Consider the following 56735-nt stretch of genomic DNA (forward strand, 5'->3'; position numbering starts at 1 on the left):
GTGGCCAGCGTCTCCCAGGCTGCCGCGGGATGCGCACCTACAGCGCAAACGAGGCCGAGCGCCGCCAGTACGTTGCCGGCCTGAAACCCGCCCAGCAGCGGCAGATCGGCATCGCGCCGAACGCCGAAAACTTCCGCTTCGATCTGCAGGCCGCCGGAATGCGGCACGGCCGACAGCAGCTTCAGCTCATTCCCCAGCATGCCGTAGCGAAGCAGACGCTGACCGCGCCGGCGGCAAATGTCCTCGACCTTTGCGCCGAGCGCGCTGTCCATGTTGATCACCGCCGTTCCATCGGCCGGCAGCAAGTCTTCAAACAGACGCAGCTTGGCAGCGAAATACGCCTCGACCGTCGGATGGTAATCCATGTGGTCGCGCGTCAGGTTGGTGAAAGCAGCAGCCTTGATCTTCACGCCGTCGAGGCGGAACTGATCCAGCCCATGGCTGGACGCTTCCAGCGCCAGATGCTCGATCCCGGCCTGCTTGGCGGCGGCCAGCAGTTCATGCAGCCGCACCGGATCGGGCGTGGTATGCGCCACGCTATCGGCAAGGCCCGTGCCGCGCAGCCCCAAGGTGCCCAGGCTGGCGCTGGCAATGCCAAGCTTCGCCCAGATCTGCGCGACGAAATTCGCAACCGAGGTCTTGCCGTTGGTGCCGGTCACGGCAACGACATTCTCCGGCTGCGCGGCAAAGAAGGCCGCCGCCATCAGCGCCAGCCGCCGCCGCGGATTAGGGTCGGTCAGGAAGGCAACCTGATCGGCATAGGCTGGATCGACGCGGTCGCTGAGCACCGCAACCGCGCCCTTGGCGCGCGCATCGGGGATGAAGCGATGGCCGTCGGCCTGCGTGCCCTTCAGTGCTGCAAACACATAGCCCGGCTGCACGGCGCGGCTGTCGGCGGTCAGTCCGGCGACGTCCAGCGACGCAATGCGCGGGTCAAGTTGCATATCCTGGCACAGCTCACTGAGACGCAAGTTTCTTCTCCTGCGTCTGGACATAAGGGACATACATGGCCTGCCGGATGGCCGGCGAATTCTCGTCCACCGGCGGCACACCCAGCAGCGGCGCGATGCGGCTGATGATGCGGCCAGCCGCGGGCGCAGCGGTCCAGCCGGCGGTGGCAAAACCGAAAGTGCTCTTGTTGCCCTTCGGCTCGTCGATCATGACCTGCACGATGTAGCGCGGGTTATGCATCGGGAAACCGGCAACGAAAGTGTTGAAGTTGGCCTTGCGGTTATAACCGCCGCGGTCGTTGACCTTTTCCGACGAACCGGTCTTGCCACCCACCAGATAGCCGTCGACACCGGCCTTCTTGCCGGTGCCGTCTTCCACCACCAGCAGCATCAGCTTGCGCATGATGTCGCTGACTTCGCGGCGGATCACCTGCCTGCCCGGTGCTGGAAGACCCGGCGGCCGCTTGATCAGCGTCGGAGGATGCAGCACACCACCATTGATGATCGCCGCCGTCGCTGTAGCCAGTTGCAGCGGCGTGACCGACAGGCCGTGACCGAAAGAGATGGTCATGGTCTCGACCGTCTTCCAGTTGCGCGGCACCAGCGGCGCGCCGACTTCCGGCAGCTCGATGGTCGGCTTGGTCAGCATGCCCATGCGCATCATGAATTCGCGCTGGCGTTCCGGCCCGACATCGACGGCCATCTTGGCCGAGCCGATATTGGAGGAATACATAAAGATCTCCGGCACGCTCAGCCATCGGTTCTTCGGATGATCGTCACGGATGCGGAAACGCGAGATCTGGATCGGATGGCTGGCATCGTAGCCGCTACTTAGCTTCACAGTGCCATAATCCAGCGCCATGGCCGTATTCAGCGTCTTCATGGTCGAGCCCATTTCGTAGACGCCGAGGGTGATACGGTTGAACAGCGATTCCTTCGTTGCCGTACCCGGCGCCGCCGGGTCGAAATCAGGCAGGCTGACCAGCGACAATACCTCGCCGGTATGGATATCCAGAACGATGCCACCGCCGCCGATCGCGTTGAAAAATTCGACCGCCTTGGCGATCTCGTCACGCACGATATGCTGTACGCGGATATCGATGCTCAGCTCGAGCGGATCGCCGGTGCGCGACGGATCGCGCAACTGCTCATCGAAATACTGCTCGATACCCGAGATGCCCTTGCCGTCAATATCGGTATAGCCCAGCACATGCACCGCAAGCGGGCCCTGCGGATAGACACGGCGCTGCTCGGAATGGAAGTACAGGCCGGGAATGCCCAGCCGATTGACCTCATATTGCTCGCGTGGGGTCAGGCCACGCTTGAGCCAGACGAAGCTTTTTTCAGAATTGAGCTTGGCCTGGATCTCGCCGGCGGAAAGCTCAGGCAGCACCTGCGCCAGCTGCGTCGCCGCATGCTGCGCATTCAGTACTTTGCGCGGGTCGGCATAGAGCGAAGCGATCTTCAGATTGGTCGCCAGAATATTACCGTTGCGGTCGACGATCGGCTGGCGCTCCATCAGCGACGTCTTCGCCACCAGTTCAGAATCGATACCGCGTGCGATCACCGGCTCGGTTGCGCCGCGCAGAACGGTCAACTCCACCAGCCGTCCGGCGACCAAGAGGAAGGCCAGCGAAAAAAGTCCGATGCCGATGACAAGTCGGCCGCGGCTGACTTCCAGCGCCTGCTTGGCCGCGCCTTCCAGACGGACCATGGTCGGAGCGCCTGGAATATCGGCCGGAGTGCAAGGCGGTTTGGGCTTGGGTTGACGACGGAAAAGCGCCATTACTGTGCCCTCCCCGCGCCACCCGTACGCTGCATGGCGCCAAGCACTGCCGCCACTTCGTCGTCAAAGCTGGCAACCGGCGCAGCCGCGGGCCGAGCCGGCTTGGCAGCAACCGGAACCGGCGTGATGCCAGGATTGCGCGGCGCGGGCACGGCGGCCAAGGCCGGCGGCACGGCTGGCGCAGCAGCCATCGGCGGCAGAGCCGGCTGCGGCGCCGGCGAGGCACCCGGCTGTTCCTGGCCGCGATCCTGGCGCCAGGGCAGCGCTTCAATGGCGACGATGTCCTTTGCGGCGGCGGGACGCATCTCCAGCAGGCGTTCGGCTTTGCCCTGCAGATATTCCGGCCGCGTCAGATAGCTCCATTCCGCCTGCAGCACGCCAATCGTCTCGCGCTCCTGACCCAGCGCGCGGTTCAGCTCTATCAGTTCATCCTTCAGACGCTGCACTTCGTAAGACAGCTGGTACAGGCCGAAAGACACCACCGCCAGCAGCAGCAAAGCAAAGACAGAGAGGCCGCGGCTCATGCTGCCTCCCTCAGATCGTCATCCGGCCAGGCTGGCGCGGCAGTGCGCCTGGCCGCCCGCAGCTTAGCCGAGCGAGCCCGTGGATTGGCGGCGATTTCAGCTTCGCTCGGCGCCACCGCGCCTTTATGCAGCAGCATGAAGGACGGCGCGCGCTCGGTACCGGCGGCGGTCGGCAGATGGCGTGACGTGCCGCTTTGCTTGCCGCTGCGGCGATCCAGGAACCGCTTCACCACCCGGTCTTCCAGCGAGTGGAAAGACACGACGGCAAGCCGCCCCTCCGGCTTCAGCAGTTTTTCCGCAGCCGCCAGGCCGCGCTTCAATTCCCCCAATTCGTCGTTCACGACGATGCGTAAGGCCTGAAAGGTCCGCGTCGCCGGATGCACGCCCGGCGTGCTGCGGACGACGCGTGCGACGATCTCGGCCAGTTCGCGGGTGCGGGCAATCGGCTTTTCGGCGCGCGCTGCGACAATCGCACGGGCCACGGCCCGGGCGCGTCGCTCTTCGCCATAGAGATAAATGATGTCCGCAAGTTCAGCTTCGCTGCGGCCGTTCACGATATCGGCAGCGGTTTCACCCGCCCCGCCCATGCGCATATCTAGCGGGCCGTCCTGCATGAAGGAAAAGCCGCGCTCAGCCTGATCGAGCTGCATCGAAGACACGCCGATATCGAGCGCGACACCATCCACCCCCGTGACGCCGATGCCGGCCAGCAGTTCGACCATCTCGCCGAAACGGCCTTCGACCAGACGGAAACGTCCTGGATAAGCGGCCGCGACTTTGCTCGCATGGACCTGAACGGTCGGGTCGCGATCGATGCCGATGACCTGGCATTCCGCGGCATCGAGCAATGCCATACTGTAACCCCCGGCCCCGAAGGTGCCGTCGACAAATACTTCTCCGGCGCGCGGATTCAGCGCCGAGACCACTTCCGAACACAGAACCGACTGATGCGCCGTCCTTGCGGCATTTTCATGACGGATGCGATCCGCCGCGCTCACGACCGCCCCTCCCCGCGGAGATAGGCGGCGGCTTTGGCGCGCGCCTCTGCGGCGCGGGCCTCCCAAGCCTTCGGCTCCCAGATCTGGAAGCTGTTGCGGCGGCCGACGAAGACGGCTTCGCCCGGCGCAGACAGGCCGGCATGTTCAAGGAACTGGGCACCAAGCTGCACCCGGCCTTCCTGATCCAAGCTGAGTTCGTTCAGGAAGGGCAGCAGGCCGTCGATCAGCATTTCTCGTTCGGGATGCAGATCGGGCAGTTCGTCGATCCGGCGATTGATGCCGTCGAGATAGTCCCGGCCGCCAGCAACCAGAGCCGGTGCCGAGATGTCGGGGCCCATGATCAGGCCGCCTTCCGCATTTTTCTTGGTCAGCAGGGCGCGATAGGGCGCCGGCACGGAAACCCGTCCCTTGGCGTCGATCCGGTTGCGAAAGGTTGAGAGGAAAAATTCCACCCAGCCGCCCCTATCTGTGCACATCCCCCACGCCCACTATGGGCGTTCAGCCTGGGATGAGATGGGATAGCATGGGGTATTATGGGCGTCAATGGAATTAAGCGGGTGTTAACCTCCGATTCCCTTCAATGATCTCCGCGACTTGCGGGATCACGAGTCCTATAATGTTCACCAAATATCCACATATGTTCTTTAACTCTGGGCTTGTGTCAAACCTGCTTGCGGACTACACCCTGTAACCATGGCAGGGTGCGAGGAACGTCATCGTCGAGCAGCAGAGCGACACAACCTAAAGGGGTGTACATACCCCCTGGCGCTCGGTCTTTTTGCAGTGCTGCTGTTCTGGGGGCTGCCGGCGCGGGCAATTGTCAATGAGTTCCTGCCGCGTGACGTGCCGTCGCTGAAGCGTTTTGCCATCGTCGCCAGCACCGCGAATAACCAGTGTCTGACCACCCAGCTCGTCAACAGCGACGTCCGTCGTGTCCGCGCCGCGGTCCTGCTGTCGCCCTGCGAGTTCAACATCGACAACCAGACCCAGGGCTTCTTCGTCAGCCGCCCTCTCCAGACCGGCAACCAGATCTTCTTTGCCGCCAACCCCGCCTATTGCCTGGCCATGGAGCCGCGCAGCCAGACACTGGTGGTTTCAGGATGTGCGCTGAACAGCGAGATGCTGGAGCAGCTGCCGCAGCTCTGGGATATCAAGTCCGGCGGCCTGTCCCTGACGGGCACCGACGGCAAGAAGTGGTGCCTCGATACCAAAGCCAAGGCAGGCTTCTCTCAGATCTTCGAGCCGACCTTCATCGAATGTCCGGAAATGATCCCCGATGCCTTCATCCTGCGGGTCAACCGGTAGCGGGCAGATAAACAACCGGCAGATCCATAACCGGCCGTCGCAGCCATGGTGCCGCGCTTCTGTGCTTTTTAAACTGCAAGCGCATGTTCTCCCTTCTTGAAATCACCATTCTCGCCATGGTCCTGGCGCCGCAATCCGGCGATTTCATTTGCCGCGAGCGCGAGGAACCGGGAGAGGTCTTCTGCAGCAACGGCCTGACCGTGACGGTCATTGCCGATGACAAGCTGCGCTTCAGCAATTTCGTCGATGTCCAGCGTGGCGCGGAGGGAGAATATCTGTTCAGCAACGGCATTCAGGCCATCCGCAGTGCCGCCGGTGGCGTGTGGTTCAGCAACGGCATCACCGTGCGCCGCCGCTCGTACAACACCTTTGATTTTTCCAACCAGATGACCTGCCAGGCGATATTGCCGGGCGCCGCCACCTGCCGGCGCGACCTCTATCCGAAATGAAGATGGACGTGAAAACGTGCCAGACGGCCTGTAAGCCGGGTTCTGTCCATCTACTTGCGTAGACTGGACGGCCATTCATCTGGGACGTCCGTCACCGGACGCCTCGCGCGACCGACCCGGATGGCGAGCCGAAAACCGCCCTGCAGACTTGCGCCTGCGGCCATCCCTATTTGGTCTTGCTCCCGGTGGGGTTTGCCGTGCCGCTTCCGTTACCGGACGCGCGGTGCGCTCTTACCGCACCCTTTCACCCTTACCGTATGACTTGCGTGATACGGCGGTCTGCTCTCTGTGGCACTGTCCCTGGGGTCGCCCCCGCCGGGCGTTACCCGGCACCGTGTTTCCGTGGAGCCCGGACTTTCCTCGTTTCTTGCCGGAAGGCAAAAAGCGCGGCCGTCCAGCCGTCTGGCACGCCGCACAGGTAGGCGCTGCCCGCCAGCCCGTCAAGCGAAACGGATCAGGCAGAAGTATTCTGCTTGGCCTCCGGGCGCTCTGCCCCCGCGCGGCGGATCTGCACCTGTTCGGAAATATGGTGGATCAGGCTGGTCGTCTCGGCATCGCTGATGCCGTCGATCTGAGATTGCCGCCAATGCCGCTGAAAGGCCCGCACCACCGCTTCGGTCATGGTGTCATAGACACCGCTGCCTTCAATGCCATAGCCGATGCGATCCAGCGCCACCTGCAGGTCAAGTACCGCGCCGCCGCGGTCGCCAGGCCCCAGATGCGGCGCATGCGGCGACACCGTGAAGTCAGGTGCCCACCAGCGGCCGAAACCGGCTACCGCCAGGCGATACCAGGGAAACAGTTCGCCCGGATCTTCCTTGCGCTGCGGCGCGATATCCGAATGACCGACGTAATTGCCAGGCATGATGTCGTAACGGCTGGCAATATCTTCCAGCAGCGTCAGCAGCGCGTCGATCTGCACCTTGGGAAATTCGCGATAGCCGAATTCGTGGCCGGGATTGACCAGCTCTATGCCGATCGATCGCGCATTCACTTCCCGCACGCCACGCCAGAAGGACACGCCGGCATGCCAGGCACGCTTGTCTTCAGGTACTAGTCTGTGAATGCTGCCGTCCTCGTCGATACAATAATGCGCGCTGACCTTGGAGGCTGGATCGGTCAGCCGCTTCAGCGCCGCCTCGGCGGTGGGCATACCGGTGTAATGCAGCACCACCATGTCGACCGGGCGCCGGCAATTCCGCTCGTCGAAATTCGGTGAAGGGGTATCGATAAAACGCTTCATTCGCCAGCAATCCTATTCGGTTCCGGTTTTACAGCCGGTTCCTCGGGTAATGCTCCGCGCGCTTCGGCGACCTTAGCCTCGCGAAGAGTGACAATCAAAACGCCTACCAAAGTCAACGCCGCCCCGATCAGCACACGCTCGCTGAGCCGCTCGCCCAGAAACACAATACCGGAGACGATTCCGAGGATCGGCGCCAGTGTGAACCCCGGGTTGACGATGCTGACGGGATAGCGTCGCAGCAAAAAATAAGCTCCGCCGTGACCGATCAGTGACACACCAAGCACGGCATAGGCAACCATTCCCCAATGCACCCAGCTCGCATCCATGGCGCTCTGCATCTGACCGTCCTCCACAAGGAAGGAAATCAGCAGCAGGCTCGGGCCGCTGATCGCGCCGACCCAGGCCTGCATGGTGAACGTATCCACGCCCTGAATGCGGCGTACCAGGATCTGCCCATAGGACATCGCAAAAACGCTGCCCAGGCAGTAAAGGATCGCGCCTTTATAGCTGAACACCCGGGGATCGAAGCTGATGATCATGGTGCCAAGGAACGCAAGCGCGATGCCGAGCCCTCGTTTCCAGCGCACCCGCTCACCCAGCATCGCCCAGGCCATGAGGGTCGAGATCGGCACGCCCAGCTGAACGACCACAGCAACGACCGACACGTCATCGGCCAGTGCAATCCCGTTGAACATCAGCGCGAAATGCAGGGTACCCATGAGCAACGCCGAGGGCAGGACAAGCTTCATCTGTCCCTTCTGCCATTTCAGCCAGGGGATCATGAGCAACGCCAGACCGAGAAAGCGTAACCCGGTGAAAAAGACCGGCGGAAACTGTGACACCGCGATCTTTGAGGCGACGAAATTATAGCCCCAGATGGCGCAGATCAGCAGCATCAGGGCGATGTGCGGGGGTTTCATGGGCGGGGACCCTAGCAAAGCCAGGGTATTGCAAGCTACGCTTCTTTGCGAAACGGTTATGCGCCTCGTGCAAGGGGGGTATGCACGAGTGTGCCGATTGCAGCCGGCTGCCCCAGGGGCGGCAGCAAAGTATGGAAACAGGCAGACTCATGACGAAAAACAGTGCATCCGGCGACAAGGCCGAGGCAGCACAGACCGCCCGGCGCCCGATTGTCTCTTCTGCACATCTGGCCAGCGAAAAACTGACCGCGCTGAGCGAGTTTGAATTCGCCCTGATGATGACTGGCAATGCATTCAGCCGGTGGATCGTGCGCTGCATGACAGCAGCCGGTCAGCCTGATCTGGCAGCCTTGGATGTGATGGTTCTGCACAGCGTCAATCATCGCGATCGGCCAAAGCGACTCGCCGATCTTTGTCTGGTGCTGAATGTCGAAGACACTCACACCGTCAATTACGGCCTCAAGAAGATGGTCCGCCTGGGCCTGATCCAGGGTGAGCGGCGGGGAAAGGAGATTTTCTACTCCACCACCGAAAAGGGCCGCGCCCTTTGCCTGGAATATCGCAAAATTCGGGAGGAGCTGCTGGGCGATGCCTACGACCTGATCCGCCCCGCCCTGACAACCTCTAGTCAGGGTGACCCCTCCAAGATCGCCGATCTGATGCGGGCGCTGTCCGGCATGTATGATCAGGCGGCCCGCGCCGCAGCGTCATTATAGGCCGCAGGATAACGTTGACATTTTATCAACGTTTTGTGATCGTGCGCCCCTCATTTGACTCGCTTCCGGAGTTTTTCGATGTCCCAGACTTCATCCGCCTCCTCCACCAACGGCCAGTGGGAATTCTGGATCGACCGGGGCGGCACCTTCACCGACATTGTCGGCCGCAAGCCCGACGGATCGATCGTCACCCACAAGCTGCTGTCGGAAAATCCGGAGCGCTATCGTGACGCCGCGGTGCAAGGCATCCGCGACCTGCTCGGCCTGAAAGCCGGAGAGCCGCTGCCAAAAGGCAAAATTGCCGCCGTGAAGATGGGTACGACGGTAGCGACCAATGCGCTGCTGGAGCGCAAGGGCGACCGCGTGCTGCTTCTGGTATCGGAAGGCTTCGCCGATCAGTTGCGCATCGGCTACCAGACGCGCCCCAATCTCTTCGCGCTGCATATCGTGCTGCCCGAGATGCTCTACGAGCGTGTCGTCGAAGTGCCGGAGCGCGTGCGCAACGACGGCACCATCGAAACCCCGCTGGATCTGAAGGCCGCCGAGAAGGCACTGAAGGAAGCCTATGACGACGGCATCCGTTCCGTCGCCATCCTGTTCATGCATGGCTACCGCTATACCGATCACGAGGCCAAGGTCGCTGAGCTCGCGAGGAAGATCGGCTTCACCCAGGTCTCGGCCAGCCATCAGGTTTCGCCACTGATCAAGTTTGTCAGCCGCGGCGACACCACCGTGGTGGACGCCTATGTGTCGCCGATCCTGCGCCGCTATGTGAATCAGGTCGCCGATGAGCTGACCGCGGCCGAAAACGGCATGCGGCTGATGTTCATGCAGTCCAATGGCGGCCTGGCGGATGCGAATTTCTTCCAAGGCAAGGACAGCATTCTCTCTGGTCCGGCTGGCGGTGTCGTCGGCCTGGTTGAGACCTCGACCCGCGCCGGCTTCGACAAGGTGATCGGCTTCGACATGGGTGGCACCTCCACCGACGTCAGCCATTATGCCGGCGAATATGAGCGCGCCTTCGAGACCATGGTGGCCGGCGTGCGCATGCGCGCGCCAATGATGTCGATCAACACGGTCGCGGCGGGCGGTGGCTCGATCTTGCATTTCGACGGCGCCCGCTATCGCGTCGGCCCGGACAGCGCCGGCGCCAATCCGGGTCCGGCCTGCTACCGCCGTGGCGGTCCGCTGACGGTCACCGACTGCAACGTCATGCTGGGTAAGCTGCAGCCGGATTTCTTCCCGGCCGTGTTCGGCCCGAACGGCGACGAGCCGCTGGATGCCGAGATCGTGAAGAAGAAGTTCGCCGAAATGCAGGCGCGCGTGCAGGCCGAGACGGGTGACAAGCGCAGCATCGAGCAGATGGCGGAAGGCTTCCTTGCCATCGCCGTCGAGAACATGGCCAACGCGATCAAGAAGATTTCGGTCGCCCGCGGCTATGACGTCACCAAGTATGTCCTGTCCAGCTTCGGCGGCGCCGGCGGCCAGCATGCCTGCCTCGTGGCCGACGCTTTGGGCATGACCGAGGTTCTGCTGCATCCGTTGGCCGGCGTGCTCTCGGCCTATGGCATGGGTCTGGCCGATCAGCGCGTGCTGCGCGAGAAGTCGGTCGAAATCGTACTGGATCAGTCCGCCATCGCCGGCCTAGCCAATGAACTCGAAGCCCTCGCCAAGGATGCCCGCGACGAGATGCTGGCCCAGGGCGTGCCGGAAGCCAAGATCAGCGTGCTGCGCAAGCTGCATGTGCGTTACGGCGGCTCGGACTCGGCGCTGATTGTCGATTTCGGCACCATGGGTGAAATCAAGGCGGCCTTCGAAGCAGCTCATCGCCAGCGCTTCGGCTTCATCAGCCCGGAGAAGCAGCTCATCGCTGCCTCCGTCGCGGTCGAAGTCGTCGGCCAGGGCGAGCGGGCGCCGGATGTCACCGAAACGGTGAAGGAAGTGCGCGATCAGCGCGACATCCCGGTGCAAGCACGGCGTCAGGCCTATATGGCAGGCGCCTGGCGCGACACGCCGATCTACGACCGCACCGTGCTGCGTCCGGGCGAGACCATCAAGGGCCCGGCCATTATCACCGAGTCGACCAGCACCATCGTGGTCGAGCCGGGCTGGCAGGCGCGTCTGACCGAGCGCCGCGATCTGGTGCTCAAGCGCGTCGAAGCCCTGCCCGTGCGCAAGGCGATCGGCACCGAAGTCGATCCGGTGATGCTGGAAATCTTCAATAATCTGTTCATGTCGATTGCCGAGCAGATGGGCTCGGTACTGGAGAAGACCGCCTATTCCGTCAACATCAAGGAGCGGTTGGACTTCTCCTGCGCCATCTTCGACCTCGACGGCGAACTGATCGCCAATGCGCCGCATATGCCGGTGCATCTGGGCTCGATGTCGGAAAGCATCAAGACGATCATGCGCAAGCGTGCCGGGCAGATGAAGCCTGGTGACGTCTACATGCTGAACGCACCCTATGCCGGCGGCACCCATCTGCCGGACGTTACGGTGATCACGCCGGTCTTCGACAAGGACGGCAAGGAAGTGCTGTTCTATCTGGGCAGCCGCGGTCACCATGCTGATATCGGCGGCACCACGCCGGGCTCGATGCCGCCCGACAGCAAGACCGTCGAGGATGAAGGCGTGCTGCTCGATAACGTACTGCTGGTGGATGGCGGCAAGTTTCTTGAAGAGGAAACCATTGCCATCCTGAAGAGCGGCAAGTACCCGTCGCGCAATCCGCATCAGAACATCGCCGATCTGAAGGCGCAGATCGCGTCCTGCGAAAAGGGCGCGCAGGAACTGCGCAAGATGGTCGACCAGTTCGGTCTGGATGTCGTGCGCGCCTATATGCGCCACGTGCAGGACAATGCAGAAGAGTCCGTGCGCCGGGTGATCAGCCGCCTGAAGGACGGCGAATTCACCTATCCGATGGATGACGGCTACGAGATCAAGGTCAAGGTCACGGTCAATCACAAGGACCGTACCGCCAAGATCGACTTCACCGGCACCTCGGGCCAGCATCCGACCAACTACAACGCCCCGAAGGCGGTCTGCGTGGCGGCTGTGCTTTATGCCTTCCGCTGCCTGGTCGACAGCGACATCCCGCTGAACGGCGGCTGCCTGAAGCCGCTGGAGATCATCATCCCCGAAGGCTCGATGCTCGATCCGCAATATCCCGCTGCCACGGTGGCAGGCAACGTGGAGACCAGCCAATGCATCACCGACACCATCTTCGGTGCGCTGGGTGTGATGGCCGCGGCCCAGGGTACGATGAACAACTTCACCTTCGGCAACGACCAGTACCAGTATTACGAGACTATCTGCGGCGGCAGCGGCGCCGGCCCGGATTTCGACGGCTGCGACGCGGTTCATACCCATATGACCAATGCGCGCCTGACCGATCCGGAAGTGCTGGAATTCCGCTTCCCCGTCCTGCTGGAAAGCTTCCGCATCCGGCGCGGCTCGGGCGGCAAGGGCAAGCATAAGGGCGGCGACGGTACCATCCGCCGCATGCGCTTCCTTGAGCCGATGGTGGCGACCCTGCTGTCTTCGCACCGCAAGGTAGCGCCCTTCGGCCTCGCCGGCGGCGAGAATGGCGAAACCGGCCGTCAGTGGGTTGAGCGCAAGAACGGCGAGAAGGTCGAACTCGAAGGCCGTTGCTCGATCCAGATGCAGCCGGGCGACGTGTTCGTCATCGCCACGCCTTCGGGCGGCGGCTTCGGCAAGGCTGAAGCGGCCGAATAACCGACCTGTCCAGCCACGATAAAAAAGAGGGCGGCGGAGCAATCCGCCGCCCTTTCTTTTTCACTATTCGGCCGCCAGGGCACAGCGAGGCGGGGTTGTCATTGCCCGGATTTCCCGGATTTCATTAGGGTTACTAACAAATTACACCACCGAAAGTTTTACAGCGGTATTCCCATACCTATAATCCTCTGCTAGTAGCGAGGCGATACCAGCCTTTCACCCTCCGGATGTTCAAATGGAGGCAAATATGAGGACGAACCGCAAGAAACAGACTGCTCTGCATAGAACATCCCGATCCCAGACGCCTGGGATACGGCTTGCCTCCGCCGCAGCCGGGCTGCTGCTGGCTTCCCTGGCAACGCTTTTCGTGCTGGCACCGGACCATGCTTTCGCCCAGTGCGCCTCGGCGCCCGCCCCGGTTTCCCTTGCCGCTGGCGCCTGCGAAGACAATGGCGTCACCCGCCAGAGTAATGTGGCCAACACGCCGGCCGTGCGGGTCACGGGCGGCACCTATACCGGCAATTCCGTCACCCTCCAGACTACCTTAGGCGGGACGGCCGGCGCTCAGGCCTCGCAGACCGGACAGATCATCCTGAATGGCGCCTCGGTCACCATCCTGGGCACCAACTCCTACGGCCTCGAAGCGACTGATGGCGGCACCCTGAATGCCTATGACTTCACCGTCTCCGCCAGCGGCGATGAATCACAGGGCGCCTTTTCCAGGGATGCAGGAAGCACGATGATCCTGGAGAGGGGCAGCATCACGACAACCGGTGCGAGCGCAATCGCTGTCTGGTCTACGGACGGCGCAAGTCTCACCGGCACTAGCCTCAGCATCCGGACAGAGGGGGGGCAATCGGCTTTGCTGGCTCTTACGGCGCTCTCGTAGAGAAGGCCTCCTCGCTCACCCTTACCAACAGCAGCATCGTCACACTTGGCGACCGCGGCGCCGGCATCTACGCCCTAGATAATGGCAGTATCTTCAACGGATCTGGCCTCAATATCCAGACAAGCGGCGTCGCCGGTCATGGCGTCGTCGCGGGCAACGGTGCGCAGATTACGCTTTCCAACAGTGACATCCGGACCTCTGCCAACACGGACGCAATCGGCGTGTGGGCATTCGGCGGAAGCCAGGTGACGCTCAGCAATGTCAACGTCTCCACCGCGGGCACCCTGAGCGAGGGCCTGTTCGCTTGGAACGCGGGCAGCAGAATCGATGCCACCGGCGGCACGATCAGCACCCAAGGGGATGATTCATACGGGATCACGGCGGTGGACGGCGCAACGGCGATCGGACGGAACCTGTCGGTCACCACGACCGGTAACCTGTCGAGAGGCGCCTATGCCTCAATGGGTGGTGTGCTGACGCTCGAAAATTCGACAATCACGACGACGGGGGCAAATGCCGACGGCCTGAGGGCCCGTAACGGCGGCTCGCTCACCGCCACCAATGTCGATGTCTCGGTTAGCGGCCTCTCCTCTGCCGCCATCTACATGGATGGCGGCACGCTGGCCGATCCCAACCAGATCACCGTCAACGGCGGCAGCCTGGCCGCCAGCCAGGGAGCCATCATCCACGTCGTCGGCGACACCGGATCGGTCACCCTGAACGGCCCCGTCGCCATCACGTCCGGCATCGTCAACGGCCAGCGGCAGTTCGTATCGGTCGAAGCAAATGGCCTCACCCCGAGCGCTCTCTCGCTCGACGTCAACGACGTCAGCGGCATTGAAGGCGCTTTCTCGGTAGAGGGTGCCGGTCATGTGGTCAATGCTTCCTTCACCGGCAGATCGGACTGGAGCGGCGATCTCCTCGTCGATCCGGGCAACACGGTCAATCTCAGCCTAGCGAACTCCATCTGGACCGGCCTGTCATCGGGCACGCCCGACATTACCCTCGATGCCGGCAGCCGCTGGAACGTCACCGGATCCTCCAACGCGGGCACCATCACCAATGCCGGCCACATCGTCTTCGTCCCCAACACCGGCACATTCTCCACCCTGACGGTGAACAACTTTGTTGGCCAGAACGGCGTGCTGGGTCTCAATACCCACCTCGGCGACGACGCCTCTCCCAGCGACGTCCTGGTGATCGACGGCGGCGCGGCCAGCGGCACGACCGGCATTGCCATCACCAATGCCGGCGGCACCGGCGAGCAGACCACCGGCGACGGCATCCGCATCGTGCAGGCGGTGAACGGCGCCACCACCGCGGCGGACGCCTTCCATCTCTCCGGCCGCATCGCCGCAGGCGTCTACGAATATCTTCTCTTCCGCGGCGGCACCACGAGCAACGAGGACTGGTTCCTGCGCTCCTTCCGCATCGAGGACGAAACGCCGCTGTACCGCCCTGAGGTGGCCCTGTATGCGCCGGTTCCGGCGCTGGTGCGCGCCATGGACCTAGCGCTGATCGGCACGCTGCACGAGCGCGTCGGCGAACAGGCCCAGGGCGCCAATGACGAAGCCTCCTGGGCGCGCGTCATCGGCGAGTACGGCGACGGCCGCTGGTCGGGGACGGTGGGCGCCCGCGCGACGCGGTCCCGCATCGTTGGCCTGCAATCCGGCCTCGATCTCTACCGCTCGCGCGACGACGACGGCGGACAGGACCGTCTGGGCGTCTATGTCGGCTACGCCATCCAGAGCACCGACCTCAACGGCTTCGCGCTCGGACGCCACGATCTTCCTGTCGGAAGCGTCGACCTCAGGGGCAAGACGGCTGGCGCCTACTGGACCCATTACACCTCCTCCGGCGGATATCTGGATGCGGTGATCCAGGGCAACTGGTTCGATGTCACCGCCCGCTCCGATTACGACACGGGCATGAAGACCAGCGGCGCGAGTTATACCGCCTCGCTCGAAGCCGGCCAGGCGATCGCGCTCACCGGCAATTGGCAGATCGAGCCGCAGGCTCAGATCATCGCCCAGACCCTGTCGCTCGACGACAGCCGGGACGACTTCTCGCCGGTCCGCTGGCAGGAGGACGATACCCTGACCGGCCGCATCGGCCTGCGCCTGCATTACACCGAGCGTACCGCAGAGGGCTTCTGGCAGCCTTACCTCAAGGCCAATCTCTGGCGCGGCCTCAGCGGCACTGACTATGTGGTGATGGAATCAGACGCCATCGACAATCGCTTCGGCCATGTCTCGCCGGAGATCGGCGTCGGCTTCACGAGCCAGCTTTCCGCCACCACCAGCCTGTATGGCCATGTCGACCATCGCTGGTCGACCACCGGTCAGGAAAAGCAGTCCCTTACCTCGGCCACGCTCGGCCTGCGCTTCAGCCTGTAATGCAAAGCTGACGGCCACTAACCGAGCCTGTCAGACACCACAAACAAAAAGGCGGCGGCGCAATCCGCCGCCTCTTCTTTTTTGAGTTTTTTGATCAGGTGTTTTCGATCAGAGCTTGGCACGCGGCAGGCGCAGCTCCTTGCGGATCTTCTCGGCGGCCTCTTCCGGCTTCAGCGATCCGGTATCGACGGTGATCTCCGCCTTCGGCATATGCGAGGTCGCAAACACGCCTGCAGCATCCAGCCTTTCGAATTCCAGGCGCGAGGCCAGCTTGCCGCTCTGGCGGCGCGACTTGGCGTCGATGCGCTCCAGCAATTCTTCCTTCGGGCAGGTCAGCTCGACGAAGCGCACACGGCTGCCGGCGGAGGCAACGATGTCGATGGTCTCCTCAACGAAGCTGGGCCGCACCGTGGTTTCCGGCGCGAAGGTAAAGACCAGTCCAGGCAGACGCTCCTTGGCGGCGCGGCGGAAAACCAGCAGCCAGATTTCCTCGCGCAGTTCGACGAAGGGCGTGGAGCCGAAGTCGAAGACAGGCAGCAGGAGGTTAACGGCAAGCTGGTTCTGGAACAGCTTGTAGCCGGTGATGGAGGCGAGTTCCCGGGCGACGGTCAGCTTGCCGGTGGCGGGTTTGCCATAGATGAAGATCAGTTGCATGGAGGGACTGTAACGATTTTGCCGTTAAGGAAAAGCAACAGCGCTAGTCTGTGGAATGATATCGTTGCTATCAAAATCGCATTTTTCAGGCCCGTTTTGAACCGTTTGGATCCGTTTCGAACCGTTTGAGCCTCCGCTTCCGACTGTTTCGAGTCCATCCTCGCCCGTTTGAGCCTGACTGCGCCCAATCCAATCCGTTCGTTTGGCAGCGCTCAGGCAGCTCCTCTCGGGCGCCGCTCCACTAGACAGCGCGAAAAAGAACATATATAGAACCCATCTTCGCCTTGTCAATCTGCCTGCATTCATGGCTGCCCAACTCAAAGACTTCTACAACGCCGAAATCGTGGCCGGGATCGCCGCACGCATCCGCACCATCCATCCGGCCTTTCCGCATAAGGACTTCACCGCCGAGGTGATGGCGGCTTTGCCGTTTCTGGAACTGATGGACCGCGCGAAAACCATCGCCGCCTCACTTCGTCGCCACCTGCCGCAGGATTATCCGGCCGCGCTCGACATCCTGCTGCGCAGCATCGGCCTCGATGATGGCGTTAAGACCGAAATGGAGGCCATGAGCGGCTTCCGCCACCTGCCCTTCCTGAATTTCGTCGGCGCTTACGGCCTCGATCATCCGGAGCTGTCGCTGGCAGCGTTGAACCGGATGACGCGCTTTTTCAGCGCGGAGTTCGATATCCGCTACTACCTGCTGCATCATTACGATCTCACCATGGCAGCGATCCGCGACTGGGTGACGGATGAGGATTGGCGGGTGCGTCGCCTGTGCTCGGAAGGGTTACGGCCGCGTCTGCCCTGGGGCCTGCGGCTCAAGAGCTTCATTGCCGATCCGGCACCGGTGCTGGAGATCATCGAAACGCTGCGCGCTGATCCGAATGAGAATGTGCGCCGCTCGGTGGCAAACAACCTGAACGACATCGCCAAGGATCATCCAAATATCGCGATCGCCATTGCCCAGCGCTGGCTGAAGGAAGATCGCGAGAGCACACTCGATACTGTCCGTCATGGGCTGCGCAGCCTGGTCAAGAAAGGCGATGTACGCGCACTTCAATTGCTGGGCTTCGATCATGCGGTGCCGGTTTCCGCGCGCGCCTTCCGCATTGCCGCCGAACGCTACCGGGTTGGCGATGCTGTCCAGTTCACGGTGACGTTGACCAATGACGGCAAAAAAGCCGCGACGCTTTCCGTCGGTTACACTATCCATTGGTGCGATGCCCGCGGCAAGCAGCGGCCGAAGGTCTTCAAACTGTCCAATCCCAGGCTCGGGCCGGGCGAGAGCATCGTCCTTGAGAAGCGCCATTCACTGAAGCCGATCACTACGCGGCGCTATTATGCCGGCCTGCATGGCGTGGAAATCCTGGTGAACGGCAAAAGCCTGGCGCGGGGCGAGTTTAGGCTGGACGTCGCATAGGTCCGCAGCGCATAGGCCCGCGCCGGCCTGCCCCTTCCTGAAATTACCCTACCTCCTGCTTTCCTGGCTCCGGTTCCATGGTCCGGAACAAAGACCGGCGCGCCCTGTTCCTCGGTGATCGTGACCTCGAAAGCGGGAGATGCCGGTGAAAGCGCTGTGTTGGCATGGCAAGAAAGATATTCGCTGCGACTCCGTTCCCGACCCGATCATCGAGCATCCGCGCGATGCCATCATCAAGGTAACAAGCTGCGCTATCTGCGGCTCCGATCTGCATCTCTATGATGGCTTCGTGCCCGGCATGATGCATGGCGACATCATGGGCCATGAATTCATGGGCGAAGTGATGGAGGTGGGGCCGGAGAACAAGAAGCTGAAGGTCGGCGACCGCGTGGTGGTGCCCTTCACTATCTGCTGCGGCGAATGCAACCAGTGCCAGCGCGGCAATTTCTCCGTCTGTGAACGCAGCAACCGCAACAAGTCGGTCGCCGACAAGATGTTCGGCCATACCACGGCGGGCCTGTTCGGCTACAGCCACCTCACCGGCGGCTATGCGGGCGGCCAGGCCGAATATGTGCGCGTGCCTTATGCCGACGTGGCGCCGGTGAAGATCACGAATGGCCTGACCGACGATCAGGTGCTGTTCCTGGGCGACATCTTCCCCACCGGCTGGCAGGCCGCGATCAACTGCGAGATCCAGCCGACCGATACCGTTGCGATCTGGGGCTGCGGTCCGGTCGGCCAGTTCGCCATTCGCAGCGCGCTGCTGCTGGGCGCCAGGCAGATCATCGCCATCGACCGCGTGCATGAACGCCTGCAGATGGCCGAGGCCGGCGGCGCGATCCCGATCAACTTCGAGGAAGAAAGCGTGGTCGAGCGGTTGAACGATCTGACCGACGGCAAGGGCCCCGACAAATGTATCGATGCCGTGGGTCTGGAGGCGCATGTGACCGGCAGCGTGGATTCGGTCTATGACCGTGTGAAGCAGGCGATGATGCTGGAAACGGATCGCCCGCATGTGCTGCGCGAGATGATCTATGTCTGCCGCCCGGCCGGCATCCTTTCCATCCCCGGCGTCTATGGCGGCCTGATCGACAAAATCCCCTTCGGCGCGGCCATGAACAAGGGGCTGACCATTCGCACAGGTCAGACCCACGTCAACCGCTGGATTGACGATCTGCTGCGCCTGATCGAAGAAGGCCAGATTGATCCGTCCTTCGTGATCACTCATCGCGCATCTTTGGAAGATGGTCCGGAAATGTATCGTCGCTTCCGCGACAAGCAGGATGGCTGCGTGAAGGTGGTGCTAACACCCTGAGGAGGCCGACATGATGTTACGCAAACGCAGTTCCTCGACCGGAACCGCCACAATGCGGACGCTGACCTATGGCCTGGCGGGCTTCAGCATCGCGCTGGGGATGGTGGAACTGCTGGCGCCGCGGCCCATCGCCCGCAAGGTGGGCCTGCAGGGGCGCGAGCCGCTGCTGCGGCTTTATGGCCTGCGCGAGCTGGCCACCGGTTTCGGCATCCTCGCCAACCGCGACAATCCCGCGCCCTGGATCTGGGCCCGCGTGGTGGGCGACATCATCGATCTCGGCACGCTGGCAGAGCCCCTGCGGCACAAGCGCAAACAGCCGCTGCTGCCGGTCGCGCTGGCGGCGGTCACCGCCGTCGGGCTGGCCGATCTGTTCTTCGCCGGCGCGCTGAGCCGTGAGCACCGCCTGCGCAAGAAGCGGCGCGCCTTTCGCAGCTTCTTCGATTACAGCGACCGCAGCGGCCTGCCCAAGCCCGCCGAGCAGATGCGCGGCGTGGCGATGCGGATGCTGTCTGAAACGGTGCATTGAACACCGGCAGGCTGACCGATCGGCGGCCTGTAGGAGTGAAAGCCGTTTCACATCTTCCTTGCCAAAAGCAGTGAAACCTGTTTCACTTCTTGGCCAGGAGGAACGCGATGGCCTACCGGCGCACCGAAGCGGTAGAGGCGCGGCTGAACGAAACGCGCGAACGCATCGTCGATGCGGCGATCAAGCTGGTTGCCGAATATGGCTATGGCGGCGCCGGGATTCCGGCGATTGCCGCCGAGGCTGGCCTGTCGACTGGAGCGCTTTACCGCTACTTCCCGTCCAAGGCCGATCTGTTCGATGAGGTCTTCCGCCGCGCAACACAACGCGAGATCGACGTCTGCGCCGAAGCCGCCCGGCAGCCTGGCAATGCACGAGAACGCATCGCCCGCGTCGTGCAGGTTTTCGCCAAGCGCGCCCTGAAAGGCCGCAGGCTGGCCTATGCTTTGCTGGCCGAGCCGGTCGATCCGCTGATCGAAGCCGACCGCCTGCGCTATCGCATCCCCTATCGCGACATTTTCGTTTCCATCATCGAAGACGGCATCAAGGCCGGCGAGATCGCCGAGCAGGATGCCGTCCTGACGGCTTCGGCGATTGTCGGCGCGCTGAACGAAGCCCTGATCGGCCCCCTGGCGCCGCAGGCCAAGCGCACCAATCAGGATCAGCTGATCGGCGGCCTGGCACGCTTCTGCGTGCAGGCCCTAGGCCCCATGCCTGGACTGAAATTATCTCGCCTCAAGCTATCCGGCTGCGCGTTATGACGGCCGCAAAATATAACGGGAGAAACGCCATGACTGCGCAGACTGCATTGACCGCCTTCCAGACCCATGAAGTCTTCAACCAGACGCCGGCGCTGGAGGATTACAACCTCTTCACCACCGATCGCGCGCTGATGGATGCGGCCGAGAGCAACGGCGCAGGCTGGGCCAAGGACCGCCTTTCCGCCTATGGTGCCAAACTGGGCTCGGCCGAGGTGATCGAGCAAGGACGGCTGGCGCATAAATTCCCGCCGCAGCTGAAACTCTTCGACCGTTTCGGCCATCGCGTCGATGAAGTCGAGTTTCATCCCGCCTGGCACAACATCATGAGCCTGATCATCGGCGAGGGCCTGCATTCCGCGCCCTGGGCCGAGCCCAAGCCGGGCGCGCATGTCGCCCGCGCCGCGGCCTATATCATGCATGCGCAGATCGAGCCGGGCAGCCAATGCCCGACCACGATGACCTATGGCTGCGTGCCGGCCATCAAGCGCGATGCGGCGATTGCCGAAATCTGGCTGCCGAAGATCTATTCGCGCCAATACGACGGGCGCAACAAGCCAATTGCCGAAAAGACCGGCACGCTGATCGGCATGGGCATGACCGAGAAGCAAGGCGGCTCGGATGTGCGCGCCAATACGACCAAGGCCGTTCCGGTCGGCGCGGGCGGCCCCGGCGCCGAATACATCATCACCGGGCATAAATGGTTTTTCTCCTGCCCGCAGATCGATGCGCATCTGGTGCTGGCGCATTCGCCGAACGGACTGAGCTGCTTCTTCGTGCCGCGCTGGCTGCCCGATGGCAGCAAGAACGCCATCCATATCCAGCGGCTGAAGGACAAGGTCGGCAACAGGTCGAATGCCTCGTCGGAAGTGGAGTTCCACGGCGCCCATGGCTGGCTGCTGGGCGAGGAAGGCCGCGGCGTGCCGACCATCATCGAAATGGGCACCTATACGCGGCTCGACTGCGCGCTGGGCTCGGCCGGCCTGCTGCGCGGCGCGGTGGCGCAGGCGCTGCATCACGTCTATCACCGCCGCGCGTTTCAGCGTCACCTGATCGATCAGCCGCTGATGACCAATGTGGTGGCCGATCTGGCGATTGAGTCCGAAGCCGCGACGGCCCTGGCGATGCGGCTGGCGCGCGCTTTCGACCGCGCCGGGGACGATGCGCAGGAAGCCGCCTTCCGCCGCCTCTGCACGCCTGCAGTGAAATACTGGGTGTGCAAGCGCGCGCCGAATGCGGTGGTCGAGGCGATGGAGGTGCTGGGCGGCAACGGCTATGTCGACGAAGGGCCGCTGGGCATGCTGTACAAGGAGATCCCGCTTAACTCGATCTGGGAAGGCTCGGGCAACGTGATGTGTCTCGACGTGCTGCGCGCGCTGCAGAAGAGCCCGGATGTGCTGGAGGCGTTTTTCGCCGAACTGGCGCCGGCGCTTGGCAGCGATAGGCGGTTGGATGTCGCCATCGGCAACCTGAAGGACGAATTCGCCGATCTTTCCGAGATCGAGCACCGTGCCCGCCATGTGGTGGAGAAGATGATGACTGCTTTGCAGGGCGCGCTGCTGGTGCGCCATGCGCCGGCGGCGGTGTCCGATGCCTTCTGCGCCAGCCGGCTGGGCGGCGACTGGGGCCGCGCCTTCGGCACTTTGCCCAAGGGCATCGACACCCGCGCCATTGCGGATCGCGCACGGCCGGTGTGAAGACTGTACTGTCTATTCGCAGGCCGGTTCTGCCGGCCGGCGCACTTTCAGCGCGTGCGGCATCACGGCGTAGCGGATCGGACCTGACAGCATGTCGATCTCGCCATCATTGGCGACCGGCTTGGAGCGCGGCAGATCGATGACGATATGCTCGGCCTGGATGGTCTCGAACTCGGCATCGTCTTCGAGCGTGCCGAGGAAGAGCTTGGCCATCTGACCGGCCGAGCCGAGCCAGTTCTTTTTGTGGCTGACATAGACGCGTAATTCGCCGCTTTTCAGATCGGTGCGGCCGAAAAGCCGCCCGGCGCGAAACTCATACGGACCAACGGCGACGACCAGCGCAGGCGATTCAATCTGGCGCTCGACGCCGCGATACCCGATGGTGATCTCCAGTTGCCGATGGCGGCGCAGTGCCCGCCAGGCGGCCTGAAGCATAGCCGGCCATTTATCCATCTCCATCAGCCGGCGGCGGCGTTCGCGGTCCACCACCATTTCCGGATAAAGCCCGAGCGCCGACTTATTCAGGAAGATGCCGTCATTGATGCGGCCGACATCGATGGCATCGACTGGCGCCTGCGCGATCGCCTGCACCGCCTTTTCGATCTCCAGCGGGATGTTCAGATCGCGCGCCAGCAAATTCATCGTGCCCAAAGGCAGCACGCCGAGAGTGCCGTTGCGCTGGATCACCAGTTCCGCGGCCGAGCGCAAGGTGCCGTCGCCGCCGCCGACCCATAATTCTTCATGCCTGGCGGCCATGGCCTGCAGGGTTTCCGGCAACTGCTCGGGTGGTACGATATGAATCTCGGCCTCCTCGTCACGGCTGGCCTGCAGGGCCTGGCGGATCTGGTCGGCGAGCGCATCCGGACCATGCTGCTTGGCGGTCCCGGAAGCGGCGTTGATCACCACGGCGAACGTCATCTGTGTCTCCCTACCATGGCAGCATGCTGCCAAGCACTGCGCCGCCCTGCGCGGCACCAATGCCAAGCATGGTGAAGAAACCGGCACTGACCAGGCCGACAATATGGCCGGCCAGAGTCAGCAGCCCGTCACGCGTAAGCAGGCCGAAGGCTGTCAGCACGATGCCGAAAGCGAAAGGTGTGTTGCCAAAGGGCAGCGGCAAGGCAAAGCCGATGCCTTGCAGGGCGATGGTTATGGCGGCGATGCCAAGCCCGGGACCGCTGGTCAGCCAGAACAGGCGCGGCCGGCAATAGCGTTCCAGCCGGCGCACCAGCGGCACGCCGATGCGCATCAGCCGCTGCAGGATCTTCGGCGGCAGATGCCGACGGCCGAGAACCTGCGGGATGAACGGCCCGCTGCTGCCCGGCAGCAGCATGCTGAGCGACACGCAGATCACCAGCAGCCCGACCACGACGCCGAGCGGCAGGGCCGGGATCACGCCGAGCAGTCCAAGCAAAACCAGAAGCAGCGGCGCAGAATGCTCGGCGAAGATTTCCGCCGCATCCCGCACGGTGACGCTTTCGCCGCGCGCCTTCCGGTACAGCCGCACCATGTCACGCACCACGCTGTCGCGGCGCGGATGGGCCGAGCGATGAGCGGAAAAGCCGGGCTGGTAATGCATGGTCATACTTTGCCGCCGGATTACGGCGGCAGAGTGACGGCTTCGTGGCGTCCCGGGTCAGGCTTTAGGACTGTCTTTTTTTGGCCTTTCATGGATGTCGGCGAAGGCGCTGCGCAGCTTGGCGCGCCGCGCGGCCATGTTCAGCCCTTCGACGATCACCGAGAAGGCCATGGCGCCGTAGATGATCCCCTTCGGCACCTCAAAATCGAGGCCCTCTGCTACCAGCGACATGCCGATCATGACCAGGAAGGACAGGGCCAGCATCACCACATTGGGATTGTTGTTCACAAAGCGCGCCAGCGGCTCGGCGGCGGCAATCATGATGGCAACTGAGATCAGCACGGCGGCGACCATGATCTCGATATCGCGCGACAGGCCGATGGCGGTGATCACGCTGTCGAGCGAGAAGACGATGTCGAGGATGGTGATCTGGCCGATGATCGCCCAGAAAGCCGGATAGCGCTTTTTCGCCGGCGCCTCGCCTTCCCCATGCTCTTCCGGCATGTCCGGCGTGACGCGTTCGTGGATTTCAGTCGTCGCCTTCCAGATCAGGAAAAGGCCGCCGATCAGCAGCACGAGGTCGCGGCCGGATATTTCATTCTCGAAGAAGGTAAACAGCGGAGAAGTCAGCGTGATCAGCCAAGCGGCTGACAGCAGCAGCATGATACGCGTGGTCACAGCGCCGATCAGGCCGAGGCGGCGGGCAAGCGGCTGCTTCTCGGGCGGCAGCCGGTTAGTGACGATGGTAATGAAGATCAGATTGTCGACCGCAAGCACCAGCTCGAGGGCGATAAGACCGGCAAGCGCGCCAAGCGCTGCCGGCTGCAGGAAGATGGAAAGGTCCATTGGGGTCACGTTGGGCGGGTGGCTTAAAGAAAGCCGTCCGACATCGCTGCCAACCCGTAGAGGCAGCCAGAGGGGCCCGGACGTGATCCGCTAAATAGACGGTTCCCGGGAAATTTCAAGGATTCTTATTTTTTGGTCCTTATGCCGGCGCGTGAACCTGGCGCAAATCCGCGCGGGCGCTGGCAATCACCTGCGCAGAACCCCACAGCGCCAGACCAGCCATCAGCGTCGCCACGGTAATGTCGGGCCAGGGCGTGCCGGTGGCGAAAACGCCGCTGGCGGCCAGCAGAACCGCGAGATTGCCGAGGGCATCGTTGCGGCTGCAGATCCAGACCGCGCGCATGTTGCTGTCGCCGCTGCGGAACCGGAACAGCATCAGGGCGACCGCGACGTTCACAATCAAGGCTGCCACACCGACCACGCCCATGGTGGCGGGCTCAGGCACGGTGCCATGCAGGATGTGGTTGATGGTCTCATAGGTGACCCAGAGGCCGAACAGCCCCATGGTGACGCCCTTGAGCATCGCGGCCCGCGCGCGCCAGGCCAGCGCCAGCGGCAGCACGATCAGCGCGATGCCGTAATTGGCGGCGTCGCCGAGGAAGTCGGCGGAGTCGGCCAGCAAGGCCGTCGATCCGGCCATCATGCCGGCGCCGAGTTCGACGACGAACATCCCGCCGTTCAGAATCAAGGCAATCCAGAGCGCCAGCTTGGTGGCATTCTGCCTGCCATGGTCGTGGCCGTGATGATGATCGTGATGGCAGGATGCCCCCATGGTCACACCTTTTCCTTCAGACGGTTCTCTTTCGAACCGCGTTCTTCCGACACATGCTCATGATGATGCGCATCGCCGTGATGCGCTTCATCGCGATGCGGTTCGATCACATGGGCGATCATGTCTTCCAGCATGTGCCGCACATGTCCGTCCGACAGCGCGTAGTAGACCTGCTTGCCCTTGCGCTCCGTCTTCACCAGCCGCGCCGCCCGCAATAGCCGTAGATGATGACTGGCAAGCTGCGGTGACACACCGGCTGCTGCGGCAACCGCGCTGGCGGCGGCCTCGCCGTGGCAGAGCGCGATCACCAGCCGCAAACGGCTCGGGTCGCCCAGAAGGCGGAACATGTCCGCAAGCTGGACGACATGCTGATCTTTCATGGAATCATATTCAAACATTTAAGCATCTATTTAATTGTTTAAGAATTCCTCGTCAACAGGGCAATGCAGGGGTCAATTCAACACTCGCCGTCCTTGTGCTTTTGGCGCTATGCTGCGGAAACATAACGACAAGCTCGCTCGCCCCCTGTCTCCCCACATGATAGTTCCATCGATGTTCCAGCCCCTTCCTTTCCCTTGCGGATGCCGGCCATGCTGATCCGCGCCATCGACTTCATGGGCCGCCATGCCACGAAATTCCTGTTCGGCGGCGTGCTGGTCGGCCTCGCCGTCCCTCCCCTGGCTTCGCTGCTGCGGCCCGGCCTTGTGGTCTTCCTGCTGCTGCCGCTGACGCTTGCGCTGATGCGGCTCGACTGGCGGGCCTTCCATGCCTATGCGAAGCGCCCATTGCTCACCCTGCCGCTTGTCGCCTTCCTGCTGCTGGCCTGTCCGCTGCTGGTCTATGCCGCGCTGACGCCCTTGCCGCTGCCACGCCCCCTGATGGAAGCGATCGTGCTGATGGCGGCGGCGCCGCCGATCACCGGCACGGTGGCGATTTCGCTAATCCTTGGCCTTGATGCCGCCTTGGCGGTGATCGTCATGGTGATCGCAACCGCGCTGGTGCCCTTCACGCTGCCGCCGCTGGCGCTCAGCCTGCTCGGCATCGAGATCGAAATGTCGCTGGTCGAATTCATGGCGCGGCTGGCCTTCATGGTCGGATTCGCCTTCGGCGGCGCCCTGCTGGTGCGCTGGCGCGCGCCGCCGGGCTGGCTGCAGCAGAACAGCCGGCTGATCGATGGCGCCTCCGTGCTGGCGCTGGTGCTGTTTGCGATTGCCATCATGGACGGCGTCACGGCCAAGCTGCTGGCGCAGCCGGGCTATGTGATTCTCGCTACTGCCTCCGCCTTTATCGCCAATCTGGTGCTGCAGGTGATCGGCTATTTCGTCGGCCGCGGCATTTTCCGCCTGGGCCGACCCGCCGCGCTGACATTCGGCATCCTGACGGGCAACTGCAATATGGGCCTTGTCATGGTGTCGCTGGCCGACCGCGCGGTCTTCGACATGGTGATCTTCTTCGCCATGGGGCAGCTGCCGATGTATATGCTTCCCGGCCTGCTGCAACCGCTGTATCGCCGCATCGCGGCACGTAGTTAGTAATATGGAGGAAACGTCATGCCGACCTTGCTGATCACCGGCGCCAACCGCGGGATCGGACTGGAATTCGTCAAGCAATATGCCGCTGACGGCTGGGATATCATCGCCTGCTGCCGCGACCCGAAGGAAGCCAAGGAGCTTCAGGCGATCAAGGGCAAGGTGACGGTCGAAGCCTTGGACGTCACCGATTACGCGGCTGTCGACACACTGGCGCAGAAATATGCCGAGCGCGCCATCGACCTTCTGATCAACAATGCCGGCATCTACGGCACCCGCAATCCTGCCCTGAGCATCGGCGATCCCGATGTCTATCTGAAGGTGCTGCAGGTCAACAGCGTCGCGCCGATGAAGGTGGCGCTGGCCTTCCTGCCGGCCCTGAAGCGCGCCAAGCAGGCAAAAATTGCCACCATTTCCAGCCGCATGGGCTCGGTCGGGCTCGGCACCGGCGGCTCTTACGTCTACCGTGCCTCGAAAGCCGCCATCAACGCGGCAATGCACAACCTAGCCATAGACCTGAAGAACGACGGCATCACCTGCATCGTTTTGCATCCGGGCTGGGTGAAGACCGATATGGGCGGCGCCGGGGCGGATATCACCGCCGAAACCAGCGTTACCGGCCTGCGCCAGACCATCGCCCATGCGGAACTGGATGATACCGGCAAGTTCTTCAATTACGATGGCAGCGAAATTCCCTGGTAATCCTTAAAATGGGAGGCGGCGTGAAAAATATCCTGATTACCGGCGGCAGCCGCGGGATCGGACGCGCCGCCGCCATCCAGGCCGGGAGACGCGGCTGGTCGGTCGGCATCAATTACGCCGGCAACGAAGCCGCGGCCCATGACACGGCGAAGGCCGTGCAAGCTGCCAGCGGCAAGGCTGTGGTGATCAAGGGCGATATCGCGCGTGAAGCCGACGTGATTGCCATGTTCGATGCCGTCGAGAAAGCCTTCGGTAAACTGGACGGCTTCGTGAACAATGCCGGGATCGCCGCGCCCAATGCCGCGCTGGCCGACATGCCGCTGGAGCGGCTAAAGCGGATCTTCGACGTCAATGTTCTCGGCGCGACACTCTGCGCACGCGAAGCCGTGCGCCGCATGGCGAAATCGCGCGGCGGCAAGGGCGGCAGCATCGTCAATATCTCATCGGTCGCAGCGCGGCTTGGCGCGCCGAATACCTTCGTCGATTACGCGGCATCGAAAGGCGCCATCGACAGCCTGACCATCGGGCTGTCGAAGGAAGTCGGCCCCGAGGGTATCCGCGTCAACGCCATCCGCCCCGGCGTGATCGAAACCGAGATCCATGCCAGCGCCGGCATGCCGGATCGCGCCAGACAGATCGGCGCCGGCGCGCCGCTGGGCCGCGCCGGAACGGCGGAGGAAGTGGCCGAGGCGATCGTCTGGCTGCTGGACGATGCGTCCAGCTATGTCAGCGGCGCCATATTGGATGTCTCAGGCGGACGCTGAACCACACGAGGGAGGAATAGCAATGGCGAAGACCATCCTGATTACCGGCGGCAGCAGAGGGATCGGTCGCGCCACGGCAATCCTCGCCGGACAGCGCGGCTGGTCGGTCGGTGTCAACTACGCCGGCAATGCGGCCGCCGCCGAACAGGTGGTAAAGGCCGTGCAAACGGCAGGCGGCAAAGCTATCGCCATCAAGGGCGACGTATCGCTGGAAGCGGACGTGATCGCCGTGTTCGACGCTGTCGAGAAAGTCTTCGGCAAGCTGGACGGCTTCGTGAACAATGCCGGCGTGTTGGACCGCAAGCAGCCCTTCCTCGACTATTCGCTGGAGCGCATGAAGCGCATCTTCGACATCAACGTGCTGGGCGCCTATCTCTGCGCCCGCGAGGCGGCGCGCCGGATGGCGAAGTCGCGCGGCGGCAAAGGCGGCAGCATCGTCAATGTCTCATCGGTCGCTGCCCGGCTGGGCGCGCCGGATGAATATGTCGATTACGCCGGATCGAAAGGCGCCATCGACAGCATGACCCTGGGCCTGGCGAAGGAACTCGGCCCCGAAGGTATCCGCGTCAATGCCGTACGCCCCGGCCTGATCGAAACTGATATCCATGCCAGCGGCGGCCAGCCCGACCGCGCGGCAAGACTGGGCGCGATGACGCCGCTGGGCCGCCCCGGCAGCGCGCAGGAAACCGCCGAAGCCATCATCTGGCTGCTGGATGATGCAGCGAGCTATGTCAGCGGCGCTCTGCTGGATATATCGGGTGGACGCTGACACCGCACTGCATCAAGCCGAAGTTGCGGCAATCGGCTCTGGGGCGTTGTTTCACCGGTTGATCCTCTGATCGGGATGATGCCACAGAAATGAACGGGGATAAACGAGCTAGTCGAGCTTGAGCTTCATGCCGACATGGCTGGCCTTGAAGCCGAGCCGTTCGTAGAGACGATGCGCCCCTGCCCGGCTGTTATCCGAGGTTAACTGCACCACGCCGCAGCCCTTCTCGCGCGCCCGCGCAATGGCATAGCGGATCAGCTCGCTGCCCAACCCCTTGCCGCGCAAGCGTGATTCGATACGGACTGCCTCGATCTGAGCACGCCACTGGCCCTGCTGGCCAAGGCCCGGCAGGATCATGAATTGCAGGCAGCCGATAATGGCGCTGGTATCGTCGAGAGCGAGAATGACTTCGCAGCCGATACGCTGCAAAGCATCGAAGGCTTGGCCATAGCTTTCCGGCAACGGATCGCTGTAGCGCTCGCGCGTGGCACCCAGATGGTCGTCAGCCAGAAGGCGGACGATTTCAGGAAGATCGGCTTTGGTCGCCAGGCGGAACTGCATGGCGGCGCCTATTCCGCTGCTTCGGCTTCCGGGCGTGCGGGATCATAGGCGAGATTCGGCGCCAGCCAGCGCTCCATCGTCGCGAGATCCATGCCTTTGCGCTTGGCGTAATCGGCAACCTGATCACGCTCGATCCGGCCGATGCCGAAATAGCGCGCTTCCGGATGGGCGAAATACCAGCCGCTGACGGCCGCCGCGGGCCACATGGCGAAGCTTTCCGTCAAGGTGATGCCGGCCTGTCTGGTGGCATCGAGCAGCTTGAACAAGGTCGCTTTCTCGGTGTGGTCTGGGCAAGCGGGATAGCCCGGCGCCGGGCGGATGCCGCGGTATTTCTCGGCGATCAGGTCCTCGTTCGACAAGTCCTCGTCCGAGGCATAGCCCCAGAATTCCTTGCGCACCCGTTCATGCATGCGTTCGGCGAAGGCTTCGGCCAGACGATCGGCCAGGGCTTTCGCCAGGATCGAGGAATAATCGTCGTGCTTGGCTTCGAATTCCTTCAGCCATTCATCGAGGCCGATGCCAGCGGTGACGGCGAAGGCGCCGACATAATCGGCCAGGCCGCTTTCCTGCGGCGCGACATAATCGGCGAGGCAGAGATTGGCGCGAGTGCCGTCACGCTTCATCTGCTGCCGCAGCATATGCAGGCGTGCTGCTTCCGTCTTGCGGCTGTCGTCGGCGTAGAGCGCGATATCGTCATGGCCGACCTGATTCGCCGGCCAGAAGCCGATCACCGCGCGGGCCTTGATCGGCTTTTCCTCCAGGATGCGCTGGAGCATCGCCTGCGCATCATTGAACAGGTTCCGCGCCGCTTCGCCCACCACATTATCGGTGAGGATATCCGGATACTTGCCGCGCAATTCCCAGGACTGGAAAAACGGCGTCCAGTCGATGCGATCGACGATATCCGCCAGCGGGTAATCGTCGAACACTTTGGTGCCGAGGAAGGCCGGCTTCGGCGGCTTGTAGCCGGCCCAGTTGATCTTCGCCTTGTTGGCGCGGATATCGGCCAGCGACTGGCGCGGCCCGGTATTGCGCTCGCGCGCATGGATCTCGCGGATCTTGTCGTATTCGCTGGCGATATCGGCCGCGTATTCCTCGCGGTCGTTGACCGAAACCAGCTTGCCAGCAACGCCCACCGCGCGGGAAGCATCGGAGACGTAGACGACCGGACCTTTATAGTTCGGCGCGATCTTGACGGCGGTATGCACCTTCGAGGTGGTGGCGCCGCCGATCAGCAACGGCAGAGTGAAGCCCTCGCGCTGCATCTCGGAAGCCACGTAGCACATTTCGTCCAAACTCGGCGTGATCAGGCCGGACAGGCCGATGATATCGGCGCCGATCTTCTTCGCCTCCTCCAGAATGCGGGCGCAGGGCACCATGACGCCGAGATCGACGACCTCGAAATTGTTACATTGCAGCACCACGCCGACGATGTTCTTGCCGATGTCGTGCACGTCGCCCTTCACGGTGGCGAGCAGCACCTTGCCATTCGTCTGCGCGGGGCCTTGGGCCTTCTCCGCTTCGATGAAGGGCAGCAGATAGGCCACGGCCTTCTTCATGACGCGGGCGGACTTGACCACTTGAGGCAGAAACATCTTGCCGGCGCCGAACAGGTCGCCGACCACGTTCATGCCATCCATCAGCGGGCCTTCGATGACCTCCAATGGCCGGGTGCAGAGATGGCGCGCCTCCTCCACATCCTCGTCGATGTAATCGGCGATGCCATGCACCAGGGCATGGGTCAGGCGTTCGCGCACCGGCTTTTCGCGCCAGGAGAGATCGGCTTCCTGCGCCTTGCCCTTGCCGCGGAACCGCTCGGCGATCTCCAGCATGCGCTCGGTCGCGTCGGGGCGGCGGTTGAGCAGCACGTCTTCCACGCGCTCGCGCAGTTCCGGATCGATATCCTCATAAACCGGAAGCTGGCCGGCATTAACGATGCCCATATCCATCCCGGCCTTGATGCCGTGATAGAGGAAGACGGCGTGCATCGCCTCGCGCACGGGCTCGTTGCCGCGGAAGGAGAAGGAGACGTTGGACACGCCGCCCGAGACATGGGCATGCGGCAGGTTCGCGCGGATGCGCTTGGCCGCCTCGAAGAATTCGACGGCGTAGTTGTTATGCTCCTCGATGCCAGTCGCAACCGCGAAGATGTTCGGGTCAAAAATAATGTCTTCCGGCGGGAAGCCGACCTTCTCGGTCAGCAGCTTGTAGGCGCGGGCGCAGATTTCATATTTGCGGTCGGCCGTATCGGCCTGCCCCTGCTCGTCGAAGGCCATGACGACGGTAGCAGCGCCATAACGCAGGATCTTGCGCGCCTGTTCCAAAAACGGCTTTTCGCCTTCCTTTAGGCTGATCGAGTTCACGATCGCCTTGCCCTGCACGCATTTCAGGCCAGCCTCGATCACCTCCCATTTGGAGGAATCGATCATGATCGGCACTTTCGCGATGTCGGGCTCTGAGGCGATCAGGTTGAGGAACTTCACCATCGCCGCCTTGGAGTCGAGCATGCCCTCGTCCATGTTGACGTCGATGATCTGGGCGCCATTCTCGACCTGCTGGCGCGCAATCGCCAGTGCCGCCTCGTAATCGCCGGCCTGGATCAGCTTGCGGAACTTGGCTGAGCCGGTGACGTTGGTGCGTTCGCCGATATTGATGAAGACGGGAAGATTGGAGGTCTGGGTCATGCGGCGGAGGCGGTGAAAGGTTCGAGCCCGGAAAGGCGAAGCGCCGGCGGGATGGTGGGAACTTTACGCGGTTTCATGCCGCGCACGCTTTCGGCAATGGCGCGGATATGGTCGGGCGTGGTGCCGCAGCAGCCGCCGACGATGTTGACCAGCCCAGCCTCGGCCCATTCCCGCAGATGGGCCGCGGTGGCATGGGGCGCCTCGTCATATTCGCCGAACTGGTTCGGCAAACCGGCATTCGGATAGGCGCTGACCGGCACATCGGCCACGCGGCTGAGTTCGGCGATATAGGGCCGCATCTGCTGCGCGCCGAAGGCGCAGTTCAGTCCGATCGAGAAAGGCTTGGCGTGACGCAGGCTGTTCCAGAAGGCTTCCGTTGTCTGGCCCGACAGCGTGCGCCCGGACAGATCGGTGATCGTACCCGAGATCATCAGCGGCCATTGCTCGCCGAGTTCGTCGAACAGCTCGTAGATGCCAAAGACCGCGGCCTTGGCATTCAACGTATCGAAAATCGTCTCGACCAGCAGGATATCGGCGCCGCCGTCGATCAGGCCGCGCGCCTGTTCCTTATAGGCGTCCTTCAGCTCGTCAAAGGTGATGTTGCGGAAATCCGGACGGTTCACATCCGGCGACAGCGAGGCCGTGCGGTTGGTCGGCCCCAGCGCGCCGGCGACGAAGCGCGGCTTAGATGGATCCTTCGCCGTATATTCAGCAGCGGCTTGACGCGCCAGCCGTGCGCCCTCGCGGTTAATGTCCTGCACGGCGGATTCGAGATGGTAATCCGACTGGCTGACCCAGGTACCCGAGAAGGTGTTGGTCTCGATGATATCCGCGCCCGCCTCGAGATATTCGCGATGCACGTCGAGAATGACGTCCGGGCGGGTGATGTTGAGGATGTCGTGGTTGCCCTTCAGGTCGCCAGCAGCGTCCCTGAAACGCTCGCCGCGATAATCGGCTTCCTGCAGCTTGCGCCGCTGCAGCATGGTGCCCATGGCGCCGTCCAGCACCAGAATGCGCTCCTTCGCCGCGGCATGCAGCGCGGCGCGGCGGACTTTACGGTCGGACCAGTCAGTCATAACGATCTCCTCAGGCCGCCGCTTCATCGGCCTTGGCCGGCGGCCGCACGCCCAGCACATGGCAGATGGCGTAGGCCAGGTCGGCGCGGTTCAGCGTGTAGAAATGAAACTCGTCGATGCCGGCCGCAAGAAGGCGGCGGCATTGCTCGGAAGCGACATGGGCGGCGACCATGCGGCGCGTCTCGGCGTCGTCATCCAGCCCGTCGAACATGTCAGCCAGCCAGGCCGGCACGGAGGCGCCGCAGGCAGCCGAGAAACGCACGACCTGCTTGAAATTGGTCACCGGCAGGATGCCCGGCACGATCGGCACCGTGATGCCGGCCGAGCGGGCGCGATCCAGGAAGCGGAAATAGACATCCGTGTCGAAGAAATACTGGGTGATGCAGCGCGCAGCGCCGGCATCGACCTTACGCTTGAGGTGATCGAGTTCCACGCGCGGCGAGGTCGAATCCGGATGACCCTCCGGATAGCAGCCGACGCTGATCTCGAAATCGCGCAGCTTGCGCAGGCCCGCGATCAGATCGGTGGAATTGGCATAGCCGTCGGGATGCGGCACGAACTTGCCGGTGCCTTCAGGCGCATCGCCGCGCAGGGCGACGATATGGCGGATGCCGGCTTCCCAGTAATGTTCGGCGACGTCGTTCACTTCGCCCTTGCTGGCGCCAACGCAGGTCAGATGCGCCGCCGGATTCAGGCCGGTTTCCTTGAGGATGCGGACGACGGTGTTATGGGTGCGCTCGCGCGTCGAACCGCCAGCGCCATAGGTCACCGAGACGAAGCGCGGATTGAGCGGCGCGAGACGCGTGACGCTGCGCCACAGGCTTTCTTCCATCTCCGGCGTCTTGGGCGGAAAGAATTCGAAGGAAATCTTCAGCGGACCGGGACGGCGCGCGGCGTAGGCGGTGCTGTCGGAGTGAATCATGCGGCGGCACTTTCGCGGGAAGAGGAAGGATGGGCGGCGACAGCGCCGCGCTTGCGGGCGCGCCAGATATGAACGGTCAAAGGCTGGCCCGGCAGGGCGATCACCGGATCGGTCTGCAGGCCGGCAGCGGCGCACCACTGCCGCAGTTCGGCATCGGCGAAGCCGAGCCTGCGATGGGCATGGCGGGCGCGCAGGTCTTCCAGATCATGGGGAGCGAAATCGACGATGACGAGATGGCCGCCGGGCTTCAGCACGCGGGCGGCTTCGGCGATCACCTTCTGCGGCTCGTCGGCGAAATGCAGCACCTGATGGATCACAGCCGCATCGACGCTGGCGTTATCCAGCGGCAGGGCATACATGTCGGCCTGACGCACCTGGCAATGGCGGATGCCGGCGCGTTCGAGATTGGTCCGCGCGATGCCCAGCATTTCGCGGCTGAGATCGACGCCAAGGCCGCGCTTGACCTGCGGCGCGAGGATTTCCAGCAGGCGGCCGGTGCCGGTGCCGATATCAAGCAGGTCACCGATTGGCCCCGCCTCCTCGATCAGCTTCAGCACCTTGGCCTCGACCTGGGCTTCATCGACATGCAGGGAGCGAATCGCCGACCATTGCGCGGCATTGTCGCGAAAATAGGCTTCGGCGGCTTCGGCGCGGGCGCGCTTCACCGCCCCCAGGCGTTCGGCATCGCGGGCAAGCGTCGTGTCGTTGGGCGGCAGCAGGCCCGACAGGGCGCGCACCAGCGGGGCGCCGGGAAGCTGATCGTTGATCCGATAAAAAGCCCAGGTGCCTTCCGGCACACGTTCCAGAAGTCCCGCCTCGCAGAGCAGCTTCAGATGGCGGGAGACACGCGGCTGGCTTTGCCCCAGAATCTGGGTGAGCTCAGTTACCGTCAGCTCGCCCTGGGCGCAGAGCGCCAGCAGGCGCAGGCGCGTCGGCTCGGCCGCAGCGCGCAGGGCCGCCATCAAGGTATCGAGGGTCAGGGTAGGTTCGGTCATTTGCAGAAAATATAAACATATCTTTATGTATTTGTATACTCCGTTTCAGCCTCAAAGAATCATGGAGTTAATGTGGTAGGCGGGCTATCTATTCTTCCCCGCCTCGTCTTCGGGCCCCCGAAACCCTTTTTCAGTCTATGTGTTAGATCAATGTCGATGAGCCCTGCCCCGCTTCATACCTGCCTCACCCGGCGCCGCCTGACCTTGGCCGGCTTTATCCTGCTGGGGCTGTCGCTCTTCCTGTCCGTCCCGGCCATGGCCCAGACCAAGGCGGACGACTTCATCCGCGAGGTAGGCAGCCGGACCTTGTCGGCACTGGGCGATCGCAGCCTCACCGCCGAGAAGCGGGAGGATCTGGTCCGTCATCTGCTGACCACGTATCTCGATCTGGACGCAGTCGGTCGTTTCTGCCTCGGCCGCTATAACCGCAGCCTCAGTGACGGCCAGCGCCAGGAATATCGCGGCCTGTTCGAAGACTATCTCGTGAAGGTCTATTCCCAGCTTCTCTCGCAATATAACGGCGAGACGCTGGAAGTGCGCGGCGGACGCCCGACCGGCGAGGAAACCATCGTCGAATCCTTCATCAACCGGCCGAACGGTCCGCCCATCCGCGTCGAGTGGAAGGTGCAGGACAAAGACAGCAAGCCGCTGCTGACCGATGTGGTGGTGGAAGGCGTGTCGATGGCGTTTACCCAGCGCCAGCAGTTCGAATCCGTCATCCAGAATAACGGCGGCAAGATCGACGCCCTGTTCAATGCCATGCGGAAGCAGATCGCCCGCCGCTGACCGGCGTCTCAGCTACAATAAAAAAAGCCCCGTTACGCCGGGGCTTTTTCGTTCAGCGGGGCCATCCCGTCATGCCGACATCGCTGCCGAGGGTGTCAGCTCCAGCGCATAGCCGGCGGAGCGCACCGTGCGGATAATGTCCTGCTCGCCGTTGCTGTTGAGCGCCTTGCGCAGGCGGCGGATATGCACATCCACCGTGCGCTGCTCGACATAGATGTCGCGGCCCCAGACGGCATCCAGGAGCTGATCGCGCGACAGCACGCGGCCGGGATGCTCAAGGAAATACCGCAGAAGGCGGAATTCGGTCGGGCCGAGATGGATGTCACGGCCGTTGCGCGTCACCTTATGTGTGGCGATATCCATCACCAGACCGCCATAGGTCAGCATCTCTTCGGCCAGAGCCGGGCGGATGCGGCGCAGCACAGCCCGGATGCGGGCCAGCAATTCGCTTGGACTGAAAGGCTTGGCGATATAATCGTCGGCGCCGGCATCGAGGCCGCGCACGCGATCCGCCTCTTCGCCGCGCGCCGTCAGCATGATGATCGGCACATTGCGCGCGTTGGGATCGCGCCGCAATTGCCGGCAGACTTCCAGGCCGGAAAGCCGCGGCAGCATCCAGTCGAGCAGGATCAGATCGGGCAGATGCTCGGCCACCTTCAGCAGGGCCTGTTCGCCATCGGTCGCCTCATCGACCGTGTAATTCTCTTTCTCCAGATTGTAGCGCAGCAAAGCCAGCAGCGCCGCCTCGTCTTCGATGACGAGGATTCGCGGCTTGATCGACAGACTCATTGCCTGCCTCCCGGGGCCGTCACAACCGCATAAGCGGTATCGTCCCCCTTCGGACGCTCCTCCTTCTTCATCTCGCCCTTGACCGTGTAGTGGATCAATTCGGCGATATTGGTGGCGTGGTCACCGATACGCTCGATATTCTTGGCGATGAACAACAGATGCGTGCAGGCGGTGATGGAGCGCGGATCCTCCATCATATAGGTCAGCAGTTCACGAAATAGGCTGGTATAGAGCTCGTCGACTTCCTCGTCGCGCGCCCAGACGGCGTCGGCCTTCGCCGCGTCCGCGGTGATATAGGCGTCCAGCGTATCCTTGATCAAAGCCTGAACCAGCGCCGCCATGCGCGGGATGGCGTGGACAGGTTTGACCAGCGGCGCCTGGTTCAGCGCGATGCTGCGCTTGGCCACGTTCTTCGCGTAATCGCCGATCCGCTCGATCTCGGACGAGATGCGCAGAGCCGAAACGACGGTGCGCAGATCGTTCGCCAAAGGCTGGCGCCGAGCGAGCAGTTCGATCGCCAGATCATCGATCTGGGTGCGCATCGTGTCCAGCTTAGCGTCGTTCTGCACCACCTCGGTGGCAAGATCGCTGTCGCGGCGCACGACGGCTTCGACGGCACTGGCCAGCTGCTGCTCCGCCAAGCCGCCCATCTGCACGATCAGGGTGGCGAGCCTGCGCAGTTCGTCGTCGAAGCTTTGGACTATGTGCTGAGTGGGCATCTTCTACCTCGTCTGGCTCAGCCGAAGCGGCCTGTGATGTAATCCTGAGTCTGCTGCTTGGCCGGATGCGTGAATATCGTTCGGGTCTCTCCGAATTCCACCAGCTCGCCCAGATACATGAATGCAGTATAGTCGGACGTACGCGCCGCCTGCTGCATATTATGCGTGACGATGACGATGGTGTAGTCGCTCTTCAGTTCGTCGATCAGCTCCTCGATTTTCGCCGTCGAGATCGGGTCGAGCGCCGAGCAGGGCTCGTCCAGCAGGATGACGTCCGGCCGCACGGCAATGGTGCGGGCGATGCAAAGGCGCTGCTGCTGGCCGCCGGAAAGGCCGAGGCCGGAGGTATGCAGCTTGTCCTTGACCTCCTTCCAGAGGGCGGCGCGCTGCAGCGCGTCTTCCACCCGCTGGTCCATCTCATCCTTCGACAGCCGCTCATACAGGCGGATGCCGAAGGCGATATTCTCGTAGATCGACATCGGGAACGGGGTCGGCTTCTGGAACACCATGCCGATCTTGGCGCGCAGCAGGTTCACGTCCTGCTTCGGGTCCAGGATATTCACCCCGTCCAGCATCACACGGCCTTCGGCGCGCTGGTTGGGATACATCTCATAGATGCGGTTCAAGACCCGCAGCAATGTGGACTTGCCGCAGCCCGAGGGGCCGATGAAAGCCGTCACCTTGCGGTCGTAAAGCGGCAGGTCGATATCCTTCAGCGCTCTGGTCTCGCCGTAATAGAAGGCAAGCTTCTTGATGGAGACTTTCGTCCTGAGCTTCTCGCCTTCGGTTTCGAGCGCGGTGTCGGCTACTTGCACATTCATTTCGTACGGCTCCGTCCCGCCAGCAGGCGAGCAATGATGTTAAGCGCGAGGATGGCAACGGTGATCAGCAGGGCGCCCACCCAGGCAAGACGGCGCCAGTCCTCGTAAGGGCTCAGCGCGAACTGGAAGATGACGACCGGCAGGTTCGCCATCGGCGCATTCAGATCGAGGCTCCAGAATTGGTTGTTCAGCGCGGTGAACAACAGCGGCGCCGTCTCGCCGCTGATGCGCGCCACCGCCAGCAGGATGCCGGTAAGGATGCCGTTGCGGGCTGCCTTGTAGGCGACCTTGCGGATCACGAAATAACGCGGCGCGCCAAGTGCGGTTGCCGCTTCGCGCAATCCGTTCGGCACCAGATTGAGCATGTCTTCAGTGGTGCGCAGCACCACAGGGATGACGATGATCGCCAGCGCGACGGCGCCCGCCCAGGCCGAGAAATGGCCCATATGGATGACCATCACCTCGTAGACGAAGAGACCGATCACGATGGAGGGCGCAGACAGCAGAACGTCATTGATGAACCGCACCACCATCGACAGTTTGGCGTGGCGGCCATATTCGGCCAGATAGGTGCCGGCAAGAATGCCGATCGGCGTACCGATGACGACGGCGATGGAGGTCATCAGCAACGTGCCGACGATGGCATTGCGCAGACCGCCATCCTGGCCGGGCGGCGGTGTCATCTCGGCGAAGACCGCGAGATTGAGGCCACCCAGTCCTTCAAAGAACAGGGTGCCAAGGATCATCACCAGCCAGGACAATCCCAAGAGAGCGGCGGCCACCGAGAGGATGACCACCATGTTGCTGCGGAAGCGGCGGCGCGCGTAGAGATCCATGTCAGGCCGCCCTCTTGTTGAGGCGCATCAGCATGTAGCGCGCGATGGCCAGGACGGTGAAGGTTATGAGGAACAGGATCAGGCCCAGCGCGACCAGCGAAGCCGTGTAGATATCGCCGACTGCCTCGGTGAATTCATTGGCGATGGTGGCCGAGATCGTAGTGCCCGGCCCGATGATCGAGGCATGAATCCTGTGCGCGTTACCAATGACGAAGGTCACGGCCATGGTCTCGCCGAGCGCACGGCCAAGCCCTAGCATGATGCCTCCTACAACGCCGACGCGGGTATAGGGCAGAACGACATACCGCGTGACTTCCCAGGTCGTGCTGCCAAGGCCATAGGCAGCCTCCTTCAGCACCGGTGGGACGGTTTCGAACACGTCGCGGGTGACCGCGGTGATGAACGGCAGGACCATGATGGTCAGGATCAGGCTGGCTGTCAGGATGCCGATGCCGTAAGGCGGCCCGGCGAACAGGTTGGAGAGGATGGGTACATCCTCGAAGGTATCGATCAGGAAAGGCTGCACGTTGCGCTGCATGAAGGGCGCAAAGACGAACAGGCCCCAAATGCCGAAGATGATGCTGGGGATGCCGGCCAGCAGTTCGATGCAGATGCCGATCGGGCGGCGCAGCCACATCGGGCAGATTTCGGTGAGGAAGATGGCGATGCCGATGCTGATCGGAATGCCGAGCAGCATGGCGATGAAGCTGGTGATCAGCGTGCCGGAAATCGGTGCCAGGGCACCGAACTGCTCGGTCACCGGGTTCCAGGATTGCGAAACCAGGAAGCCGAAGCCGAATTTGGCGAAAGCCGGCCAGGCGCCTTCCAGCAGCGCAACGATGACGCCGCCCAGCAGGAGCAGGACGAACACCGCCGCCGAGAGCGTGAGGCCATGAAACAGCTTGTCGGACGGAGCGAACCAACGTGAAGCCCCGGTCCGCCGCGTATTCGCCGCCGAAGTGTTCATTGCACAATCTGTCACGTCCTGCTCCTTTGGCCGGCCGATGCCGGGTCTTTCGGGCTTTCCGGACGGCCGGGTTCCACCAGCCGCCCGGAGGCGCCTTTACGCTTCTACTGAGCCGCAAAGAGCGGCTTGCCGCCAGACTGGATCTGCGAACTCCAGGCCTTGCGCACCAGATCGGCAACATTCTGCGGCATGGCGACATAGTCGAGCTCATCGGCCATCGCCTCGCCGCTCTTGAAGGCCCAGTCGAAGAATTTCAGTGCCTCGGCCGCCGACGCCGCATCCTGCGGATTCTTATGCATCAGGATGAAGCTGGCGCCGGTGATCGGCCAGCTATTGTCGCCGGCCGCATCGGTCAGGATCACTTCAAAGCCCGGCGTGCCGGCCCAGTCGGCATTGGCAGCAGCGGTCTTGAAGCTGGCCGAGTCCGGCTGCACGGCCTTGCCGGCCTTATTGATCATCCGCAGATGCGTCAACTTGTTCTGCTTGGCATAGGCATATTCGACATAGCCGATGGCGCCATCGGTCTGCCCGGTCATGTTGGCGACGCCTTCATTACCCTTAGCGCCGATGCCGGTGGGCCATTGCACGGCGGTGGCGGCGCCGACCTCGGACTTCCAAGCGGCGCTGGCCTTCGACAGGTAATCGGTGAACAGGAAGGTGGTGCCTGAGCCGTCCGAACGATGCACCACCGCGATGGCGCTCTTCGGCAGGTCAATATCCGGGTTCAGCTTCTTGATAGCCTCGTCATTCCACCTTTTCACCTTCCCCAGGAAGATGTTGGCGAGAGTCGGACCATCGATCACCAGCTCGCCCGGCTTGATGCCCTTGATATTGGCGACCGGCACGACGCCGCCTATTATCATCGGGAACTGGACCAGACCCGAATCTTCCAGATCCTTGGCCTTCAGCGGCATATCGGACGCGCCGAAGGTGACGGTCTTGGCCTTGATCTGCTTGATGCCGCCGCCCGAGCCGATGGACTGGTAATTCAGGCCGATGCCGGTCTCCTTCTTATAGGCCGCAGCCCACTTGGTGTAGATCGGATAGGGGAAGGACGCGCCGGCGCCGGAGATATCGGCGGCCCGGGCACCGCCCAGGCTTACGCTCGCCACCAGAGCAACGACTGCCGCCTTCAGCATGACAGGCTTCAAATGAAACACGGGTCTCTCCCTTCTCATGAGGTCCAGGACGATCTGCCTCGATCGGCCGCGGCGGAAGATAGAGACGGCATATGACTCATAGTTTGCAGGAATATGACAGTTGGAAGAATCGTTGTGGGTGCGGGGGAGGTGCCGCAGGCAGAAGAAAAGGAAAACAACAATAATAATTCTGATATTATTAGAATTTCTCCAAGCTATAGGCTGACATTTCAAATATTACTTTTGTAAGTATTAAATTATATTTGAAGTGTAATCTTAATTATTCTCATTAATTTTTATTGAATATATGTAAAACTGCGAGATTCACATTATTATAACAGTATTTACTAAAATTACTCGTGGATGCCACGTCCAAGCCGTGGCATGACGTCTGGGCAGGTGTTCTTCCATTAATCATCGTCATTCTGGCCAAGCGTGCGGTTACGCCGCGCGAGTCGGACCCGATTTCCGAGCCTGTACCTGAGAGCCCGAGTCTGCGGCGGACCGTTAACTGTCCTTGTCTTCCCCTTCGGAGGAAGAGGCCGGCGACAGGGGCAGACGGATGGCAAACACACTACCCTGCCCCAGTTCGGAGTCGATGACCAGCCGGCCCCGGTGGCGGTTCAGGATGTGCTTCACGATGGCAAGGCCGAGGCCGGTGCCGCCGAGATCGCGGCTGCGGGCGGAATCGACGCGGTAGAACCGCTCGGTCAGGCGGGGCAGATGCTCACGCGAAATGCCCTCACCGTGATCGCGCACCGCAACCTCAACCCATTCGCCGCCATGGGCCTCCTGGATGCGGGCAAGCCGGATTTCCACCGGCGTCTCTGCCTTCCCGTATTTGATCGCGTTGTCGATCAGGTTCTGGAAGACCTGCAGGAGTTCATCGCGCGCGCCGCGGACCGGCGGCAGTGTCTCATCTAAATCCAGGCTGAGTGGCATTTTTTTCGCCTGCGCCTGCGGCTGCAGCGCTGCTGCGGTGTCGCGCAGCAAGGGCGCCAGCGCGACCGGATCAGACGGTCGGTCATGCTCGCGCAGTTCGATCTGTGACAGCGACAGCAGATCCTGGATCAGCCGCGACATGCGCGCCGCCTGCTCCTTCATGATGCCAAGGAAGCGGATCCGCGCATCCTCGTCATCTTTCGCCGGACCTTGCAGGGTTTCGATGAAGCCGACCAGTGAGGCCAGAGGCGTGCGCAGTTCGTGGCTGGCATTGGCGACAAAATCGGCGCGCATCTTTTCAGCCTTACGCAAAGCCGTCACATCATGCAGCGCCAGCACCGCAGCGGTATTCTCGCGCGAGGCCGGGAGGGCCACCACGCGCAGGCTGAAACTGCGGCCATCCGGCACCGGCAGGGTGAGATCGGCCGCCACCTGCTCGGCATCGCCCGTCAGCACCGCATCGGCCGCTTCCAGCCCGGTCGGATGACGCAAAGCCACAGCGAGGTCGTGGCCGATCACGTCATTGCCGAAGAACTTGCGGGCAGAAAAATTGGCCCGCGCTATGCGGCGATGGGCATCCAGCAGAAGGACCGGATCGGGCAAAGCGTTTAGGATCGCATCGGCCGTAGTGGTCTGCAGCACCACCTGCCCTTTCTCATCCAGGAGAATCTGGTGCATCCGCTCGACGGTGGCGCCAAGCTCGCCCAGCATGGTCAAGGCATGCCATTTCTGCGGCGCCTGCGCATCCTGGCCGACGATCTCTTCAGTACGCCGCAGCACCTGCCAGGCCGCATTGGTATGCCAGGCGGCGAATAGGGCCACGATCGCCAGCAAGGCGGCGAGCAAGCCACAGGCGGCTGCCAACATCAGCGCATCGAGGAGATAAGCCAGCCAGACGACGCCCGCGACCGGCAGGCCAAGCATCAGGAACAACGTCAGCCAGCGGGTATAGGGAAAGCGTCCGTTGCCGCGGCCTGACATCGCGCCCTCTTACGCCGGCCGCCAGCGCAGCAGCGTCTCCGCCAGACGGCGCAGTACGGCCACAAGCGGCTGCGCCCGCTGTGCATCCCAATGCTCGGGGCGCGCTTCGTCCATGTAGCAGGCCTGGGCCATCTCGAGCTGCAAGGCATGAAAGCCCTCATGGGGCCGGCCATAGTGGCGCGTGATATAGCCGCCTTTGAAGCGGCCGTTATGGACATGGGTGAACCCCTGTGCCGAAGCCAGAACCTCAACCGCTTTCGCCGCCAGATCCGGCGCGCAGCTCTTGCCGTCATTGGTTCCGAGATTGAGATCGGGCAGACGTCCGGAGAAGAAACGCGGCACCTCGGCGGGAATGCTGTGGCCATCCAGCAGGATCGCGTAGCCATGCCGTGCGCGGATGGCTTCCAGCTCTGCGGCCAGACGAGCGTGATAAGGATGCCAGTATTTCTCGACGCGCGTTGCGACTTCGGTGGCATCCGGCGCGGCGCCATCCTGATAGATCGGCGCATTATCGAAGCCACGCGTGGGACAGATCTCCGTGTTGTCCGCGCCGGGATAAAGCGCCTGCCCGGACGGATCACGATTGAGATCGACGACGTAGCGCGAATGCGTCGCCACCATCAGGCCCGCACCGGTCTCGCTGGCGAAGTCGTAGAGTTTCTCGACATGCCAGTCGGTATCCGCCCGACGTAATCCGGCTGGCGTCATGCGCGCCTCCATGCCGGGCATCAGGCCGAGGCCGGCATGAGGAATGTCGATCAGAAGCGGCGTGCGTGCGGGAAGAAGAGTGAACAGAGCGTTCTCGTCGGCCATGATAGGTAAAATGCTTGAGGGGTTATCTCAGCCATAGGTAACAAAGGGCCACCCGCCCGCCAAGCCGCGATAGCCGGATCTTCAATATTTCACGAAAAGCCGGCCTTGAAGCAGTCTGAGGCCGTATCCTATTTGCCCCATCTCATTTGAGCATCCGGAGGGATTGGACTAAAGTGCGACCACTTTTCAAGATTCCCCATTAGAGCCAGAAGGCAGCCCTTTCGATGGACATCTCCCTCTTCGGCCTGACGGTCACCGCCGCCGAGATCAGCGCGTTTCTGCAGGTCATCTTGATCGACGTCATCCTGTCGGGTGACAATGCAATCGTCATCGGCATGGCCGTAGCCGGACTGCCGGCCAAGGACCGCAACAAGATCATCATTTACGGCATTCTCGCTGCAACGGCGCTGCGCATCCTGTTCGCCGGCATCGCGGTGCAGCTTTTGCAGATCATCGGACTGACACTCGCGGGCGGTATTCTGCTGCTCTGGGTGGCCTGGAAGATGTGGCGCGAGCTGCGCGAGCAGGCCAAGGCGGACGCCGCCGAGAAGCAGGGCATCGACAGCGAGAAGCCGGCGCCGAAAACCCGGCGCGAGGCGGTGCTCCAGATCATCATGGCCGACGTGTCCATGTCACTCGACAACGTGCTGGCGGTGGCAGGGGCTGCGCGCGAGCATCCCTTCATCCTGGCTTTTGGTCTGATGCTGTCGATCGCGCTGATGGCGGTGGCGTCGAAGTTCATCGCCCGTCTGCTCGATCGCTACCACTGGATTGCCTATATTGGCCTGCTGATCATCGCCTATGTCGCGCTGCGCATGATCTGGGATGGCGGCTGGCAGGTTGCCCCCTTCGTGGAAGGTGTGCTGAACGGCAATTGAGGCCGCTACTCGGCCCAGAAACTGGCAGCCGCGTCGGCGAGAGCCACGCTGTATGACCCGTTGAACATGTGGTCGGCGCCATCGATGGTGCCGACCGCATACTGCGCAGGCTTTGGCGCGCTCGCCAGCCTGGCGGACAAATCCGTCACGATCCTGTCGCCGCCTGCAACCACTACTAGCACAGGGCGCTGAATCTGCGCCAGCAGGCTGGGCGCATCGTTGCGGCCATCGGCAGCGTAGTAATCGAGAACGGTCGCTGCCGCCGCATCGGTCCTCTTGCAATTCAGGAAGCCGATCCCGGGGATCAGGTCGCCGCCCCGGTCCGCGGCGACCATGGCTTCTGCCCGCTTCAAAATCGCAGCAAGATCGCCATCAAAACGGCGTCTGTAATCTGAAATGGCACTCGCCGGATCGAAAGTCGACGGCGCCGCCAGCACGATCTTCTTGACCGCACTGGGCAGGCTGTCGCCGGCCTGCACCGCATAATGGGCAATCTGCGTGGCGCCGCGTGAATGCCCCAATAGACCGATCTTCGCCGCACCGTTTTTTGCAGCCCAATCCACCCAGGCACCGATCTCGGCGATCACCTGCGCGTTGTTGTGGCGATGCGGCTTAATGCAATCGTAAGTCCCCTTGCGGTTGGCAACCCCGAGCGACAGGGTGACGGCCAGGGAGGAGATGCTGCGCTCCGCCAGCAGGGTTTGCAGCGCCTGCATGATCGCCATCCGGTGATGCGCCATGGCGCCGTGGACCAGGACCATTATCCCGTCCGTCATGGACTTTCCTGCGGCCAGCTTCACTTCCCCGTTCAGGCCGCGCCCGTCATGGACCAGCCGCACCGGCTCGGTCTGAGCCTGATGAAGAGGTATCAGGACAAGAAAGCCGATTGCGGAAATGAGCGAGACAACGCGGCCAGCCATGCGTCATTTCCTTCCCAGACACAGCCCTTTACCGGTGCGAGACTATTGATCGGCCTCAATAAGAAAAATAACATGCAGAAATGATATTTTTGCTCGTTGCACAAATCCTGTGTGTTTTAGCCGTTGCTCTTACCGCCGCGCTGTCACTCCCTGTGCAGCCAGCACTCGCGAAACACGGATTAAAGATAAGCCGGCGCCGCGTGCCGGGCAGGTTGGACAGGAGATTGTCATGACCAAGCCTCTCCGCCGGGGATTGAGCCGCCGCCAAGCGGTGACGGCGCTTGGGGTGGTGGGCAGCTTTGCCGTCACCTTGGTTCCGCTGCGCGCCGAAGCGACGCCGGAAACAGCCAGGAAGCTGCTGAACGATCTGGTGAAGGCCGAGCCCAAGCCCGGCAAGGTTCAGATCAAAACCCAGGAGGTCGCCGAGAACGGCAATTCGGTGCCGGTCACGATCAGCGTCGACAGCCCGATGACGGAGCAGGATTACGTCCGGGAGCTGCATGTTCTGGCCGACCGGAATCCGGCGCCAGGCGTGGCCAGCTTCAGGCTATCGCCGGCCAACGGCAAAGCGGAAGTGCAGTTCCGCATGCGCATGGCGGAGACGCAAAACATCATCGCGGTGGCCGTGATGAACGATGGCAGCGTGTGGAGCACCGCCCGCGAGGTCAAGGTCACCATCGGCGGCTGCGGCAGCTGATCAACGGATATCGGAAAAGACATAAACCATGGCTGAAGACGTCAAGCCGCGCATCCGGGTGCCAAGCCCCGCGAAGAAGGGGGAGATCATCGAGATCAAAACCCTGGTCTCGCATCCGATGGAGTCCGGACAGCGCAAGGACGCCGACGGCAAAACCATCCCGCGCAAGATCATCAACAGGATGACCGTCACCTATAACGGCAAGACGGTCTTCGACGCGAAGCTGGAACCGGCGATCTCCGCCAATCCCCTCATCTCATTCTTCGTCAAGGCGACGGAAAGCGGCCAGCTGGATTTCACCTGGACAGACGATGACGGCAGCCTCTACAAGGTGTCGCAAACGATCACCATATCCTGAACCAGCCACATCCTGAGCAATATTTCCTTATGCTGGAACGTCGGTGGGCTCCGGCAGACGGCCCGCTGCCTGCGCGGCCTTGCGCGCGCGGTAACGGTCCACGGCTTCGGCCACCTCGCGCGCCAACTCCAAGGCGTCACGCTCGGGGTTGAAGAAGACCAGAACGGCTTCGCCCAGCGTCTTCAACAAATCGAAGCTCTTGGTCCAGGACGGATCGAAGGCAATATCCTTGCCCTGCTCGAGGATGTGCCGCGCCGTCACCAGCAGGCGTTCGCAGATCTGGGCGACATGAGCATATTGAGTGCCGATGACGCGGCGCTGAATGTCCTCGGTGGAGGCGATCAGATCGCGCAGCATGCCAAGCGTAGTCTCATCGGGCTGCGTTTGCGTCTTGTAGAGCGGGACGATCTGCTGTGCGACGAAGGCGATGCGGAAGGCGCCGGCGCGCAAGCGCTGCTCGTTGACCTTCGCATTGGCTTCGAGGATCGCCTTTTTCATCACCCGGGTATCGTTGGCCTCTCCCTGAAGCCGTGCGCGCAGCGGGTTCGGCACCTCGATCAGCGGCACCGTGCTGTCACGGCGCGCATCGGCCTTGCGGCGATCTGGCCCGATGTAATCGGAGGTGACGACGAACGGCTTGCGGTTCCAGGCCAGCGCCTCGATCCGCTCCAGCAGGATGCGGGTGGAAAGCGGCTTGACCAGCAGGTCGTCGGCGCCCGCGTCGATCACCCGCTTCACCACGCGATGCTGCGGTTCCCAGGTCGTCAGGATGACGGGAAGGTAAGGATTGACGCCGAGCTTGCCATGGCGGAGGTCGCGCACGAGCGAGATGGCATCGCCGCCCGGCATGTCGATATCCATGAAGACCATGTCGGGCTGAACCACTGCCAGGAGGGACGCAAACCCCTCCAGGGTGTCGAATTCGCGCAGTGACGTGTAGCCATTCGCCATCAACGCCTGGCGGTAGAGGATACGCGTGCTCTGTCCGGAATCACCGTATAGGATTCGAACGTCGGTTCGGCGCTCGGGATTCATCCGCTAATCCTAGAGAGGCGGCGGCGCAACAACAAGCCGCATCGGGTGGGAGATAGCAGGTGCGTCAAAAATATAACCTCATTCCGCAGGCAGAGTCCCGGCCGCAATCGCCGCCTGCCGCGCCCAGAACCGGGCGACTGCGGCATCGACCTCCACCTTCAACTGCTCGGGGCTCATATCCGGATTGAAATACTGAAGCAATGCCGCCGCTCGGCTTTGTGTGACGCTGATGCGGGTCTGCCAGGCTGCCGGATCCGGCGGCGCCCCCGTGGCCAGCAGCGCCTCGACCGGACCGCTGATCTGATCGCACAACGTCGTGACCGTGACGCGGTCGGCCTCAGCGACCCTCAGCCGGATATCGGTGACCGACAGCCTCAAGCCGTTGAGCAGCATTTCGGCGTCATGGCGCTTGTCAACCATGGAACGGCAGATGGCATCCAACTGGGTGGCCACAAAGGCGACCCGGAAAGCCGCCGCCTTCAGGCGCAGCCGATTGACCTGCGCCTGCATCGCGGCAATGTCCTGCCGGAATGCTTCATCGTTGATGGCGAGCCCGTTCAGCTTGGCATGCAGCCTGTTGGGAACGACAATCAGCGGCCCATCGCTTTCCGAGCGTTTGCCCGCGCGCCGATCCGGGCCGATATAGTCTGCCGTCACCACAAACGGTTTCCGCTTCTCGGCCAAAGCCTGGATGCGGTCGGTGATCGACTGGGTGGATAACGGTTTGACCAGCAGGTCATCGGCGCCGGAATCGATAATGCGCCGCACCATGCCGCTCTCGGCTTCCCAGGTGGTAAGAATGATCGGCACGAACGGATTGGTGCCGATCTCGCCATGCCGGATCGCGCGTGTTATTGCGACGGCGTCGCCACCCGGCATCGCGACATTCATGAAGATCAAATCCGGCTGCACCTGCGCGACGAGCCGGGTGAAGCCTTCCAGCGTGTCGAAACCGTGCAGATTCTCGAAACCCTCGCTGCGCATGGCCGTGCGGTAAAGGCCCCGCATGCCCTGATTGGGGTCGCCGAACAGAATGCAGATTTCGCGGCGGCGGTCGGACGTCATGGCATGTACCGAACGACGACAGGCATGACAGTTCAACGCGGCCTCGGCTTGGCGCGGGCTGTCGGCAGCGCTGCCATGGGATCTTCCGGCCAGTCATGCTTCGGATATTGTCCGCGCATCTCGGCCCGCACAGCGCGATAGCTCGATTGCCAGAAACCAGCCAGATCGCTGGTTACCTGCAAGGGACGCCGCGCCGGCGACAGCAGATGCAGGACGAGCTTCACCCTGCCGCCGGCAACGCTCGGCGTTTCGGCGCAGCCGAACATTTCCTGCAAACGAACAGCCAGAACCGGGTTTTCCCCTTGCGTGTAATCAATGGGGATGTTCGATCCCGAGGGAACCTGCAGATGCGTGGGCGCTTCGGCATCGAGCAGTTTCTGCTGCGTATAATCGAGCTGATGGGTCAGTGCCGCGTGCAGGTCGATATTGGCAAGCTGTGACAGCTTGGTGATGCCTTGCAGATAGGGCGCCAGCCAATCCTCCAGGCGCTCCGTCAGTGCCGCATCGTTCATATCCGGCCAGTCTGCGGCAGCGGGCAGATGGCGGCGCAGCAAATTGACCCGCGCCTGCCACTGACGAAGCCCCGGCGTCCAGGGCAGAGTGGCATCCAGGCCCACCTTGCGGATCGCGGCGAGCAAGGCCTGCTGCACCATCTCCGCCGATGGATTGGCCAACGGCTTTTCCCGCAGCACCAGGGAACCAAGTCGGCGCTGCTCCCGCGCCAACACGGCTTGCGTGCGCTCGTCCCATTCCACGGCACTGCGCGTTTCGATAGCCTCGCCGAGATGCGCCTCGATCTCCGCCTCACTGATCGGCGCTGCGAGGAAAATCCGGGCATCGGCCTGAGCGCCGTCGACCTCCGCCACTGCCAGATAAGCCTCGTTGCTGAGAGCATCCAGCGGGTCGAGCCTGGCGCCGCGTCCATTGCTGAGCAGAAAACTGCCGACACCGCCGCCGCGCTTCTTGGCGACGCGGTCCGGATAAGCCAGCGCGACGAGCAGCCCGGCTTCCTCGGCGGAACCCTTATGAAGCTCGGCGCCGATCTGACGGCGCCAGTCGCTGGCCAGTTTCCGGATCTGGCGCACGGCATTCATGTCGACGCGCAAGCCATGCGGCGCGCTGTCGCGCTCGCTCTCGCCGGCGACGATTTCCAGCCGCCAGCGCAGATCGACGTCACGCGGTCCAGCACCCGCTCCCTTTGCAATGTCCCGTTCGCCCAGCAGCGCGGCCAAGGCACAAGCCAGACCGCCTAACCCGAGGTCATGGCCGCGGATCACCATATGGGCCAGGCGCGGATGCAGCGGCAATTCCGCCATCGCCTTGCCATGCGGCGTGATGACGCCTTCCGTATCGATGGCGCCCAGTTCGCGCAGCAATTCCTTGGCGTAAGCCATCGCCGCCTGGGGCGGCGGATCGAGCCAGGGCAGTGTCGCCTCGTCGCGCACGCCCCAGACAGCAAGATCGAGCGCCAGCGGCGTCAGATCGGTGACGGCGATTTCCGGCGCGGTGAATTTCTGCAGGCCGCCATGGGCCGCTTCGGCCCAGAGGCGATAGCAAACACCGGGGCCGAGGCGGCCGGCGCGGCCGCGCCGCTGATCGGCCGATGCCTGGCTGACGCGCAGCGTTTCCAGACGCGCCATGCCGGTACTGGGCGAGAAACGCGGCTGACGCATGTAGCCGCTGTCGATCACCACGCGCACGCCTTCGATGGTGAGCGAGCTTTCCGCAATGGACGTCGACAGCACCACCTTTCGGCGACCCGGCGGACTTGGCTTCAGCGCCATGTCCTGCTGCTCGCCCGGCAGGTCGCCATAAAGCGGCAGGACCGAGACACTGCCCGGTAGCTGCATGTCCTGCAGCCTTGCCTCGACGCGGCGAATTTCGCCGACGCCCGGCAGGAAGACCAGCATGTCCCCTTCCGTCTCGTTCAACGCCTGCCGCACCGTATCCGCAACGGCCTGATCCAGACGGGCCTGAGCCGATGGCGGGCGCCAGCGCGTCTCGACCGGGAAGCTCTGGCCCTCGCCCGTGACGACGGGGCAATCGCCCATCAGCTTGGCAAACGGCGCCGCATCCAGGGTCGCCGACATCGCCACAAGTTTCAGATCCGGCCGCAAGGCGGACTGCGCTTCCAGGCACAGCGCCAGACTGACATCCGATTCCAGGCCGCGCTCGTGGCATTCGTCGAACAGCACGGCGGCAATGCCTTTAAGTTCGGGGTCGCGCTGCAGCCGGCGTAAGAAGACGCCATCGGTGTTGAGTTCGATCCGGGTCTTCGGTCCGGTCTTGCTGTCGAGACGCACGCGGTAGCCGACAGTCTCACCTACTGCTTCGCCCAACAGATCGGCCATGCGCCGTGCGGCCAGCCGCGCCGCCAGCCGGCGAGGCTCAAGCACCACGATTCGGCCCTGCTGCGCCCAGGGCTGATCGAGCAGCGCAAGCGGCAGCAGCGTGGTCTTGCCCGATCCGGGTGGCGCCTGCACAACAAGATTGCTGTTACGAGCCAGACTTGCCGTTATCTCGGGCAAAACCTCTTGAATCGGCAGCGCATAGGAGAGTTGCAATTTTTGCAATGTTAGCGAGTCCGCCAAGCTGAAATTGTACGATTTTAGCGAAACGCCCGGTCAAATGTCCGAAATACCAGTTCCCGCCTCTTCGTCCATCTCGGCACCGCCTTTGAAAGCAATGCTGATGATGGTCGCGTCGGCCTTCTGCTTCTGCGTCATGCATGCCTTGGTCGCGAAGGCCTCGCAAGAGGTGCCCCCGATCGAAGTGGCCTTTTTCCGCAATCTGTTCGGCTTCGTGGCGCTGCTGCCGGCGATCATCCGCAGCCGCTTTACCGCCTTCCGCACCACCAAGTTGCATCTGCATGCGCTGCGCGGGGCGCTGAACAGCACTTCGATGATGATGTTCTTCACCGCGCTGGCGATCACGCCGCTCGCGGAGGCAACCGCGCTGTCCTACACCGCGCCTCTGTTCATGACCATCGGGGCGGTGTTCGTGCTGCACGAGAAACTGCATGCCCGTCGGATCGCGGCGCTGGTCATCGGATTCCTGGGTGCGTTGATCGTGTTGCGGCCGGGCCTGATGCCGGTTGGCCTTGGGCCGATCCTGGTGATCGGATCGACCGTGCTCTGGGCTGCCTCGATGCTCGACATCAAGATCCTCGCCCGCACCGATTCCAGCCTGACGATCGCCACCTACATGACGGTCTTCCTGATGCCGATCACCTTCGCGGCGTCGCTGTTCGTCTGGGAATGGCCGACCTGGGAGCAGCTCGGGATCATGTTCCTGCTGGGCGCCTGCGGATCGGCCGGACACATGCTGTTCACCGAAGCTTTCCGGTACGGCGATACCACCGCCCTCATGCCGCTCGATTTCACCAAGCTGATCTGGGCGGCCCTGATCGGTTTCTTCTTCTTTGGCCAAGTGCCCGATTTGTGGACCTGGGTGGGCGGGACCGTGATCTTCGCCAGTGCCACATATATATCGTATCGGGAACACCAAATTTCGCGCCGGGCCGCGCGAGATGCAAAGGCTGCCCCGGCTGCGCCGCGAAATTAGGCAACCAGGCGTACTGACATATCAGTAACGCTTTGCCACCTCAGGCTATTTACAAGCCCGCATAAATCCGTTTCCATTCCTCCGCGTACCGCGCAAGCGGACGCCAAGGGAGGCAAACAGGGAACGGTCCAAATGGGTGAGGATTTTATCCTCTCGACCGAAGGACTGACGAAGGAATTCGCCGGCTTCGTCGCGGTCAAGGATGTTAATTTAAAAGTCCGGCGCCACAGCATACACGCTCTGATCGGCCCCAACGGCGCCGGAAAGACGACGTGTTTCAATCTGTTAACCAAGTTCTTAAGTCCCAGCCGGGGCCGCATCACCTATAACGGCCAGGACATCACGCATGCCAAGCCTGCGGATATCGCACGCAGCGGCATGGTGCGGTCGTTCCAGATTTCAGCGGTCTTTCCGCATCTTAGCCTGTTGGAAAACGTGCGAATCGCGCTGCAGCGGCCGCTGGGCACCTCTTTCCATTTCTGGAAATCGGAAGCCTCGCTGAACGAGCTGAACAGCCGGGCCGAAGAATTGCTGGATGCGGTCGGCCTGATCGACTACCGCCGCCATACCGCCGTTGAGCTGCCTTATGGCCGCAAGCGGGCACTGGAAATCGCGACGACTCTGGCGCTGGAACCGGAAATGATGCTGCTGGACGAGCCGATGGCCGGCATGGGCCATGAGGATATCGACCGCATCGCCGACCTGATCAAACGCGTTTCCGCGAATCGCACCGTCTTGATGGTCGAGCATAACCTCAGCGTCGTGGCCAAGCTGTCCGACACGATCACCGTTCTGCGCCGCGGCGAAATCCTCGCCGAAGGCAATTACGAGACGGTGTCACGCAATCCGGACGTCATCGAGGCCTATATGGGGACCGGTAATGCATAACGGCAGCGTTGAACTGGCGGTCAAAGGCCTGAATGCCTGGTATGGCGAATCGCACATCCTGCATGGGATGGATTTCGAGGTGCATAAGGGCGAAGTGGTGACGCTGCTGGGCCGCAACGGCGCGGGCAAGACCACCACGATGAAGGCTGTGATGGGCATGATCCCGAGCCGCAAGGGCTCGGTCCAGTTTGAGGGCGAGGAACTGATTCAGCTGCCCTCGAACCGGATCGCCAAGAAAGGCATCGCCTTCTGCCCCGAAGAGCGCGGCATCTTTTCCAGCCTGAATGTCTACGAAAACCTGACCCTGCCGCCGCCGGTAAAGCCGGGCGGCATGTCGCTGGACGAGATCTACGAGATTTTCCCGAACCTGAAGGAACGGCTCAAAAGCCAGGGCACCAAGCTGTCCGGCGGTGAGCAGCAGATGCTGGCAATCGGCCGAATCCTGCGCACCGGCGCCACCATGCTGCTGCTGGACGAGCCGACCGAAGGCCTTGCGCCTGTCATCGTGCAGCAGATCGGCGCGATGATCCGGCTGTTGAAGGAGAAGGGCTACACGATTCTGCTGGTCGAGCAGAATTTCCGTTTCGCCAGCACGGTGGCTGACCGCCATTACGTGGTGGAACACGGTAAAGTGATCGACATGATCCCGAACGACCAGATCGGCGCCAACATACAGAAACTGGAAATCTATCTTGGCGTCTGACCCAATAACCAAGTTTAACTGAGGAGGAAGCGATGCAGTTCAAATATCTGGCAGTTTCTGCGGCGGCATTACTCGCCGCCGGCAGCGCCCAAGCGCAGTACAGCGACGGCGTCATTAAGATCGGCGTGTTGAATGACCAGTCAGGCCTTTATGCCGACGTGTCTGGTCCGGGCGGCACCTGGGCCGCGAAAAAGGCGGTCGAGGATTACGGCGCCGCCGCCAAGGGCCTGAAGGTCGAGGTGGTCTTCGCTGATCACCAGAACAAGCCCGATATTGGCTCCAACATCGCCCGTCAGTGGTATGACGTCGACAAGGTCGACGTGATCGTTGACGTGCCCACCTCCTCGGTGGCGCTGGCGATCAACCAGATCACCAAGGAAAAGAACAAGGTCTTCCTCGGTTCCGGCCCGGCGACCGCCGACCTGACCGGCCCCGCCTGCTCGCCGAACACCATCCACTGGACCTATGACACCTGGGCGTTGGCCAACGGCACCGGCAAGGCCATCGTGCAGACCGGCGGCAAGACCTGGTTCTTCCTGACCGCGGACTACGCTTTCGGCCATGCGCTGGAGCGCGACACCAAGGCCGTGGTCGAGGCCAACGGCGGCAAGACCCTCGGCGCCGTCCGCACCCCCTTCCCCGGTACCGACTTCTCGTCCTTCCTGCTGCAGGCGCAGGCTTCGAAGGCGCAGATCATCGGCCTGGCCAATGCTGGCGGCGACACCATCAACTCGATCAAGCAGGCGGCTGAATTCGGCATCGTCGAAGGCGGCCAGAAGCTTGCCGGCATGCTGATGTTCATCACCGACGTGCATGCGCTGGGCCTGAAGACCGCTCAGGGCCTGAATTTCACCACCGCCTGGTACTGGGATCTGAACGACAACAACCGCGCCTTCGCGAAGGAATTCGCGGCGGCCAATGGCGGCAAGTATCCGACCATGGTCCATGCCGGCATCTACTCCTCGGTCATCCACTACCTGAAGGCTGTGGAAGCGCTGAAGAGCGACGCCGACGGCGCGGCCGTGGTGGCCAAGATGAAGTCCATGCCGAGCGAGGACAAGCTGTTCGGGAAGGGCACGATCCGCGAGGATGGCCGCCACATGCACACCATGTACCTCGTCGAGGTGAAGAAGCCCTCTGAATCGAAGGCTCCCTGGGATTACCTGACCGTGAAGAAGGAAATCCCGGCCGAACAGGCGTTCCGTCCTCTGAACGAGGGCGGCTGCCCGCTCGTCAAGAAGAGCTAAGAACCATCGGGGCCAGCCGCGTCACGGCTGGCCCCACCATTTTTTCTGAGGGGGCCGCACCGAGATGTTCGAATTGCTTGGCATTCCACCGCAAGCGCTGTTTGGCCAGTTGTTGCTGGGCCTGATCAATGGCGCCTTCTATGCGATGCTCAGCCTCGGGCTGGCGGTCATTTTCGGTCTGCTTAACGTCATCAATTTCACCCATGGCGCTCAGTACATGATGGGCGCCTTCGCGGCCTGGATGCTGCTTGAATGGGCTGGCGTGCCCTATTGGGGCGCCCTGGTGATCGCGCCAATCGTCGTTGGTGCCATCGGCATCGCCATGGAACGGCTATTCCTGCGCCATCTCTATCATCTCGACCATCTCTACGGCCTGCTGCTGACCTTCGGTCTGGCGCTGATCATTGAGGGCGTGTTCCGCAAGCAGTTCGGCTCGACCGGCCTGCCCTATGCCAACCCGCTGCCCGGTGGCACCCGGCTCGACTTCATGTTCCTGCCCTGGTACCGCGCCTGGATCGTCGCTGCTTCGCTGGCGATCTGTCTCGGCACCTGGTTCATGATCGAGCGCACCAAGCTCGGCTCCTATCTGCGCGCCGCCACCGAGCGCCCGGATCTGGTGCAGGCTTTCGGCATCAACGTGCCGCGCATGATCACGCTCACCTACGGTTTCGGTGTAGGCCTTGCCGCACTGGCGGGCGTGTTGGCCGCTCCGGCCTATAACGTCAATCCGCTGATGGGCTCCAACCTGATCATCATCGTCTTCGCTGTCGTCGTCATTGGCGGCATGGGCTCGATCATGGGCGCCATCGTCACTGGCTTCGCGCTGGGCATCATCGAAGGCCTGACCAAGGTCTTCTACCCCGAAGCCTCCAACACCGTGATCTTCATCATCATGGCGATCGTGCTGATGCTGAAGCCCGCCGGCCTGTTCGGCACGCCGAAGTAAGGGTCCAACCATGAACAACGCCGCGATCACTCTGACTAGCCAACCCGCCATCGCCAAGAATCGGGATCTTTCGATCCTGGCCATGCTGGTTTGCATCGCCATCGTCGCACCGCTGGTGATCTATCCAGTCTTCCTGATGAAGGTGCTTTGCTTCGCGCTGT

Annotated in this window: 55 protein-coding genes and 1 other RNA gene (2 of these 56 cut by a window edge); 25 read left to right on the forward strand and 31 right to left on the reverse strand. The window is 62.6% G+C overall.

Features of this window, described 5'->3' with window-relative positions:
* From Q0603_RS14605 to Q0603_RS14625, 5 genes are all read right to left on the reverse strand, one after another.
* Positions 1–944 carry the 5' portion of a UDP-N-acetylmuramoyl-L-alanyl-D-glutamate--2,6-diaminopimelate ligase gene (locus tag Q0603_RS14605; RefSeq protein ID WP_298726934.1) on the reverse strand. Its footprint begins 520 nt before the window's first position, so the window shows 944 of its 1464 coding nt (coding positions 1–944); it begins with the start codon at positions 942–944; the stop codon falls past the left edge of the window.
* Positions 945–957: 13 nt separating this feature from the next.
* A complete protein-coding gene (locus tag Q0603_RS14610) occupies positions 958–2664 on the reverse strand; it encodes a penicillin-binding protein 2 (RefSeq protein ID WP_298726936.1) in 1707 nt (568 codons plus the stop codon).
* 71 nt (positions 2665–2735) lie between these two features.
* Positions 2736–3260, reverse strand: coding sequence for a hypothetical protein (locus Q0603_RS14615; RefSeq protein WP_298726938.1), 525 nt, complete (start codon positions 3258–3260; stop codon positions 2736–2738).
* Positions 3257–4258, reverse strand: a complete 1002-nt coding sequence (rsmH, locus tag Q0603_RS14620; RefSeq protein WP_298726939.1) for a 16S rRNA (cytosine(1402)-N(4))-methyltransferase RsmH — start codon at positions 4256–4258, stop codon at positions 3257–3259. Before rsmH ends, Q0603_RS14615 begins: the two co-directional genes overlap by 4 nt.
* Complete coding sequence (locus tag Q0603_RS14625; protein ID WP_298726941.1) at positions 4255–4734, reverse strand: MraZ family transcriptional regulator; 480 nt, start codon at positions 4732–4734, stop codon at positions 4255–4257. The genes rsmH and Q0603_RS14625 overlap by 4 nt, the downstream gene beginning before the upstream one ends.
* A gap of 307 nt (positions 4735–5041) precedes the next feature.
* Between Q0603_RS14625 and Q0603_RS14630 the strand changes: the two genes are divergently transcribed.
* On the forward strand, positions 5042–5563 hold the full coding sequence (locus Q0603_RS14630; RefSeq protein WP_298726943.1) for a hypothetical protein: 522 nt from the start codon (positions 5042–5044) through the stop codon (positions 5561–5563).
* Between the two features lie 83 nt (positions 5564–5646).
* Positions 5647–6012, forward strand: a complete 366-nt coding sequence (locus tag Q0603_RS14635; protein WP_298726945.1) for a hypothetical protein — start codon at positions 5647–5649, stop codon at positions 6010–6012.
* Positions 6013–6027: 15 nt separating this feature from the next.
* Here the strand turns inward: Q0603_RS14635 and rnpB are convergent.
* The 3 genes from rnpB to Q0603_RS14650 all read right to left on the reverse strand — a co-directional run bounded on the left by rnpB (position 6028) and on the right by Q0603_RS14650 (position 8151).
* An RNA gene (gene rnpB, locus Q0603_RS14640) (RNase P RNA component class A) lies at positions 6028–6418 on the reverse strand.
* 48 nt (positions 6419–6466) lie between these two features.
* Positions 6467–7255, reverse strand: a complete 789-nt coding sequence (locus Q0603_RS14645) for an N-acetylmuramoyl-L-alanine amidase (RefSeq protein ID WP_298726947.1) — start codon at positions 7253–7255, stop codon at positions 6467–6469.
* Complete coding sequence (locus Q0603_RS14650) at positions 7252–8151, reverse strand: DMT family transporter (protein ID WP_298726949.1); 900 nt, start codon at positions 8149–8151, stop codon at positions 7252–7254. Before Q0603_RS14650 ends, Q0603_RS14645 begins: the two co-directional genes overlap by 4 nt.
* Before the next feature lie 173 nt (positions 8152–8324).
* Here Q0603_RS14650 and Q0603_RS14655 point away from each other — a divergent pair, with 173 nt between their 5' ends.
* The 4 genes from Q0603_RS14655 to Q0603_RS14670 all read left to right on the forward strand — a co-directional run bounded on the left by Q0603_RS14655 (position 8325) and on the right by Q0603_RS14670 (position 15911).
* Positions 8325–8891 carry a winged helix DNA-binding protein gene (locus Q0603_RS14655; protein WP_298726950.1) on the forward strand — a complete coding sequence of 189 codons (567 nt, stop codon included), beginning with the start codon at positions 8325–8327 and terminating at the stop codon, positions 8889–8891.
* Positions 8892–8969: 78 nt separating this feature from the next.
* On the forward strand, positions 8970–12626 hold the full coding sequence (locus Q0603_RS14660) for a hydantoinase B/oxoprolinase family protein (protein ID WP_298726952.1): 3657 nt from the start codon (positions 8970–8972) through the stop codon (positions 12624–12626).
* Between the two features lie 247 nt (positions 12627–12873).
* Positions 12874–13515, forward strand: a complete 642-nt coding sequence (locus Q0603_RS14665; RefSeq protein ID WP_298726954.1) for a hypothetical protein — start codon at positions 12874–12876, stop codon at positions 13513–13515.
* 245 nt (positions 13516–13760) lie between these two features.
* Entirely contained in the window at positions 13761–15911 is a 2151-nt protein-coding gene (locus Q0603_RS14670) for an autotransporter outer membrane beta-barrel domain-containing protein (protein WP_298726955.1), read from the forward strand.
* A gap of 108 nt (positions 15912–16019) precedes the next feature.
* On the opposite strand, the gene Q0603_RS14675 is transcribed toward Q0603_RS14670, so the two are convergent.
* Positions 16020–16565 carry an AAA family ATPase gene (locus Q0603_RS14675; RefSeq protein WP_298726956.1) on the reverse strand — a complete coding sequence of 182 codons (546 nt, stop codon included), beginning with the start codon at positions 16563–16565 and terminating at the stop codon, positions 16020–16022.
* Between the two features lie 304 nt (positions 16566–16869).
* Between Q0603_RS14675 and Q0603_RS14680 the strand changes: the two genes are divergently transcribed.
* The 5 genes from Q0603_RS14680 (at position 16870) to Q0603_RS14700 (ending at position 22281) form a co-directional block, all read left to right on the forward strand.
* On the forward strand, positions 16870–17988 hold the full coding sequence (locus Q0603_RS14680; RefSeq protein WP_298726958.1) for a hypothetical protein: 1119 nt from the start codon (positions 16870–16872) through the stop codon (positions 17986–17988).
* Between the two features lie 145 nt (positions 17989–18133).
* On the forward strand, positions 18134–19303 hold the full coding sequence (locus tag Q0603_RS14685) for a zinc-dependent alcohol dehydrogenase (RefSeq protein WP_298726960.1): 1170 nt from the start codon (positions 18134–18136) through the stop codon (positions 19301–19303).
* A gap of 10 nt (positions 19304–19313) precedes the next feature.
* Positions 19314–19829: a cyclase dehydrase gene (locus Q0603_RS14690; protein ID WP_298726962.1), complete on the forward strand. Its 516-nt coding sequence runs from the start codon at positions 19314–19316 to the stop codon at positions 19827–19829.
* 107 nt (positions 19830–19936) lie between these two features.
* Positions 19937–20587, forward strand: coding sequence for a TetR/AcrR family transcriptional regulator (locus tag Q0603_RS14695; RefSeq protein WP_298726963.1), 651 nt, complete (start codon positions 19937–19939; stop codon positions 20585–20587).
* 29 nt (positions 20588–20616) lie between these two features.
* Positions 20617–22281 carry an isovaleryl-CoA dehydrogenase gene (locus Q0603_RS14700; RefSeq protein ID WP_298726965.1) on the forward strand — a complete coding sequence of 555 codons (1665 nt, stop codon included), beginning with the start codon at positions 20617–20619 and terminating at the stop codon, positions 22279–22281.
* Positions 22282–22293: 12 nt separating this feature from the next.
* On the opposite strand, the gene Q0603_RS14705 is transcribed toward Q0603_RS14700, so the two are convergent.
* The 5 genes from Q0603_RS14705 to Q0603_RS14725 form a co-directional block, all read right to left on the reverse strand.
* Positions 22294–23199: a diacylglycerol kinase family protein gene (locus Q0603_RS14705; RefSeq protein WP_298726967.1), complete on the reverse strand. Its 906-nt coding sequence runs from the start codon at positions 23197–23199 to the stop codon at positions 22294–22296.
* A gap of 10 nt (positions 23200–23209) precedes the next feature.
* The gene (locus Q0603_RS14710) at positions 23210–23866 is read right to left on the reverse strand and encodes an exopolysaccharide biosynthesis protein (RefSeq protein WP_298726968.1); all 657 of its coding nucleotides are present in this window, start codon (positions 23864–23866) and stop codon (positions 23210–23212) included.
* Between the two features lie 51 nt (positions 23867–23917).
* On the reverse strand, positions 23918–24706 hold the full coding sequence (locus Q0603_RS14715; RefSeq protein WP_298726970.1) for a TerC family protein: 789 nt from the start codon (positions 24704–24706) through the stop codon (positions 23918–23920).
* Positions 24707–24845: 139 nt separating this feature from the next.
* Complete coding sequence (locus tag Q0603_RS14720) at positions 24846–25478, reverse strand: cation transporter (RefSeq protein ID WP_298727456.1); 633 nt, start codon at positions 25476–25478, stop codon at positions 24846–24848.
* A gap of 2 nt (positions 25479–25480) precedes the next feature.
* Positions 25481–25858 carry a metalloregulator ArsR/SmtB family transcription factor gene (locus Q0603_RS14725; protein WP_298726972.1) on the reverse strand — a complete coding sequence of 126 codons (378 nt, stop codon included), beginning with the start codon at positions 25856–25858 and terminating at the stop codon, positions 25481–25483.
* A gap of 210 nt (positions 25859–26068) precedes the next feature.
* Between Q0603_RS14725 and Q0603_RS14730 the strand changes: the two genes are divergently transcribed.
* From Q0603_RS14730 to Q0603_RS14745, 4 genes are read left to right on the forward strand one after another with little or no spacing between them, the layout of a single operon-like run.
* Positions 26069–27010 (forward strand): hypothetical protein, encoded by a 942-nt coding sequence (locus Q0603_RS14730; RefSeq protein ID WP_298726974.1) that lies wholly within the window; start codon positions 26069–26071, stop codon positions 27008–27010.
* Between the two features lie 18 nt (positions 27011–27028).
* The gene (locus Q0603_RS14735) at positions 27029–27709 is read left to right on the forward strand and encodes an SDR family oxidoreductase (protein WP_298726977.1); all 681 of its coding nucleotides are present in this window, start codon (positions 27029–27031) and stop codon (positions 27707–27709) included.
* An 8-nt stretch (positions 27710–27717) separates the two neighbouring features.
* Positions 27718–28473 (forward strand): SDR family oxidoreductase, encoded by a 756-nt coding sequence (locus Q0603_RS14740; RefSeq protein ID WP_366132795.1) that lies wholly within the window; start codon positions 27718–27720, stop codon positions 28471–28473.
* Positions 28474–28495: 22 nt separating this feature from the next.
* Positions 28496–29242: an SDR family oxidoreductase gene (locus Q0603_RS14745; protein ID WP_298726981.1), complete on the forward strand. Its 747-nt coding sequence runs from the start codon at positions 28496–28498 to the stop codon at positions 29240–29242.
* 108 nt (positions 29243–29350) lie between these two features.
* Here the strand turns inward: Q0603_RS14745 and Q0603_RS14750 are convergent, their stop codons facing one another.
* Genes Q0603_RS14750 through Q0603_RS14770 form a run of 5 tightly spaced genes read right to left on the reverse strand, consistent with a single transcriptional unit; the run spans position 29351 to position 35480 of the window.
* On the reverse strand, positions 29351–29803 hold the full coding sequence (locus tag Q0603_RS14750; RefSeq protein WP_298726983.1) for a GNAT family N-acetyltransferase: 453 nt from the start codon (positions 29801–29803) through the stop codon (positions 29351–29353).
* A gap of 8 nt (positions 29804–29811) precedes the next feature.
* On the reverse strand, positions 29812–32487 hold the full coding sequence (gene metH / locus Q0603_RS14755; protein ID WP_298726985.1) for a methionine synthase: 2676 nt from the start codon (positions 32485–32487) through the stop codon (positions 29812–29814).
* Positions 32484–33563: a homocysteine S-methyltransferase family protein gene (locus Q0603_RS14760; RefSeq protein WP_298726988.1), complete on the reverse strand. Its 1080-nt coding sequence runs from the start codon at positions 33561–33563 to the stop codon at positions 32484–32486. Before Q0603_RS14760 ends, metH begins: the two co-directional genes overlap by 4 nt.
* A 10-nt stretch (positions 33564–33573) precedes the next feature.
* Positions 33574–34485 (reverse strand): methylenetetrahydrofolate reductase [NAD(P)H], encoded by a 912-nt coding sequence (gene metF / locus Q0603_RS14765; protein ID WP_298726990.1) that lies wholly within the window; start codon positions 34483–34485, stop codon positions 33574–33576.
* A complete protein-coding gene (locus Q0603_RS14770; protein ID WP_298726991.1) occupies positions 34482–35480 on the reverse strand; it encodes a metalloregulator ArsR/SmtB family transcription factor in 999 nt (332 codons plus the stop codon). Before Q0603_RS14770 ends, metF begins: the two co-directional genes overlap by 4 nt.
* 156 nt (positions 35481–35636) lie before the next feature.
* Here Q0603_RS14770 and Q0603_RS14775 point away from each other — a divergent pair, with 156 nt between their 5' ends.
* A complete protein-coding gene (locus Q0603_RS14775) occupies positions 35637–36266 on the forward strand; it encodes an ABC transporter substrate-binding protein (protein WP_298726993.1) in 630 nt (209 codons plus the stop codon).
* Positions 36267–36335: 69 nt separating this feature from the next.
* On the opposite strand, the gene phoB is transcribed toward Q0603_RS14775, so the two are convergent.
* The 8 genes from phoB to hutG all read right to left on the reverse strand — a co-directional run bounded on the left by phoB (position 36336) and on the right by hutG (position 44273).
* Positions 36336–37055, reverse strand: coding sequence for a phosphate regulon transcriptional regulator PhoB (gene phoB / locus Q0603_RS14780; protein WP_298726995.1), 720 nt, complete (start codon positions 37053–37055; stop codon positions 36336–36338).
* Positions 37052–37774 (reverse strand): phosphate signaling complex protein PhoU, encoded by a 723-nt coding sequence (phoU, locus tag Q0603_RS14785; RefSeq protein WP_298726997.1) that lies wholly within the window; start codon positions 37772–37774, stop codon positions 37052–37054. Before phoU ends, phoB begins: the two co-directional genes overlap by 4 nt.
* Before the next feature lie 17 nt (positions 37775–37791).
* Positions 37792–38595 (reverse strand): phosphate ABC transporter ATP-binding protein PstB, encoded by an 804-nt coding sequence (gene pstB, locus Q0603_RS14790; RefSeq protein ID WP_298726999.1) that lies wholly within the window; start codon positions 38593–38595, stop codon positions 37792–37794.
* Positions 38592–39431 carry a phosphate ABC transporter permease PstA gene (gene pstA, locus Q0603_RS14795; RefSeq protein ID WP_298727001.1) on the reverse strand — a complete coding sequence of 280 codons (840 nt, stop codon included), beginning with the start codon at positions 39429–39431 and terminating at the stop codon, positions 38592–38594. The genes pstB and pstA overlap by 4 nt, the downstream gene beginning before the upstream one ends.
* A 1-nt stretch (position 39432) precedes the next feature.
* The gene (gene pstC / locus Q0603_RS14800) at positions 39433–40413 is read right to left on the reverse strand and encodes a phosphate ABC transporter permease subunit PstC (protein WP_298727004.1); all 981 of its coding nucleotides are present in this window, start codon (positions 40411–40413) and stop codon (positions 39433–39435) included.
* A gap of 89 nt (positions 40414–40502) precedes the next feature.
* Positions 40503–41558, reverse strand: a complete 1056-nt coding sequence (pstS, locus tag Q0603_RS14805) for a phosphate ABC transporter substrate-binding protein PstS (RefSeq protein ID WP_298727006.1) — start codon at positions 41556–41558, stop codon at positions 40503–40505.
* Positions 41559–42044: 486 nt separating this feature from the next.
* Positions 42045–43460, reverse strand: coding sequence for an ATP-binding protein (locus tag Q0603_RS14810; RefSeq protein ID WP_298727007.1), 1416 nt, complete (start codon positions 43458–43460; stop codon positions 42045–42047).
* Positions 43461–43469: 9 nt separating this feature from the next.
* Complete coding sequence (gene hutG / locus Q0603_RS14815) at positions 43470–44273, reverse strand: N-formylglutamate deformylase (RefSeq protein ID WP_298727009.1); 804 nt, start codon at positions 44271–44273, stop codon at positions 43470–43472.
* Between the two features lie 224 nt (positions 44274–44497).
* Between hutG and Q0603_RS14820 the strand changes: the two genes are divergently transcribed.
* Entirely contained in the window at positions 44498–45151 is a 654-nt protein-coding gene (locus tag Q0603_RS14820; protein ID WP_298727011.1) for a TerC family protein, read from the forward strand.
* Positions 45152–45156: 5 nt separating this feature from the next.
* On the opposite strand, the gene Q0603_RS14825 is transcribed toward Q0603_RS14820, so the two are convergent.
* Entirely contained in the window at positions 45157–46071 is a 915-nt protein-coding gene (locus Q0603_RS14825) for an alpha/beta fold hydrolase (protein ID WP_298727013.1), read from the reverse strand.
* A 229-nt stretch (positions 46072–46300) separates the two neighbouring features.
* On the opposite strand from Q0603_RS14825, the gene soxY reads away from it, so the two are divergent.
* Together soxY and soxZ are read left to right on the forward strand one after the other, a co-directional pair.
* Complete coding sequence (gene soxY, locus Q0603_RS14830) at positions 46301–46768, forward strand: thiosulfate oxidation carrier protein SoxY (RefSeq protein WP_298727015.1); 468 nt, start codon at positions 46301–46303, stop codon at positions 46766–46768.
* Between the two features lie 28 nt (positions 46769–46796).
* A complete protein-coding gene (gene soxZ / locus Q0603_RS14835) occupies positions 46797–47126 on the forward strand; it encodes a thiosulfate oxidation carrier complex protein SoxZ (RefSeq protein WP_298727017.1) in 330 nt (109 codons plus the stop codon).
* A 27-nt stretch (positions 47127–47153) separates the two neighbouring features.
* On the opposite strand, the gene Q0603_RS14840 is transcribed toward soxZ, so the two are convergent.
* The 3 genes from Q0603_RS14840 to hrpB all read right to left on the reverse strand — a co-directional run bounded on the left by Q0603_RS14840 (position 47154) and on the right by hrpB (position 51817).
* Entirely contained in the window at positions 47154–48161 is a 1008-nt protein-coding gene (locus Q0603_RS14840) for a response regulator (protein ID WP_298727019.1), read from the reverse strand.
* 78 nt (positions 48162–48239) lie between these two features.
* The gene (locus Q0603_RS14845) at positions 48240–49226 is read right to left on the reverse strand and encodes a response regulator (protein WP_298727021.1); all 987 of its coding nucleotides are present in this window, start codon (positions 49224–49226) and stop codon (positions 48240–48242) included.
* A 32-nt stretch (positions 49227–49258) separates the two neighbouring features.
* On the reverse strand, positions 49259–51817 hold the full coding sequence (gene hrpB, locus Q0603_RS14850; protein WP_366132804.1) for an ATP-dependent helicase HrpB: 2559 nt from the start codon (positions 51815–51817) through the stop codon (positions 49259–49261).
* Positions 51818–51917: 100 nt separating this feature from the next.
* Between hrpB and Q0603_RS14855 the strand changes: the two genes are divergently transcribed.
* From Q0603_RS14855 to Q0603_RS14880, 6 genes are all read left to right on the forward strand, one after another.
* Complete coding sequence (locus tag Q0603_RS14855; protein WP_298727023.1) at positions 51918–52790, forward strand: DMT family transporter; 873 nt, start codon at positions 51918–51920, stop codon at positions 52788–52790.
* 132 nt (positions 52791–52922) lie between these two features.
* Positions 52923–53678 (forward strand): ABC transporter ATP-binding protein, encoded by a 756-nt coding sequence (locus Q0603_RS14860; protein ID WP_298727026.1) that lies wholly within the window; start codon positions 52923–52925, stop codon positions 53676–53678.
* Positions 53671–54381 carry an ABC transporter ATP-binding protein gene (locus Q0603_RS14865; protein WP_298727028.1) on the forward strand — a complete coding sequence of 237 codons (711 nt, stop codon included), beginning with the start codon at positions 53671–53673 and terminating at the stop codon, positions 54379–54381. Before Q0603_RS14860 ends, Q0603_RS14865 begins: the two co-directional genes overlap by 8 nt.
* A 32-nt stretch (positions 54382–54413) precedes the next feature.
* Positions 54414–55628, forward strand: coding sequence for an ABC transporter substrate-binding protein (locus Q0603_RS14870; RefSeq protein ID WP_298727030.1), 1215 nt, complete (start codon positions 54414–54416; stop codon positions 55626–55628).
* Between the two features lie 64 nt (positions 55629–55692).
* A complete protein-coding gene (locus Q0603_RS14875; protein ID WP_298727032.1) occupies positions 55693–56574 on the forward strand; it encodes a branched-chain amino acid ABC transporter permease in 882 nt (293 codons plus the stop codon).
* Between the two features lie 10 nt (positions 56575–56584).
* Positions 56585–56735: the start of a branched-chain amino acid ABC transporter permease gene (locus tag Q0603_RS14880; RefSeq protein WP_298727034.1), read on the forward strand. 827 nt of this gene lie beyond the right edge of the window; 151 of the gene's 978 nt are visible here — the first part of the coding sequence; it begins with the start codon at positions 56585–56587; its stop codon lies off the right edge, out of view.

The organism is uncultured Ferrovibrio sp., from assembly GCF_937960835.1.
Taxonomy (GTDB): domain Bacteria; phylum Pseudomonadota; class Alphaproteobacteria; order Ferrovibrionales; family Ferrovibrionaceae; genus Ferrovibrio.

Coding starts and splice junctions, on each gene's coding strand:
- Q0603_RS14610 (WP_298726936.1), bottom strand. CDS start 2,664: ATGGTCCGTCTGGAAGGCGCGGCCAAGCAGGCGCTGGAAGTCAGCCGC.
- Q0603_RS14615 (WP_298726938.1), bottom strand. CDS start 3,260: ATGAGCCGCGGCCTCTCTGTCTTTGCTTTGCTGCTGCTGGCGGTGGTG.
- Q0603_RS14625 (WP_298726941.1), bottom strand. CDS start 4,734: ATGTGCACAGATAGGGGCGGCTGGGTGGAATTTTTCCTCTCAACCTTT.
- Q0603_RS14635 (WP_298726945.1), top strand. CDS start 5,647: ATGTTCTCCCTTCTTGAAATCACCATTCTCGCCATGGTCCTGGCGCCG.
- Q0603_RS14645 (WP_298726947.1), bottom strand. CDS start 7,255: ATGAAGCGTTTTATCGATACCCCTTCACCGAATTTCGACGAGCGGAAT.
- Q0603_RS14650 (WP_298726949.1), bottom strand. CDS start 8,151: ATGCTGCTGATCTGCGCCATCTGGGGCTATAATTTCGTCGCCTCAAAG.
- Q0603_RS14655 (WP_298726950.1), top strand. CDS start 8,325: ATGACGAAAAACAGTGCATCCGGCGACAAGGCCGAGGCAGCACAGACC.
- Q0603_RS14660 (WP_298726952.1), top strand. CDS start 8,970: ATGTCCCAGACTTCATCCGCCTCCTCCACCAACGGCCAGTGGGAATTC.
- Q0603_RS14665 (WP_298726954.1), top strand. CDS start 12,874: ATGAGGACGAACCGCAAGAAACAGACTGCTCTGCATAGAACATCCCGA.
- Q0603_RS14675 (WP_298726956.1), bottom strand. CDS start 16,565: ATGCAACTGATCTTCATCTATGGCAAACCCGCCACCGGCAAGCTGACC.
- Q0603_RS14680 (WP_298726958.1), top strand. CDS start 16,870: ATGGCTGCCCAACTCAAAGACTTCTACAACGCCGAAATCGTGGCCGGG.
- Q0603_RS14690 (WP_298726962.1), top strand. CDS start 19,314: ATGATGTTACGCAAACGCAGTTCCTCGACCGGAACCGCCACAATGCGG.
- Q0603_RS14695 (WP_298726963.1), top strand. CDS start 19,937: ATGGCCTACCGGCGCACCGAAGCGGTAGAGGCGCGGCTGAACGAAACG.
- Q0603_RS14700 (WP_298726965.1), top strand. CDS start 20,617: ATGACTGCGCAGACTGCATTGACCGCCTTCCAGACCCATGAAGTCTTC.
- Q0603_RS14705 (WP_298726967.1), bottom strand. CDS start 23,199: ATGACGTTCGCCGTGGTGATCAACGCCGCTTCCGGGACCGCCAAGCAG.
- Q0603_RS14710 (WP_298726968.1), bottom strand. CDS start 23,866: ATGACCATGCATTACCAGCCCGGCTTTTCCGCTCATCGCTCGGCCCAT.
- Q0603_RS14715 (WP_298726970.1), bottom strand. CDS start 24,706: ATGGACCTTTCCATCTTCCTGCAGCCGGCAGCGCTTGGCGCGCTTGCC.
- Q0603_RS14720 (WP_298727456.1), bottom strand. CDS start 25,478: ATGGGGGCATCCTGCCATCACGATCATCATCACGGCCACGACCATGGC.
- Q0603_RS14725 (WP_298726972.1), bottom strand. CDS start 25,858: ATGAAAGATCAGCATGTCGTCCAGCTTGCGGACATGTTCCGCCTTCTG.
- Q0603_RS14730 (WP_298726974.1), top strand. CDS start 26,069: ATGCTGATCCGCGCCATCGACTTCATGGGCCGCCATGCCACGAAATTC.
- Q0603_RS14735 (WP_298726977.1), top strand. CDS start 27,029: ATGCCGACCTTGCTGATCACCGGCGCCAACCGCGGGATCGGACTGGAA.
- Q0603_RS14740 (WP_366132795.1), top strand. CDS start 27,718: ATGGGAGGCGGCGTGAAAAATATCCTGATTACCGGCGGCAGCCGCGGG.
- Q0603_RS14745 (WP_298726981.1), top strand. CDS start 28,496: ATGGCGAAGACCATCCTGATTACCGGCGGCAGCAGAGGGATCGGTCGC.
- Q0603_RS14750 (WP_298726983.1), bottom strand. CDS start 29,803: ATGCAGTTCCGCCTGGCGACCAAAGCCGATCTTCCTGAAATCGTCCGC.
- metH (WP_298726985.1), bottom strand. CDS start 32,487: ATGACCCAGACCTCCAATCTTCCCGTCTTCATCAATATCGGCGAACGC.
- Q0603_RS14760 (WP_298726988.1), bottom strand. CDS start 33,563: ATGACTGACTGGTCCGACCGTAAAGTCCGCCGCGCCGCGCTGCATGCC.
- metF (WP_298726990.1), bottom strand. CDS start 34,485: ATGATTCACTCCGACAGCACCGCCTACGCCGCGCGCCGTCCCGGTCCG.
- Q0603_RS14770 (WP_298726991.1), bottom strand. CDS start 35,480: ATGACCGAACCTACCCTGACCCTCGATACCTTGATGGCGGCCCTGCGC.
- Q0603_RS14775 (WP_298726993.1), top strand. CDS start 35,637: ATGAGCCCTGCCCCGCTTCATACCTGCCTCACCCGGCGCCGCCTGACC.
- phoB (WP_298726995.1), bottom strand. CDS start 37,055: ATGAGTCTGTCGATCAAGCCGCGAATCCTCGTCATCGAAGACGAGGCG.
- phoU (WP_298726997.1), bottom strand. CDS start 37,774: ATGCCCACTCAGCACATAGTCCAAAGCTTCGACGACGAACTGCGCAGG.
- pstB (WP_298726999.1), bottom strand. CDS start 38,595: ATGAATGTGCAAGTAGCCGACACCGCGCTCGAAACCGAAGGCGAGAAG.
- pstA (WP_298727001.1), bottom strand. CDS start 39,431: ATGGATCTCTACGCGCGCCGCCGCTTCCGCAGCAACATGGTGGTCATC.
- Q0603_RS14810 (WP_298727007.1), bottom strand. CDS start 43,460: ATGTCAGGCCGCGGCAACGGACGCTTTCCCTATACCCGCTGGCTGACG.
- hutG (WP_298727009.1), bottom strand. CDS start 44,273: ATGGCCGACGAGAACGCTCTGTTCACTCTTCTTCCCGCACGCACGCCG.
- Q0603_RS14820 (WP_298727011.1), top strand. CDS start 44,498: ATGGACATCTCCCTCTTCGGCCTGACGGTCACCGCCGCCGAGATCAGC.
- Q0603_RS14825 (WP_298727013.1), bottom strand. CDS start 46,071: ATGGCTGGCCGCGTTGTCTCGCTCATTTCCGCAATCGGCTTTCTTGTC.
- soxY (WP_298727015.1), top strand. CDS start 46,301: ATGACCAAGCCTCTCCGCCGGGGATTGAGCCGCCGCCAAGCGGTGACG.
- soxZ (WP_298727017.1), top strand. CDS start 46,797: ATGGCTGAAGACGTCAAGCCGCGCATCCGGGTGCCAAGCCCCGCGAAG.
- Q0603_RS14840 (WP_298727019.1), bottom strand. CDS start 48,161: ATGAATCCCGAGCGCCGAACCGACGTTCGAATCCTATACGGTGATTCC.
- Q0603_RS14845 (WP_298727021.1), bottom strand. CDS start 49,226: ATGACGTCCGACCGCCGCCGCGAAATCTGCATTCTGTTCGGCGACCCC.
- Q0603_RS14855 (WP_298727023.1), top strand. CDS start 51,918: ATGATGGTCGCGTCGGCCTTCTGCTTCTGCGTCATGCATGCCTTGGTC.
- Q0603_RS14860 (WP_298727026.1), top strand. CDS start 52,923: ATGGGTGAGGATTTTATCCTCTCGACCGAAGGACTGACGAAGGAATTC.
- Q0603_RS14865 (WP_298727028.1), top strand. CDS start 53,671: ATGCATAACGGCAGCGTTGAACTGGCGGTCAAAGGCCTGAATGCCTGG.
- Q0603_RS14870 (WP_298727030.1), top strand. CDS start 54,414: ATGCAGTTCAAATATCTGGCAGTTTCTGCGGCGGCATTACTCGCCGCC.
- Q0603_RS14875 (WP_298727032.1), top strand. CDS start 55,693: ATGTTCGAATTGCTTGGCATTCCACCGCAAGCGCTGTTTGGCCAGTTG.